Source organism: Streptomyces sp. MAR4 CNX-425, assembly GCF_048656465.1.
In the GTDB taxonomy this organism is placed as follows: Bacteria; Actinomycetota; Actinomycetes; order Streptomycetales; family Streptomycetaceae; genus Streptomyces.
In genome coordinates, this window is record NZ_JBMDLF010000001.1 from 1,194,750 (window position 1) to 1,239,079 (window position 44,330).

39 protein-coding genes, 2 tRNA genes and 1 pseudogene (1 of these 42 only partly in view) are annotated in these 44,330 nt (G+C 71.7%); 12 read left to right on the forward strand and 30 right to left on the reverse strand.

Annotated elements, in window-relative coordinates; all coding sequences use genetic code 11:
• The 4 genes from ACHZ99_RS05200 to ACHZ99_RS05215 all read right to left on the reverse strand — a co-directional run.
• On the reverse strand, window positions 1-74 hold the 5' portion of the coding sequence (locus ACHZ99_RS05200) for a TIGR03936 family radical SAM-associated protein (protein ID WP_420303114.1). Its footprint begins 730 nt before the window's first position; 74 of the gene's 804 nt are visible here — the first part of the coding sequence; its start codon is at window positions 72-74; the stop codon falls past the left edge of the window.
• A 134-nt stretch (window positions 75-208) separates the two neighbouring features.
• Entirely contained in the window at window positions 209-649 is a 441-nt protein-coding gene (locus ACHZ99_RS05205; protein ID WP_420303115.1) for a hypothetical protein, read from the reverse strand.
• Window positions 613-1,353, reverse strand: a complete 741-nt coding sequence (locus ACHZ99_RS05210) for a hypothetical protein (RefSeq protein WP_420303116.1) — start codon at window positions 1,351-1,353, stop codon at window positions 613-615. Before ACHZ99_RS05210 ends, ACHZ99_RS05205 begins: the two co-directional genes overlap by 37 nt.
• A 205-nt stretch (window positions 1,354-1,558) precedes the next feature.
• On the reverse strand, window positions 1,559-2,113 hold the full coding sequence (locus ACHZ99_RS05215; RefSeq protein ID WP_420303117.1) for a GNAT family N-acetyltransferase: 555 nt from the start codon (window positions 2,111-2,113) through the stop codon (window positions 1,559-1,561).
• A gap of 175 nt (window positions 2,114-2,288) precedes the next feature.
• On the opposite strand from ACHZ99_RS05215, the gene ACHZ99_RS05220 reads away from it, so the two are divergent.
• Window positions 2,289-2,759: a hypothetical protein gene (locus ACHZ99_RS05220; protein WP_420303118.1), complete on the forward strand. Its 471-nt coding sequence runs from the start codon at window positions 2,289-2,291 to the stop codon at window positions 2,757-2,759.
• Window positions 2,760-2,911: 152 nt separating this feature from the next.
• Here the strand turns inward: ACHZ99_RS05220 and ACHZ99_RS05225 are convergent, their stop codons facing one another.
• From ACHZ99_RS05225 to ACHZ99_RS05240, 4 genes are all read right to left on the reverse strand, one after another.
• On the reverse strand, window positions 2,912-3,331 hold the full coding sequence (locus tag ACHZ99_RS05225) for a rodlin (RefSeq protein WP_420303119.1): 420 nt from the start codon (window positions 3,329-3,331) through the stop codon (window positions 2,912-2,914).
• A 128-nt stretch (window positions 3,332-3,459) separates the two neighbouring features.
• Complete coding sequence (locus ACHZ99_RS05230) at window positions 3,460-3,771, reverse strand: hypothetical protein (RefSeq protein ID WP_420303120.1); 312 nt, start codon at window positions 3,769-3,771, stop codon at window positions 3,460-3,462.
• Between the two features lie 349 nt (window positions 3,772-4,120).
• Window positions 4,121-6,088 (reverse strand): TIGR03960 family B12-binding radical SAM protein, encoded by a 1,968-nt coding sequence (locus ACHZ99_RS05235; protein WP_420303121.1) that lies wholly within the window; start codon window positions 6,086-6,088, stop codon window positions 4,121-4,123.
• A 90-nt stretch (window positions 6,089-6,178) separates the two neighbouring features.
• Window positions 6,179-7,870 (reverse strand): CHAD domain-containing protein, encoded by a 1,692-nt coding sequence (locus ACHZ99_RS05240; RefSeq protein ID WP_420303122.1) that lies wholly within the window; start codon window positions 7,868-7,870, stop codon window positions 6,179-6,181.
• A gap of 131 nt (window positions 7,871-8,001) precedes the next feature.
• Between ACHZ99_RS05240 and ACHZ99_RS05245 the strand changes: the two genes are divergently transcribed.
• Complete coding sequence (locus tag ACHZ99_RS05245; protein WP_420303123.1) at window positions 8,002-8,568, forward strand: DoxX family protein; 567 nt, start codon at window positions 8,002-8,004, stop codon at window positions 8,566-8,568.
• Between the two features lie 34 nt (window positions 8,569-8,602).
• Here the strand turns inward: ACHZ99_RS05245 and rodA are convergent, their stop codons facing one another.
• From rodA to folC, 8 genes are all read right to left on the reverse strand, one after another.
• Window positions 8,603-9,802, reverse strand: a complete 1,200-nt coding sequence (gene rodA, locus ACHZ99_RS05250) for a rod shape-determining protein RodA (protein ID WP_420303124.1) — start codon at window positions 9,800-9,802, stop codon at window positions 8,603-8,605.
• Complete coding sequence (gene mrdA, locus ACHZ99_RS05255) at window positions 9,799-11,886, reverse strand: penicillin-binding protein 2 (RefSeq protein WP_420303125.1); 2,088 nt, start codon at window positions 11,884-11,886, stop codon at window positions 9,799-9,801. Before mrdA ends, rodA begins: the two co-directional genes overlap by 4 nt.
• Entirely contained in the window at window positions 11,883-12,602 is a 720-nt protein-coding gene (mreD, locus tag ACHZ99_RS05260; protein ID WP_420303126.1) for a rod shape-determining protein MreD, read from the reverse strand. Before mreD ends, mrdA begins: the two co-directional genes overlap by 4 nt.
• Before the next feature lie 4 nt (window positions 12,603-12,606).
• A complete protein-coding gene (gene mreC / locus ACHZ99_RS05265; protein WP_420303127.1) occupies window positions 12,607-13,635 on the reverse strand; it encodes a rod shape-determining protein MreC in 1,029 nt (342 codons plus the stop codon).
• A 54-nt stretch (window positions 13,636-13,689) separates the two neighbouring features.
• Entirely contained in the window at window positions 13,690-14,709 is a 1,020-nt protein-coding gene (locus ACHZ99_RS05270; RefSeq protein ID WP_018834281.1) for a rod shape-determining protein, read from the reverse strand.
• A 251-nt stretch (window positions 14,710-14,960) separates the two neighbouring features.
• Window positions 14,961-15,374, reverse strand: coding sequence for a nucleoside-diphosphate kinase (ndk, locus tag ACHZ99_RS05275; protein WP_420303128.1), 414 nt, complete (start codon window positions 15,372-15,374; stop codon window positions 14,961-14,963).
• Window positions 15,375-15,467: 93 nt separating this feature from the next.
• A complete protein-coding gene (locus ACHZ99_RS05280) occupies window positions 15,468-15,842 on the reverse strand; it encodes a DUF4233 domain-containing protein (RefSeq protein ID WP_420303129.1) in 375 nt (124 codons plus the stop codon).
• Window positions 15,843-15,920: 78 nt separating this feature from the next.
• The gene (gene folC, locus ACHZ99_RS05285) at window positions 15,921-17,522 is read right to left on the reverse strand and encodes a bifunctional tetrahydrofolate synthase/dihydrofolate synthase (protein ID WP_420303130.1); all 1,602 of its coding nucleotides are present in this window, start codon (window positions 17,520-17,522) and stop codon (window positions 15,921-15,923) included.
• A 162-nt stretch (window positions 17,523-17,684) separates the two neighbouring features.
• Here folC and ACHZ99_RS05290 point away from each other — a divergent pair, with 162 nt between their 5' ends.
• The gene (locus ACHZ99_RS05290; RefSeq protein WP_420303207.1) at window positions 17,685-18,665 is read left to right on the forward strand and encodes a hydroxyacid dehydrogenase; all 981 of its coding nucleotides are present in this window, start codon (window positions 17,685-17,687) and stop codon (window positions 18,663-18,665) included.
• A 51-nt stretch (window positions 18,666-18,716) separates the two neighbouring features.
• Here the strand turns inward: ACHZ99_RS05290 and ACHZ99_RS05295 are convergent, their stop codons facing one another.
• On the reverse strand, window positions 18,717-21,344 hold the full coding sequence (locus tag ACHZ99_RS05295) for a valine--tRNA ligase (RefSeq protein ID WP_420303131.1): 2,628 nt from the start codon (window positions 21,342-21,344) through the stop codon (window positions 18,717-18,719).
• A 176-nt stretch (window positions 21,345-21,520) separates the two neighbouring features.
• Here ACHZ99_RS05295 and ACHZ99_RS05300 point away from each other — a divergent pair, with 176 nt between their 5' ends.
• Window positions 21,521-22,639 carry a hypothetical protein gene (locus ACHZ99_RS05300; protein WP_420303132.1) on the forward strand — a complete coding sequence of 373 codons (1,119 nt, stop codon included), beginning with the start codon at window positions 21,521-21,523 and terminating at the stop codon, window positions 22,637-22,639.
• 82 nt (window positions 22,640-22,721) lie between these two features.
• Here the strand turns inward: ACHZ99_RS05300 and clpX are convergent, their stop codons facing one another.
• The 5 genes from clpX to ACHZ99_RS05325 form a co-directional block, all read right to left on the reverse strand.
• On the reverse strand, window positions 22,722-24,014 hold the full coding sequence (gene clpX / locus ACHZ99_RS05305; protein ID WP_420303133.1) for an ATP-dependent Clp protease ATP-binding subunit ClpX: 1,293 nt from the start codon (window positions 24,012-24,014) through the stop codon (window positions 22,722-22,724).
• Window positions 24,015-24,241: 227 nt separating this feature from the next.
• Window positions 24,242-24,943, reverse strand: coding sequence for an ATP-dependent Clp protease proteolytic subunit (locus ACHZ99_RS05310; protein WP_420303134.1), 702 nt, complete (start codon window positions 24,941-24,943; stop codon window positions 24,242-24,244).
• Between the two features lie 137 nt (window positions 24,944-25,080).
• Window positions 25,081-25,683 carry an ATP-dependent Clp protease proteolytic subunit gene (locus tag ACHZ99_RS05315; protein ID WP_420303208.1) on the reverse strand — a complete coding sequence of 201 codons (603 nt, stop codon included), beginning with the start codon at window positions 25,681-25,683 and terminating at the stop codon, window positions 25,081-25,083.
• Between the two features lie 553 nt (window positions 25,684-26,236).
• A complete protein-coding gene (tig, locus tag ACHZ99_RS05320) occupies window positions 26,237-27,652 on the reverse strand; it encodes a trigger factor (RefSeq protein ID WP_420303135.1) in 1,416 nt (471 codons plus the stop codon).
• Window positions 27,653-27,839: 187 nt separating this feature from the next.
• A tRNA-Pro gene (locus ACHZ99_RS05325) sits at window positions 27,840-27,913 on the reverse strand.
• 225 nt (window positions 27,914-28,138) lie between these two features.
• Here ACHZ99_RS05325 and ACHZ99_RS05330 point away from each other — a divergent pair.
• Window positions 28,139-28,209, forward strand: a tRNA-Gly gene (locus tag ACHZ99_RS05330).
• A 112-nt stretch (window positions 28,210-28,321) separates the two neighbouring features.
• On the opposite strand, the gene ACHZ99_RS05335 is transcribed toward ACHZ99_RS05330, so the two are convergent.
• The gene (locus ACHZ99_RS05335; RefSeq protein ID WP_420303136.1) at window positions 28,322-28,516 is read right to left on the reverse strand and encodes a hypothetical protein; all 195 of its coding nucleotides are present in this window, start codon (window positions 28,514-28,516) and stop codon (window positions 28,322-28,324) included.
• Between the two features lie 620 nt (window positions 28,517-29,136).
• On the opposite strand from ACHZ99_RS05335, the gene ACHZ99_RS05340 reads away from it, so the two are divergent.
• Complete coding sequence (locus ACHZ99_RS05340) at window positions 29,137-30,279, forward strand: acyltransferase family protein (RefSeq protein WP_420303137.1); 1,143 nt, start codon at window positions 29,137-29,139, stop codon at window positions 30,277-30,279.
• A gap of 190 nt (window positions 30,280-30,469) precedes the next feature.
• On the opposite strand, the gene ACHZ99_RS05345 is transcribed toward ACHZ99_RS05340, so the two are convergent.
• Window positions 30,470-31,279, reverse strand: coding sequence for an ABC transporter ATP-binding protein (locus tag ACHZ99_RS05345; protein WP_420303138.1), 810 nt, complete (start codon window positions 31,277-31,279; stop codon window positions 30,470-30,472).
• Window positions 31,280-31,551: 272 nt separating this feature from the next.
• Between ACHZ99_RS05345 and ACHZ99_RS05350 the strand changes: the two genes are divergently transcribed.
• On the forward strand, window positions 31,552-32,745 hold the full coding sequence (locus ACHZ99_RS05350) for a cation:proton antiporter (RefSeq protein ID WP_420303139.1): 1,194 nt from the start codon (window positions 31,552-31,554) through the stop codon (window positions 32,743-32,745).
• A 72-nt stretch (window positions 32,746-32,817) separates the two neighbouring features.
• On the opposite strand, the gene ACHZ99_RS05355 is transcribed toward ACHZ99_RS05350, so the two are convergent.
• The 3 genes from ACHZ99_RS05355 to ACHZ99_RS05365 form a co-directional block, all read right to left on the reverse strand.
• The gene (locus ACHZ99_RS05355) at window positions 32,818-33,960 is read right to left on the reverse strand and encodes a PP2C family protein-serine/threonine phosphatase (RefSeq protein ID WP_420303140.1); all 1,143 of its coding nucleotides are present in this window, start codon (window positions 33,958-33,960) and stop codon (window positions 32,818-32,820) included.
• 145 nt (window positions 33,961-34,105) lie between these two features.
• On the reverse strand, window positions 34,106-34,915 hold the full coding sequence (locus ACHZ99_RS05360) for an Fpg/Nei family DNA glycosylase (RefSeq protein ID WP_420303141.1): 810 nt from the start codon (window positions 34,913-34,915) through the stop codon (window positions 34,106-34,108).
• Window positions 34,916-34,953: 38 nt separating this feature from the next.
• A complete protein-coding gene (locus ACHZ99_RS05365) occupies window positions 34,954-35,439 on the reverse strand; it encodes a ribose-5-phosphate isomerase (protein ID WP_420303142.1) in 486 nt (161 codons plus the stop codon).
• Window positions 35,440-35,540: 101 nt separating this feature from the next.
• Here ACHZ99_RS05365 and ACHZ99_RS05370 point away from each other — a divergent pair, with 101 nt between their 5' ends.
• The 4 genes and pseudogenes from ACHZ99_RS05370 to ACHZ99_RS05385 all read left to right on the forward strand — a co-directional run.
• Window positions 35,541-35,954 (forward strand): hypothetical protein, encoded by a 414-nt coding sequence (locus ACHZ99_RS05370; RefSeq protein ID WP_420303143.1) that lies wholly within the window; start codon window positions 35,541-35,543, stop codon window positions 35,952-35,954.
• A 154-nt stretch (window positions 35,955-36,108) separates the two neighbouring features.
• A complete protein-coding gene (locus tag ACHZ99_RS05375) occupies window positions 36,109-36,774 on the forward strand; it encodes a hypothetical protein (RefSeq protein WP_420303144.1) in 666 nt (221 codons plus the stop codon).
• Window positions 36,762-37,847, forward strand: coding sequence for a hypothetical protein (locus ACHZ99_RS05380; protein WP_420303145.1), 1,086 nt, complete (start codon window positions 36,762-36,764; stop codon window positions 37,845-37,847). The genes ACHZ99_RS05375 and ACHZ99_RS05380 overlap by 13 nt, the downstream gene beginning before the upstream one ends.
• 22 nt (window positions 37,848-37,869) lie before the next feature.
• Window positions 37,870-38,787, forward strand: a pseudogene (locus ACHZ99_RS05385) (putative T7SS-secreted protein); the annotation flags it as partial.
• Between the two features lie 85 nt (window positions 38,788-38,872).
• Here ACHZ99_RS05385 and ACHZ99_RS05390 read toward each other — a convergent pair.
• The 3 genes from ACHZ99_RS05390 to ACHZ99_RS05400 form a co-directional block, all read right to left on the reverse strand.
• Complete coding sequence (locus ACHZ99_RS05390) at window positions 38,873-39,685, reverse strand: ExeA family protein (protein ID WP_420303146.1); 813 nt, start codon at window positions 39,683-39,685, stop codon at window positions 38,873-38,875.
• A 6-nt stretch (window positions 39,686-39,691) separates the two neighbouring features.
• The gene (locus ACHZ99_RS05395) at window positions 39,692-41,104 is read right to left on the reverse strand and encodes a DDE-type integrase/transposase/recombinase (protein WP_420303147.1); all 1,413 of its coding nucleotides are present in this window, start codon (window positions 41,102-41,104) and stop codon (window positions 39,692-39,694) included.
• A gap of 95 nt (window positions 41,105-41,199) precedes the next feature.
• Window positions 41,200-41,796: a DUF6431 domain-containing protein gene (locus ACHZ99_RS05400; RefSeq protein ID WP_420303148.1), complete on the reverse strand. Its 597-nt coding sequence runs from the start codon at window positions 41,794-41,796 to the stop codon at window positions 41,200-41,202.
• Between the two features lie 211 nt (window positions 41,797-42,007).
• Between ACHZ99_RS05400 and ACHZ99_RS05405 the strand changes: the two genes are divergently transcribed.
• On the forward strand, window positions 42,008-43,918 hold the full coding sequence (locus ACHZ99_RS05405; protein ID WP_420303149.1) for a DUF6531 domain-containing protein: 1,911 nt from the start codon (window positions 42,008-42,010) through the stop codon (window positions 43,916-43,918).
• The last annotated feature ends 412 nt before the right edge of the window (window positions 43,919-44,330 follow it).

Here is a 44,330-nt window from a genome sequence, read left to right on the forward strand (position 1 = left end):
GCGCGCTGGAAGTCGCGGTGGCTGTTGAACCGGAGGCGGCCGCGTTTGGTGTAGCGGAGTCGGATGCGCTGCACCGGGGGTGCGGGCGGCGGGCCTTCGGGCTGTCGCTTGCCCAGGGTCGTTCAGTCCTTCGTTCGTGAGCTTGTCCTGGCACCAGGGTACGTGCCCGCCTCCGGCCCGGGTCCGGTCCGTACCGCTTCGCCGGAGGTCAGCGGTGCCGCCCGCCGGGCCGCGGCGCGTGCTTGGCCAGGTCCACGGCGGGCGGCGGGGCGGCCACCGGCACCGGTTCGGGCGGGCGCGGCGCCGCGTCCGGGACCGGTTTCCGCGGGGCCCCGAAAAGCGCCGCCCGCAGCTCCATACGGGTGCGGCGGGCCGTCGCGCGCGCCGCGGCGACGGCGTCCCGCGCGGCGCGCCAGGCGTCGCGGACCGCCCGCCCCGCGGGCCGGGCGGTGGCGTTCCAGAGCCGGCGCGTCAACCGCCCGGCCGCCGCCCAGGCGGGGGCGAGGACGTGCCGCCAGAGCAGGACGAACGGCAGCAGGAGCGCGCGCAGCACCCGGCCGACGACGGCGACGAGCCCCCGGGCCAGCCAGGCGAGGCCGAGGCCGAGCGGCTTCAGGACGTACGAGAAGAGCAGCGCCACCGGCGCCACGACCCCCACCGCCACCCCCACGCCAGCCCCGCCCCCGCGGCCCGCACCAGCCACAGCGCGCCCCGGCCCACCGGCGCCAGCACGTGCCCGTACGCCCACACCGCCGGCGCCACGGCCAGCCGGCGCCACAGCCACGCCACCCCCGCCGCCGTGCCGCGCGCCGCGGCGGCGACACCGCGGCCGGTCAGGCGCAGGGTCCACACCGCGCCGTGCCCCACGGGCGTCAGCACCCGGCGGTACGCCCACGACACCGGCGCCACCACGAGCACGTACGCCAGCCACCTCCCGCCCGCGCCCGTCGCCCGCGCGCCCGTGGCGACGAGGCGGACGGCGGCGCGGCAGAGCCAGGTCACGGCGGCGCCCACGGGGCGCAGGCCGTAGCGGAAGACGGCGGTCACGGGGACGACCACGAGCGCGTGCAGCAGGCGGCGCAGGCCGTGTCCGAGGGGGGTCAGGACGTACGAGTACAGCCAGGCCAGCGGCGCCACGACCAGCCGGCGCCACGCCCACGCCAGCCCCGCCCCCGCGGCCCGCAGCAGCCACGCCGCGCCCCGGCCCACCGGCGTCAGCACCCGCCGGTACAGCCACCGCGCCGGCCGGGCCAGCAGCCACTCCCCCAGCCACAGCAGCGCCGCGCCGAGCCCTTTCGCCGCCGCGCCGAGCAGGTCCCACACCGCCCGTACCGGCACCACGACAACGAGCACCGCCCAGCGCACCGGCGCCGCGAGACAGCCCCCGCCGGCATCCGGGCCGCCGGGCCCGCCCGGCCCCCCGCCCCGGTCCGGTCTCCGGTCCGGTCCCCGGTCCCGTTCCCGCTCCTGGGCCACGGCCCTCATCCCCCTCGTCCGCACGGCGCACCCGCCGCCGCCCCGCCCCGCACGTGCCCCCCGGCACCGGGTACCGCCGAAGCTACGCCCCCGCCGCCCCCGTCGGGACCCAGTACCGCAACTTCAGGCCCCGCCGGTCCTCGAACACGCCGCCGTTGGCCTCGATGACCTTCCGCGACCCGACGTTGTCGTGGTCGCAGGTCACCAGCACCTCCGCCAGCCCCAGGCCCCGGGCCACCGGCAGCGCCTCGCGCAGCATGGCGGTGGCGTGGCCGCGCCGCCGGGCGGTGGGGCGCACGTCGTACCCGATGTGCCCGCCCTGCTCCCGGAGCCATCCGGTGAGCGCGTGCCGAATGGCGATCCGGCCCAGATAGACGTCGCCGTCGACGTACCAGAGGGTGGTGCAGTGCACCCAGCCGGGGCGGATCATCGGGATCGTCTCGTCCGCCTCGGCGCGCAGCCCCGCGACGTACGACGCGAAGACGGCGGGGTCGTGCCAGCGCCGCCGCCAGCGGCGGAGGTCCTGGCCGATGGACGTGTCGTCGCCGACCGCGCCCCGGCCCTCGGCCTCGAACTCCTTCATGGCGTCCGCGAAGGAGGCGCGAAATCGAACGTGGGGGGTGGTCAGTTCCGGCATTCGGCCATGCTTGCGGGCCGGAAGCCCTCCGGCAACCGGATAACCGGAGGTCACACGGTTTTCACAAAACAGCGGAGACGAACGCGCAGAGTGAGGCACACGGGATAATTTCCACGAATCATGGGGTTTGTGGAAGCATAACCGCGAAAGTGTCGTTTCCTCACTGGTGGTGACCATGGGCCAGCACGCCTCCCGCAAACCGACCCGTACGCGTACGCACCGCGCCCTGCTGCGCGCCGGCCTCGTCGCGGCGGCGGCCGGCTCCGCGCTCGCGGCCGCCGGCGCCGCCGCGGCGGCCCCCGCCGACGGCGAAGCGGACGTCACGGGCACCGCGCTGGACACGCTCGGCGAGCTCAAGGTCGGCGAGGACAACCGGATCGACACCGACCAGGTCGCGGCGGCGCTGACCGGCGTCACCGGCGGCCTGGACACGACCCGGCGCACGGTCCTCGGCTCGCTGACCAAGATCCAGATCAACCCGCTGGCCGAGACCGGCTCCGACCCGCTGGACAACTCGGTCGGCACCGCCGTCGGCGAGAACGGCGCCCCGCTGAGCACGGCCGCGGTCACCGGGCCGCTGGCGGAGGGCGCGTCGCTGTCGGAGCTGCCGCCCCTCGGGCAGTACGTGGCCGGCCTCGCCCGCTGAGCCCGGCCCCGCCCACCGACGCACGGACGGCCCGGACCGTGATCCGGGTACGGGCCGGGGTCACCTGTCCCCGTACGCGCAAGGCCCCGGCCCGGGGCGAGCACGTGACTCGCCCCGGGCCGGGTACCGGGATTCCCCGTGTGGTGGGGGACTCAGCCGGCGTTGTTGCCCGCGCCGTTGCCCGAGAGGATCGGGAAGTCGTCCAGCAGGTGCGACAGCGGGGCGTCGCCCTGGTCCGCGCTGGAGTTCTCGGCGCAGGTCTGGTTCTGCTCCTGGTTCAGGACGTCGTCGACGCCGACGTTGACGAGGTTGATGACGTTGACGAGCTGCTTCGCATTCTCCGCGACGTCCGGCAGCGCCAGGCAGGGCTTGTTGAGCGAGCCGTTGACCAGGCTCATGTTCGGGCTCATGTAGCCGCCCGTCTGGGTGTTGCCGTAAGCCTGCGTCGAGCCGTTGCCGTTGGCGTACGGGCCGTCGCCGGTGTCGTCGGCGGCCATCGCCGTCGGGGCGGCGAACGCGGAGGCGCCGAGCAGGGTGACGGCAACCGCCGTGGTCTTCAGGTACTTCCTCATGATTTTCTTTCCTTTTCCACCTGAGGGAACAACGTTGCGGGCACGCTGTACAACTCCGCACCCTTGAGTGAGTTATCCGGAATCGCCCGTTCGGACGATCGGATCGTGTCCGGAGCGAAACCGACCGCTCAGGAGCCGCCGAGCAACTCCGCGCCGGCGGGCGCCACGCTCTGCCGCGGCAGGGCGCCCTGGATGACCTGGTGCGCCGCTTCGTCGACCGGCCGGGTCAGCTCCCGGACCGCCGGACCGTCGACCGGCAGGCTGTGCTGCACCAGCTCGGTCGCGGGCGTGTTGACCAGCCCTTCCACGGCCTGTTGAGCCGCGGCGTCCAGACTCAGGTCCGGGTTGGTGAGCCCGGGGTCGATGGCGCCCGCCGGGCCGGCAGTGCCCAGTGCCAGGGCGGCACCGCACACGACCACGGCAGACTTGACGTACTTCACTTGGCATCCTTTCCGCCACGGAGCCTTCGGAGCGATTTCCTTACCGTCGGAGCGACGGCCGTTCTCCCGAAGCCCCACCTTCGTTATTCGAAACGAGGGCGGCGCGGTGACGACACGGCACGCGGAATAATCGCGTGCAAGTCCCCCGTGCGGAGCAATGGTGCGATTGTCTGCGGAATTCGGAAAATACCGGGGTGCGCCGCGGCGGATTGCGGCATGCGTGCGAGCCGGGTCCCGGCCCGGTCGCGCCCGGCCCGGAGCCGTACTCCGGCTCCGCCCGGCTCAACAGCAGCGCGACCGCGGGGCCGCCCCCACGGGCCCCGCGCGGTCCTCCCCGCCCCCGGCGGCGTCAGCCCTGGCCGCCGCCGGTCTCGCCCTTGACCACGCTCAGCGGCAGCAGCTTTCGGCCCGTCGGGCCGATCTGGATCTCGGTGTCGAGCTGCGGGCACACCCCGCAGTCGAAGCAGGGCGTCCAGCGGCAGTCCTCGACCTCCGTCTCGTCGAGGGCGTCCTGCCAGTCCTCCCAGAGCCAGTCCTTGTCCAGGCCCGAGTCCAGGTGGTCCCAGGGCAGGACCTCCTCGTAGGAGCGCTCGCGGGTCGTGTACCAGCCGACGTCCACGCCGTGCGCGGGGAGCGCCTTCTCCGCGGCGCGCATCCAGCGCTCGTACGAGAAGTGTTCCCGCCAGCCGTCGAAGCGGCCGCCGTCCTCGTAGACGGCGCGGATGACGTCGCCGACGCGGCGGTCGCCGCGGGAGAGGAGGCCCTCGACGATGCCGGGCTTGCCGTCGTGGTAGCGGAAGCCGATGGCGCGGCCGTGGCGCTTGTCGGCGCGGATGCGGTCGCGGAGCTGCTCCAGGCGGGCGTCGGTGTCCTCGGCGGAGAGCTGCGGGGCCCACTGGAAGGGCGTGTGCGGCTTGGGGACGAAGCCGCCGATGGAGACGGTGCAGCGGATGTCGTTGGACCGGGCGACCTCGCGGCCCTTCGCGATGACCTTGGCGGCCATGTCCGCGATCTGGACCACGTCCTCGTCGGTCTCGGTGGGCAGCCCGCACATGAAGTAGAGCTTCACCTGCCGCCAGCCGTTGCCGTACGCGGTGGCGACCGTGCGGATCAGGTCCTCCTCCGAGACCATCTTGTTGATGACCTTGCGGATGCGTTCCGTGGCGCCCTCGGGGGCGAAGGTCAGGCCGGAGCGGCGGCCGTTGCGCGTCAGCTCGTTCGCCAGGTCGATGTTGAAGGCGTCGACCCGGGTGGAGGGGAGCGACAGGCCGACCTTGTCCTCCTCGTAGCGGTCGGCAAGGCCCTTGGCGACGTCGCCGATCTCGCTGTGGTCGGCCGACGACAGCGACAGCAGGCCGACCTCCTCGAAGCCGGTGGCCGCGAGGCCCTTGTCGACCATCTCGCCGATGCCGGTGATGCTGCGCTCCCGTACCGGACGGGTGATCATGCCGGCCTGGCAGAAGCGGCAGCCGCGGGTGCAGCCGCGGAAGATCTCCACGCTCATGCGCTCGTGCACGGTCTCGGCCATCGGGACGAGCGGCTGCTTGGGGTAGGGCCACTCGTCGAGGTCCATGACGGTGTGCTTGGAGACCCGCCAGGGCACGCCGGAGCGGTTCGGTACGACGCGGGCGATGCGGCCGTCGGGCAGGTACTCGACGTCGTAGAACGACGGGACGTACACCCCGCCCGTCTTCGCCAGCCGCAGCAGCAGCTCCTCGCGCCCGCCCGGGCGGCCCTCGGCCTTCCACGCCTTGACGATGTCGGTCATCGTCAGCACCGCCTGCTCGCCGTCGCCGATGACCGCGCAGTCGACGAAGTCGGCGATCGGCTCCGGGTTGAACGCGGCGTGGCCGCCGGCGACCACGACCGGGTCGTCGTCGCCGCGGTCGGCGGCGGCCAGCGGGATGCCGGCGAGGTCGAGGGCGGCGAGGAGGTTGGTGTAGCCCAGCTCGGTGGAGAAGGAGACGCCGAGGAGGTCGAACGCGCGCACGGGGCGGTGGCTGTCCACGGTGAACTGCGGCACGTCGTGCGCGCGCATCAGCTCCTCCAGGTCCGGCCACACGCTGTACGTGCGTTCGGCGAGCGTGTCCGCCCGCTCGTTCAGCACCTCGTAGAGGATCATGACGCCCTGGTTGGGCAGGCCGACCTCGTACGCGTCCGGGTACATCAGCGCCCAGTGGACGTCGGTCGCGTCCCAGTCCTTCACGGTGGAGTTCAGCTCACCGCCGACGTACTGGATGGGCTTCTGGACATGCGGGAGGAGGGCTTCCAGGCGGGGGAAGACCGACTCGACGGTGGATGCGGGCACGGCAGTCATCGGTCAGGCTGTCCTCGGCGGTCCTGTGGTACGTACGCGGGTGACCATCCAGCGTAGCGCGCGCCCGCCGGGGGCCCCTCTTCGCACTGCTCACAGGTGCTTCTGCTTCAGCCAGGGCAGCCGGTCGCGCAGCGCGGCCGCGCGGGCCTCCTCGCGCGCGTACAGCACGCCGTACGTGAACGAGGGCTCGCCCGCGCCCTGCGCCTGCTGCGCGATCTCGCGCAGCGCGGCCCGGGCCAGCACGCCGTCCTGGTAGTCGCCGAGCAGGTCCTGGACCTCCCGCATCAGCGAGGTGACGGTCTTGGCCTCCTTTCCGAGCACGGGGCGGGCCACCTCCGCGGCGTAGCGGGCGCGCTTGGCGGACTTGCGGGTCTCGTGGATGGCGGTGTCCCGGTCGGGGCCCGGGGCGAGGTCGAAGACCTGCTGCAACGAGTCGGCGAAGCGCCGGTAGTCGCGGGCGAGGGCCTTGCGCAGCACGGGCTCCGCGGGGCGTGCCGCGGCGGGGCGCAGCGGCGGGTCGGCGAGCAGCCCGTCGAGGGCGTCGAGCAGGGCGAGGTAGCGGCGGCCGTCGAGGACGGCGGTGATGCGGCGCCGGGAGCCGGTGCGGCGGGCGGTGGACCAGGTGCGCAGCCGGCCGCGTACGGGCCCGAGGACGAGCGGGCGGGCCAGCTCGGCGAGGCCGGCGTGGATGCGTTCGGTGAGCACCTCGCGGTCGCGGTCCACGCCGAGTTCGCCGGCGAGCCAGCGCAGTTCGCCGCCGAGGGGATCGGTGGCGGTGCGGTCGAGGACGGCGCGGTAGCTGCGGAACGTGCTGCGCAGGCGGCGGCTGGCGACGCGCATCTGGTGGACGGCGTCGGGCTGGTCGCGGCGGACGGCGGGGTCCAGCTCGACGAGGGCGGTGACCTGGGCGCGTACGTAGTCGAGGACGAGGTCGCCGGCGGGGCGGGCGGCGGGTTCGGCGGGTTTCGGGGAGGCCGGGGCCGCGGTCTTCCGCTTGCCGCCCTTCGCGGCCTTGCCGCCCTCGGCCTTCCCGGCGCGCTCGGCGCTCTTGGACTTCTTGGACTTCTTGGACTTATTGGACTGCTGGGACTTCTTGTCCTGCTTGGGCTGCTTGGCCTTGTTGCCGTCCTTGTCCTTCTTCCCGGTCTTTTTCCCGGCCTTCTTCCCGGGCTTCTCCCCCGTCTCCGCCAGCGCCCGCGCCAGCTTCGACGCCGCCGCCGACCGCCGCAGCCCCGCCCCGGTCAGCGCCGCCTCCACCGCGTCCAGCACCGCCGGCGCTCCCCCGGCGGCCAGCTCCACCTCCAGTTCGGCCCACTCCGCCGTCGCCCCGGTCCCCGGGCGCTCCGCCGTCACCCGGTCGGCGGAGACCTCCGCGACCGGTTCGCCGTCCGCGTCGAGCAGCCGGTGGACGTCCCGATCCGTGCGGATCCGGATCACGGGCGTCAGCTCGGCGTCGCGGACGCGGGAGCGGACCAGGGCCGCGAGGCGGCGCGGGACGCCCTCGCCGAGCGGCGCGCGGACCTCGTCGCGTACGCCGGGGGCCACCGGCAGCTTCAGATGCCAGCCGGCGTCGTCGCCGCCCGTGCGGCGGCGCAGGGTGATGCCGTCGGCCGCGAGCCGGCCGGCCGCGGTGTCGTAGTACACGGCGTCGAGGTGGGCCGTGCCCTCGTCGGTCACCGCCGTGACGCCGTCGACGCCCGTCAGGTCCGGCAACGGCGGCAGCTCGCGGGCGCCCGCCGTGGCCTCGTACTTCCGCTCGATCTCCCGCACCGTGTCCACCATGAATCGAATTTAGCCGCGGCCGGGCGGTTGGTCAGGGGGTCCCGCGGGGTCGGATCCCGCGAATATGCCGGGTGGCGGGGGTGCCGGGGGTGTCCTAGCGTCGCGCCCAGAACGACCCGAGGAGCTCGCCCATGGCCGCCCAGACGCGCACCATCCCCGTCGTCAGCTACGCCGAGGACGTCACCGCGCGCGTGTCCGGCGCCGACGCCGGACTGCTGCTGCTGCGGGGCGCGGTCGGCGCGGTCATGGCGGTGCACGGGGCGCAGAAGCTCTTCGGCTGGTTCGGCGGCGCCGGGTTCGACCCGACGGCCGCGATGCTGGGCGCGGCCGGCTACCCCGGCGAGCGGGCGATGACGTGGGTGCTGGGGCTGAGCGAGGTCGTCGGCGGGCTCGCGCTGGCCGTCGGCCTTCTCACCCCGCTGGCGGCCGCCTCGGTGATCGGGGTGATGATCAACGCCGTGGCCGTCAAGTGGGGCTTCGCGTGGAGCGGTCCGATCGCGGCGGCGGATCCGCGGGGCGTCGAGTACGAGGTGCTGCTCGGCGCCGCGGGCGTAGTGCTGGCGCTGACCGGGGCGGGGCGGGTCTCCGTCGACGGGGCGCTGGGGGCGCTGCGCGGCGGGCGGCTGGCGGCGGGGGCGGCGGCGGTGGTGCTCGGGGTGGCCGCCGCGGCGGGGGTGCTGCTCCTGCGCGGGCTGTGACGCGGACCGCGGTACGCCCCGGGGACGTACCCGGTCACGCCGACAGCGGCCGCTGCATCTTGACCGACTGCAACAGCCCCACCGCGATCCACACCGCGAACATCGACGACCCGCCGTAGCTGACGAACGGCAGCGGCAGCCCCGCCACCGGCATGATGCCCAGCGTCATCCCGATGTTCTCGAACGCCTGGAACGCGAACCACGCCACCACGCCCGCGGCGACGATCGTCCCGTACAGGTCGCTGGCGTCCCGCGCGATCCGGCACGCCCGCCACAGCAGCACGCCGATCAGCAGCAGGATGGCGCCCGCGCCGACGAAGCCCAGCTCCTCGCCGGCCACCGTGAAGATGAAGTCGGTCTGCTGCTCGGGCACGAACTGGCCCGTCGTCTGGCTGCCCTCGCCCAGGCCCTTGCCGGTCGCCCCGCCCGAGCCGATGGCGATCCGGGCCTGGTTGGTGTTGTAGCCGACGCCCGCCGGGTCGAGCGCCGGGTTGGCGAAGGCCGCGAAGCGGTTGACCTGGTACTCGTCCAGCATCCCGAGCGAGACGACCGCCGCCGCGCCGCCCACGCCGGCGAGCACCAGCCCCAGCACCCAGCGGTTGGACGCGCCGGAGGCGAGCAGCACGCCCAGCACGATCGCGGTCAGCACCATCGCCGAGCCGAGGTCCGGCATCAGCACGACGATCCCGATCGGCGCCGCGGCCATGCCGAGGGCCTGGACGACGGTGCGGCCGTCGGGGTACTGGCGGTCGCCCGCGTCGACCCGGGCGGCCAGGATCATCGCCATCCCCAGGATGATCGTGATCTTGGTGAACTCGGCCGGCTGGACGGTGAAGCCGCCGCCGAGGTCGAGCCAGGCGCGGGAGCCGTTGATGGTGGTGCCCAGCGGGCTGAGCACCGTGGCGACGAGCACCAGCGACAGCCCGTACAGCAGCGGCACCGCGCCGCGCAGGGTGCGGTGGCCCAGCCACACGGTGGCGGCCATCAGCGCGATGCCGACGCAGGTGAAGATCGCGTGCCGCATCACGAAGTAGTACGGGTCGCCGCCCGTGAGGTCGTTGCGGTTGCGGGTCGCGGACCAGACCAGCGCGGTGCCGACGACCGACAGCGCGAGCCCGGAGAACATCAGCATCCAGTCCATCCGGCGCACCAGCGAGTCACGCGCGGTGAGCCTGCCCCACGTGCCCAGCTCGGGCGTGAAGCGCCGGACGGAGTACCCGTCGCCGGCCGTCATGGCGCCTCGATCCTGCCGTCCGGCGAGATCTTCGGCAGCCTCTTCTGCGGCTTGGGCAGCAGGGCCTTCTTCGGGTCGATGCTGCCGTCCTCGGTGACGCCGTACAGCGCGTCGTAGACCGCGCGGACCGCGGGCGCGGAGGCGCCGGAGCCGGTGCCGCCCTGGGAGATGGTCATGACGATCGTGTACTCGTCGGTGTACGTGGCGAACCACGACGTCGTCTGCTTGCCGTAGACCTCGGCGGTGCCGGTCTTGGCGTGCATCGGGATCTCGTCCTGCGGCCAGCCGGTGAAGCGCCAGGCGGCGGTGCCGCGGGTGGCGACGCCCGCCAGGGCGTCGTCTATGGCGGCGTGGGTGGCCTTGTCCAGCGGCAGCTTGCCGTGCGCCTTCGGCTCGATCATGTCGACCTTCTTGCCGTCGGCGCTGATGACGGCCTTGCCGATGGTGGGGTCGTAGAGCGTGCCGCCGTTGGCGATGGCGCCGTAGATGGTGGCCATCTGTATCGGGGTGACGAGCGTGTCGCCCTGGCCGATGGAGTAGTTGACGGCGTCACCGGCGCGCATGCGCATGCCCTCCAGGCAGTTCTCGTACGCGATGCGCTCGGTGTAGCTCCCGTCCCGCTTGCCCTGCTTGCACCAGGCGTCCTTGTTGGCCCGCCAGTAGTCCTTCTTCCACTGCCGGTCGGGGACCCGGCCGGTGACCTCGTTCGGCAGGTCGATGCCGGTCTCCTCGCCGAGGCCGAACTGGTGGGCGGTCTTGTAGAACCAGTCGTCGGGCTTCTTCTTCGGCTTGTTGCCGCCGTCCTTCAGCCACTCCTGGTGCGCCAGCCGGTAGTAGACCGTGTCGCAGGAGACCTCCAGCGCCCGGCCGAGGTCGATGGCGCCGTAGCTCTGCGACTCGAAGTTCTTGAAGACCTGGCCGCCGATGGAGTAGTCGCTGCTGCACTGGTAGCTGCCGTCGAAGTCGTAGCCGGCGTTGACCGCGGCGGTCGTCGTGATCGGCTTGAAGATCGAGCCGGGGGCCGACTGGCCCTGGGTCGCCCGGTTCAGCAGCGGGTGGTTGGCCTTCTCGCCGGTCAGCTTCTTGTACGTGCCGGCATCGATGCCGCCGACCCAGTCGTTCGGGTCGTACGTCGGGTTGGACGCCATCGCGACGACGCGGCCGGTGTCGGCCTCCATCACCACCATCGCGCCGGAGTCCGCCTTGTAGTTCTCGCCGGTGTTGTCGTCGAACTGGGTGCGGGCCACCTTCATCGCCTTGGCCAGCTCCTTCTCGGCGAGCGCCTGCACCCGCGAGTCGATGCTGGTGACCAGGTTGGAGCCGGGCACGCCGGGCTGCTTGTCGGCCTCCCCTATCACCCGGCCGAGCTTGTCGACGCGGTAGCTCGTCACACCGGCCTGGCCGCGCAGCTCGGAGTCGTAGGAGCGTTCGAGGCCGGCGCGGCCGATCTGGTCGGTGCGCAGCAGCGGGTTGTCGCCGTCCTCGGCCCGGGTGATCTCCTCGTCGGTGACCGGGGAGAGGTAGCCGAGGACCTGCGCGGTCCGCGCGTCGTTCGGCGAGCCGTACCGGCGGACGGCGCTGGGCTCCGCGGTGATGCCGGGGAACTCCTCCTTCTGCTCCCGGATCTGCAGCGCCTGGCGGGCGGTGGCCTCGTCGGTGATGGGGATGGGCTGGTACGGGGAGCCGTTCCAGCACGGCTTCGGGGTCTCGGCGTCGCAGAGCCGGACCCGCTCCCGCACGGTCTCGGGCTTCATGCCCAGCACCCCGGCGAGCTTGGTGAGGACGGCTTCGCCGTCGTCGTCCATCTTCATCAGGTCCGTGCGGCTGGCGGAGACCACCAGGCGGGTCTCGTTGTCGGCGAGCGGCTCGCCGCGGGCGTCGAGGATGGAGCCGCGCACGGCGGGCTCGATGACCTGCTGGACGTGGTTGCCGGCGGCCTGCTCCTCGTACTCCTCGCCGTTGCGGATCTGCAGATACCACAGCCGGCCGCCGAGGGTGAGCAGCAGGGACAGGACGAGCACCTGGATGCCGACCAGCCGGACGGTCACCCGGGTCGACTTGCCGGTCTCCGGAATGTTGGTCACAGCCGCTTCACCCCTTTGATGCGGGTGGCCTTGGCGCTCTTGGACCGGGGGCCGAACAGGTTGCCGCGCTGCCGGCCGATGCCGCCGCGGCCGTAGGAGCGGGCCCGCTTGACGGCGGCCCGGCTGGCGGTGCCGCCGGCCAGCCAGCGGTACGAGGAGTCGCCCGCGGCCGAGCCGCCGGTGGCGGTCTCGGCGGCCTCGGCGGTGGTGCCGCGGTCGGCCTTGCGGGCCAGCGCCATCACCAGCGGCACGGTGAACGGGGCGAGCAGCAGGTCGTAGATCGCGGCGGTGAAGACCAGGTTGCCCAGGCCGACGCCGCGCACCGAGCCCTCGCCGACCAGGGCGCCCACGCCCGCGTACAGCAGCGTGGAGCCGACGGCGGCGCAGCCGACGACCATCATCGGGCCGGCGGCGGTACGCACCTGGCCGGACTCGGGCTTGATGAGCCCGGCGAGGTAGCCGATGACGGCGAGCACGAGGGCGTAGCGGCCGACGGCGTGGTCGGCGGGCGGGGCGATGTCGGCGAGCAGGCCGGCGCTGAAGCCGACGAGCGCGCCGCCCACGTGGCCGTAGACCATGGCGAGGGCGAGGACGACGAGCAGGGCCAGGTCGGGTACGGCGCCGGGCAGGTGGAGCCGGGCGAGCACGGTGACCTGGAAGACCAGGGCGACCACCACCAGCAGGGCGGAGAGCAGGACGCGGTTCACGTGCCTCATGCGGTCAGTTCCCGTCCTCTCCGGCTGCGGGTCCCCCGGCGGCGGGGTCGGCGGCGGGGTCCTCCACCGGCGGGTCCCCGGCTCCGGCGTCCAGCTCGCCGCCCGCCTCGCCCGCCGCCCCGCCTTCGGCGCCGGGGGTGACCGTGACGGTGACGGTCGGCGTGGGCGTCGGCTTGGGCGCGGGCGGCAGGACCGCGTCGCGCGGGTCGTCGCGCGGCGGCCGGACGACGACGCCGACGATGTCGAGGCGGGTGAAGGAGGCGTACGGCTCGACGTACACGGTGCGGGTGACGTCGCCGACCGGCTCGACCGACGAGACGACCCCTATCGGCACGCCCGGCACGAACGGCCGCGAGTCCCGGGAGCCGAAGGTCACCAGCCGGTCGCCCTTCTGCACCTTCAGCTTGCCGTTGAGCAGCTCCACCTTCATGGGCCGGTCGCCCTGACCGGTGGCGAAGCCCAGCTCGCTGGTCTTCTCCAGCCGGGTGCCGACGGTGAACTCCGGGTCGTTGGCGAGCAGCACCGTGGCGGTGGACGGGCCGACGGTGGTGACGCGGCCGACGAGGCCGTCGCCGTTGAGTACGGTCATGTCCCGCTCCAGGCCGTCGCGGGAGCCGGCGTCGATGGTCACCGTCCAGGACAGGCCCTGGGCCGCTCCTATGGCGATGACCTGGGCTCCCTTGATGCCGTACCGGCCGGCGCCGGCGGTCTTGAGGATCTTGTCCAGCTCGGCGGCGCGGGCCCGGTTGCGGTCGTCGCTGCCCAGCCGCTGCTTCAGCTCGGCGTTCTGCCGCTCCAGTTCGGCGATCCGATCGTGTCTGTCCCCCGACTCCCGCACCGCCTCGATCGCGTTGCCCACCGGGTCGACCACCGTGGCGACGCCCTCCTCGACGGGCCCCAGGGCGGTCGCGGCCCCGCGCTTCGTGGCGTCCAGGGGAGAGTCGTCCCCGCCCCGGATGTCGACCGTGATCAGCGCGAACGAGATGGTGATGAGCAGCAGGAGCAGGACCCGGCTCTCTCGTGTGTCCCTCACGTGCTTACCGAAGCGCCTTCCTGGGGTGTCCCGGCGACGGGGTGCGGACTCGGGCTAACGACGGGGCTGTGCGTCCAGCACCTGCTGCAGTGCCTCGAACTCCTCGACGCACTTGCCGGAGCCGAGCGCGACGGAGTCGAGCGGCTCCTCGGCGAGGTGGATCGGCATCCCCGTCTCGTGCCGCAGCCGCTCGTCGAGGCCGGCCAGCAGCGCGCCGCCCCCGGTGAGCACGATGCCGCGGTCCATGATGTCGCCGGACAGCTCCGGCGGGCACTTGTCGAGCGTCGTCTTCACGGCGTCGACGATCGCGTTGAGCGGCTCCTCCATGGCCTTGCGCACCTCGGCGGAGGAGATCACGACGGTCTTGGGCAGTCCGCTGACCAGGTCACGGCCGCGGATCTCGGTGTGCTCGTCCCGGTCGGTGTCGTACGCCGAGCCGATGGTGATCTTGATCATCTCGGCGGTGCGCTCGCCGAGCAGGAGGCTGTACTCCTTCTTGATGTGCTGGATGATCGCGTTGTCCAGTTCGTCCCCGGCCACCCGGATGGACTGTGCCGTGACGATTCCGCCGAGGGAGATCACCGCGACCTCGGTGGTGCCGCCGCCGATGTCCACGACCATGTTCCCCGTCGCCTCGTGCACCGGGAGCCCGGAGCCGATGGCGGCGGCCATCGGCTCCTCGATGATGTGCACCTGGCGGGCGCCCGCCTGGGTCGAGGCCTCGATGACCGCGCGGCGCTCGACCCCGGTGATGCCCGACGGCACGCAGACCACGACGCGCGGGCGGGCGAGGTAGCGGCGCTTGTGGATCTTCAGGATGAAGTAGCGCAGCATCCGCTCGGTGATCTCGAAGTCGGCGATGACGCCGTCCTTCAGCGGGCGCACCGCGACGATGTTGCCCGGAGTGCGGCCGATCATCTTCTTCGCCTCGGCGCCGACCGCGAGAATCCCGCCGGTGTTGGTGTTGATGGCCACGACCGACGGCTCGTTCAGCACGATGCCCCGGCCTCTGACGTACACCAGCGTGTTGGCGGTCCCAAGGTCGACGGCCATGTCACGGCCGATGAAAGACATGCTGTTCGCCATGGGATACGTCTGGCCTTCCAAGGTGACGGCGGGCGGGGGTCGGCAACGGAGCGGCGCGCGCTACGGCCCGTAGGGGCCATCGTAGTCTCGGGAGGTCGTAGAGGCAGCGAGGGTGTCGCGGTCAATACGCCACCGTGTCGGTTGCGCATGCCCCCTTTTCGCTTGCACATGCCAAGAGGCGACCGAAAGATCCGGTCGCCTCCGCGGGTGCCGGGCGACGCTGCCGACCTGCGCCGACGTCAGGCCAGCTCGGGGAAGAACAGCTTCAGCTCGCGCGCGGCGGATTCCTCCGAGTCGGAGGCGTGCACGAGGTTTTCGCGGACGACGGTGCCGAAGTCGCCGCGGATGCTGCCGGGCGCGGCGGCGATCGGGTCGGTGGGGCCGGCCAGCGCACGGACGCCCTCGATGACCCGCTCGCCCTCGACGACCAGCGCGACGACGGGACCGGAGGCCATGAACTCCATCAGCGGCTCGTAGAACGGCCGGCCGACGTGCTCGGCGTAGTGCTGCTCCAGGACCGACCGGTCGAGGGTGCGCAGTTCGAGAGCGGCGATCGACCAGCCGGCCTTCCGCTCGATCCGGCCGATGATCTCGCCGACCAGCCCACGGCGTACCGCGTCGGGCTTGAGGAGGACGAGCGTGCGCTGGCTCATGTACGGCTCCTGCGATGTGTTGCTGGACTCGGGGGAGTCCGACCTTACCGGGCGGGCGGCGGACGCTCGCACGCGTCCCGCCGCCGGCCGCCGCTACGCCGGTGCGCCGCCGGTCTCCCCGGCCGCCTCGGCGCCCTCGGCGGCGGCCCGCCGGGCGGCCTTGGCGGCGTCGACGATCCGCCCGTAGTGCACGGACGCCCACCACAGGGCGGCGAAGACCGCGCCCAGGAAGAACATCGACGGCACCACGAAGCCGGACGCGATCAGCGCGGCCTGGAGCCCCCAGCCGACCTCCACGGCGCCGGGGCGGCCGAGCATGCCGCAGACCAGCACGCACAGCACCATGGCGGCGCCGCTGACCCCCCAGATCGTGCCGTCGGACAGGTCCGACTGCCGCATCGCGACGAGCCCCGTCAGGCCGATGACGATGATCTCGCCGACCAGCGTGCTCGCACAGAGCGTGCGCATGCTCGCTCCTCTACCTTGTTCCAGCGGTGACGTGGTGGTGGCGGAACCGGTGACCCGGTGCCGCCAGGGTAGTGCCCGCTACTGCGGGCCCAGCAGCAGCCGGGCCTCTCCGGCGGTGATGACCGAACCCGTGACCAGCACCCCCGCGCCGGCGTACTCGTCCTCCTCCTCCGCCAGGGTAATGGCCGCCTCCAGGGCGTCGTCCAGGCGCGGCTCGACCTGCACCCGCTCGCTGCCGAAGACCTCCACGGCCACCGCCGCCAGCTCGTCCGGGTCCATCGCGCGGCTCGTGGAGTTCCGCGTGACGACGACCTCCGCGAAGATCGGCTCGAACGCCTCCAGCACGCCCCGCACGTCCTTCTCCCGGCTGGTGCCGACGACGCCGATGAGACGGCTGAAACCGAACGCCTCCCGCACCCCCGCCGCCGTCGCCAGCGCGCCGGCCGGGTTGTGCGCGGCGTCGAGGATGACGGTGGGCGAGGTCCGTACGACCTCCAGGCGGCCCGGCGAGGTGACGGTGGCGAACGCGCGCCGGACGCTGTCGGCGTCGAGGCTGCGGGCGTGCTCGGAGCCGACGCCGAAGAACGCCTCCACGGCGGCCAGGGCCACCGCGGCGTTGTGCGCCATGTGCTCGCCGTGCAGCGGCAGGAAGACCTCCGGGTACTCGCCGCCGAGGCCGCGCAGCGTCAGCAGCTGCCCGCCGACCGCGACCTCCCGGCTCAGCACGCCGAACTCCATGCCCTCGCGGGCCACCGTCGCGTCCACCTCGACGGCCCGCTTCAGCAGCACCTGCGCGGCGTCGACGGGCTGCTGGGCCATGATCACGACGGTGCCCGGGCCGCCGCCCGCGGACGTCGCCGTCTTCTTCACGATCCCCGCCTTGTCGGCGGCGATCTCCCCGGGGGTGTCCCCGAGCAGCCGGCTGTGGTCGACGGCGATGGGCGTGACGACGGCGACGGAGGCGTCGACGACGTTCGTGCTGTCCCACGTGCCGCCCAGGCCCACCTCGACCACCGCCACGTCCACCGGCGCCTCCGCGAAGGCGGCGAAGGCCATCGCGGTGAGCATCTCGAAGAACGACAGCGGGTGCTCCTGCCGGGCGTCGACCATCTCCGCGTACGGCTTCAGCTCGCGGTACGTCTCGACGAAGCGCTCGGCGTCGATCGGCGCGCCGTCGATGCCGATGCGCTCCGTGATCGACTGCAGGTGCGGGCTGGTGTAGCGGCCGGTACGCAGCTCGCACGTCACCAGCAGCGCCTCGATCATGCGGGCGGTGGAGGACTTGCCGTTCGTGCCCGTCAGATGGATCGACGGGTACGCGCGCTGCGGCTCGCCGAGGATGTCGAGCAGCGCCCGGATGCGCTCCAGCGACGGGTCGATCCGCGTCTCCGGCCAGCGCGCCAGCAGCTCCGCCTCGGCCTCGCGCAGCGCGCGCGCCACCTCGGGGTCCGCGGGGGGCGCGGGCACGCCGTCCCCGGCGGGCGGGCCCGCCTGGGTGCGCAGCGTGCGGCTGCCGGCCTCGATGACGGCCAGGTCGGGGTCGCGGTCGGTCTCGGTGCCGACGATCTCGTCGAAGGCTGCGTCTTCGGGGTTTTCCGGGGTCTCGGGGACATCCGGGGTGTCCGGGCTGCCGGGGGTCTCGTCCGGGTCGGGACCTGCGGGTTCTTCGCGGGCGCTCACCATGCCAGTCTAGGGTCCCGCTACGACAGATCCCCGCCCGGCGGGGAGGCAGCCACAGCTCCGGATCGCAGACCCGGCACAGGAGGCGACCGCGTGTCCCACAACGACCGGCCCGGCGGCCCGCCCGGCGGCGCCGACCGCCGCCCGCGCACCCTGTTCGCGATGAGCCCCGACGTCCTGCCGCGGCTGTTCGACGCCGCGACGCGGGAGCGGCTCGCGGAGGTCGCCGACGTCGAACCCGGCCCGGCCGCCGCCGACTTCGCCGAGCCGCGGGCCGCCGCCGCGCTCGCCGCCGCCGAGGTGCTCGTCACCTGCTGGGGCTGCCCGCCGCTGGACGACGCGGCGCTCGCCGCGGCGCCGCGGCTGCGGGCCGTCGTGCACGCCGCCGGGTCCGTCAGGCACCACGTCACCCGGGCGGTGTGGCGGCGCGGGATCGCGGTCTCCTCGGCGGCGTGGGCGAACGCGCTGCCGGTGGCGGAGTACACGGTCGCGGCGGTGCTGTTCGCCGGCAAGCGGGTGCTCCAGGTGCGCGAGGAGTACCGGCGGCGGCGCGGCCCGTACGACTGGTACGCGGACCACCCCGGCGCCGGCAACTACCGGCGCACCGTCGGCGTCGTTGGCGCCTCCCTCATCGGGCGGCGGGTGCTGGAGCTGCTGCGGCCGTACGACCTGACGACGCTCGTGTACGACCCGTACGCGGACGACGGCGAGCTGCGCGCCCTCGGCGCCGCGCCCGCCGGTCTCGACGACCTGTGCGCCGCCGCCGACGTCGTCACCGTGCACGCGCCGGAGCTGCCGAGCACCCGGCACCTGATCAGCCGCGCCCGGCTGGCGTCGATGCGCGACGGGGCGACGCTGGTCAACACCGCGCGCGGCTCGCTGGTGGACCAGGAGGCGCTGACGGAGGAGCTGGTCGCGGGGCGGCTGCACGCCGTCGTGGACGTCACCGAGCCGGAGTTCCCGCCGGCCGGCTCACCGCTGTACGACCTGCCGAACGTGCTGCTGACGCCGCACATCGCCGGGTCGCTGGCGGGCGAGCTGCCGCGGCTGGGCCGGGCGGCGGCGGACGAGGTGGCCCGCTACGCCGCGGGGCGGCCCTTCGCGCACCCGGTGCGGCAGGAGACCCTGGACCGCAGCGCGTAGCCGGCGGTACGGGCCCGGGGGCGCCCCCGGGCCCGTACGCCTCCGTACGGGCTACGGCTGCGGCAGCTTCTCCAGCTGGGCGCCGATACGGACGAGGTCCTCCTCGGCCTTCGCCAGCCGGGTGCGGATCTTCGCCACGACGGGCTCCGGCGCCTTGGCGAGAAAGCCCTCGTTGCCGAGCTTGGCCTCCGCCTGCGCCTTCTCCTTCTCGGCGGCGGCCAGGTCCTTCGCCAGCCGCTTGCGCTCGGCCGCCACGTCGATCGTCCCGGACAGGTCCAGCGCGACGGTGGCCCCGGCCACCGGCAGCGACGCGGTGGCGGCGAACTCCCGACCGCCCGCCCCCTCGGGCTGCAACCGGAGCAGCTGCCGCACGGCGGCCTCGTGCGCCTGAAGGCCGGCGCCGGACAGCTCGACCCGGGCGGGCACCCGCTGGCCCGGCTGGAGGCCCTGGTCGGCGCGGAAGCGGCGGACCTCGGTGACGACGTCCTGGAGCTTGACGATCTCCGCCTCGGCCGCCGCGTCCCGGAAGCCGGAGTCCGCGGGCCAGTCGGCGATCACGAGGGACTCGCGGCCCGTCAGCGCCGTCCACAGCGCCTCGGTGACGAACGGGACCACCGGGTGCAGCAGCCGCAGCGTGACGTCCAGCACCTCGCCCAGGACGCGGCGCGAGGCGTCGGCCGCGGGGCCGCCGGCCGCGAACGTCGTCTTGGACAGCTCCACGTACCAGTCGAAGACCTCGTCCCAGGCGAAGTGGAACAGCACGTCGGAGAGCTTCGCGAACTGGAAGTCCTCGTAGAGCGCGTCGACCTCGGCGACGACCGCGCCGAGCCGGGAGAGGATCCAGCGGTCCGTCGTGGACAGCTCGGCCGCCGCGGGCAGCGGGCCCTCGACCGTGGCGCCGTTCATCAGCGCGAAGCGCGTGGCGTTCCACACCTTGTTCGCGAAGTTGCGCGAGCCCTGGACCCAGTCCTCGCCGATCGGCACGTCGGTGCCGGGGTTGGCGCCGCGGGCGAGGGTGAAGCGGACGGCGTCGGAGCCGTACTTGTCCATCCACTCCAGGGGATCCACCGCGTTCCCGAAGGACTTCGACATCTTCTTGCCGAACTGGTCGCGGACCATCCCGTGCAGCGCGATCGTACGGAACGGGATCTCGCCGTCCATCGCGTACAGCCCGAACATCATCATCCGGGCGACCCAGAAGAAGAGGATGTCGTAGCCGGTGACCATGACGGAGTTCGGATAGAACTTCGCCAGGCTCTCGGTCTCCTCCGGCCAGCCCAGCGTGGAGAACGGCCACAGGCCGGACGAGAACCACGTGTCCAGCACGTCGTTGTCCTGCGTCCAGCCCTCGCCGCTCGGCGGCTCGTCGTCCGGGCCGACGCACACCAGCTCGCCGTCCGGGCCGTGCCAGACGGGGATGCGGTGGCCCCACCACAGCTGGCGGGAGATGCACCAGTCGTTGAGGTTGTCGACCCAGCCGAAGTACCGGGACTCCATCTCCTTGGGGTGGATGGCGACCCGGCCGTCGCGCACCGCGTCGCCCGCGGCCTTCGCCAGCGGGCCGACCTTGACCCACCACTGGAGGGACAGCCGCGGCTCGATCGTGGTCTTGCAGCGGGAGCAGTGGCCCACCGAGTGCACATAGGGGCGCTTCTCGGCCACGATCCGGCCGTCGGCGCGCAGCGCGGCGACGATCGCGGAGCGGGCCTCCAGCCGGTCGAGGCCCTGGAAGGGGCCGTGGGCGGTGATCACCGCGTGCTCGTCCATGACCGTGAGCATCGGCAGGTCGTGGCGGCGGCCGATCTCGAAGTCGTTGGGGTCGTGCGCCGGGGTCACCTTCACGGCGCCGGAGCCGAACTCCGGGTCCACGTGCTCGTCGGCGACGACGGGGATGCGGCGGCCGGTGAGCGGCAGCACGATCTCGGTGCCGACGAGGTGGCGGTAGCGCTCGTCGTCCGGGTGGACCGCGACGGCGGTGTCGCCGAGCATCGTCTCCGCGCGCGTGGTGGCCACGACGATGGTCTCCTCGCCCTCGCCGTAGCGGATGGAGACCAGCTCGCCGTCGTCCTCCTGGTACTCCACCTCGATGTCGGAGATCGCGGTGAGGCAGCGGGGGCACCAGTTGATGATGCGCTCGGCGCGGTAGATCAACCCGTCGTCGTAGAGCCGCTTGAAGATGGTCTGGACGGCGCGCGACAGGCCCTCGTCCATGGTGAAGCGGTCCCGGCTCCAGTCGACACCGTCGCCGAGGCGGCGCATCTGGCCGGCGATCTGCCCGCCGGACTCCGCCTTCCACTTCCACACCCGCTCGACGAACGCCTCGCGGCCCAGGTCGTGCCGCGAGAGGCCCTCCTTGGCCAGCTCGCGCTCCACGACGTTCTGCGTGGCGATGCCGGCGTGGTCCATGCCGGGCTGCCACAGCGTCTCGTACCCCTGCATGCGCTTGCGGCGGGTGAGGGCGTCGATCAGCGTGTGCTCGAAGGCGTGGCCGAGGTGGAGGCTGCCGGTGACGTTGGGCGGCGGGATGACGACCGCGTACGGCGGCTTGTCGCTCTTGGCGTCCGCCGCGAAGTAACCGCGCTCTACCCAGCCCTCGTACAGCGAGGTCTCCACCTCGCCGGGCGTGTACTGCGTGGGGAGTTCTGCTGCGCTGCTCTGCGGGTTCTTTGCGTCGGTCACGACGGTAAGTCTAGAGCCGCGCCGCACCCGGCCGCGAACCACTTGTGGACGACGTGCGTCCTTGTGGACAACCGCATGCACCACCGCGCAGCGTGCCGATCACGACCCGAGGAAGCGCGACGCGGCGCGATCCGACAGTATGTGCGGAGCAGTCTTAACTCACGGAGGGGACCGTAATGAGTCACAACCAGCCGCCGCCACCCGGACCCTACGGGGGTGGGGGGCAGCAGCCAGGCCCGTACGGGCAGCCCGGTCCCTACGGCCAGCCGCAGCAGCCCCCACAGCAGCCTGCACAGTCGCCCTACGCCCAGCCCGCGCAGCCCGGCCAGCCCGGTCAGCCCGGCTACGGCTACCCGCAGCAGGGCGGCGGCCAGGGCTACGGCCAGCAGCAGCCCGGTCCGTACGGGCAGCCCGGGGGTTACGGCCAGCAGCAGTCCGGCGGGTACGGCCAGCAGCAGGCGGGGCCGTACGGGCAGCAGCCCGGATACAACCAGGCACCGCCTCCGCAGGGCGGCAACAGCAACAAGACCCTGTACATCGTCATCGCCGCCGTGGTCGCGGTCGCGCTGATCGCCGTCGGCGGGTTCTTCCTGCTCGGCGGCGACGACGAGGACGACGGCAAGAAGGACGAGTCGAAGAACTCGCTGACCGAGGGCAGCAAGGGCGACGACGGCGACAGCGGCGACGGCAGCGGCGACGACGGCGACGACCCGCCCGTCGACAGCGGCGAGAAGTACAAGCTGACCACCCCGCAGACGGTCGCCGGCGAGTACGAGAAGGCCGACGACCTCAGCACCGGCGGACTGTCGTCGAGCGACCTCGACGAGATGGAGTCGATCGGGGTCAGCAACGCGGAGGACGCCGGCGCCGGTTACCGGGTGGGCACCAGCCAGACGGGCAAGATCCTGCAGTTCCAGGGCGTCTACGGCGACATCGAGGACCCGGAGGCGGTCCTGGACGCGTTCTTCGCGTACATGGCCACCGAGGCGGCGGCCGACCCGTCCATGGGCGGCGACAGCGCCGAGCTGGTCGGCAGCCCGGAGGACGTCCAGCCCGAGGGGCTGGAGGAAGGCGCTTCGATGAAGTGCCAGTACGTGAAGTTCTCCACCGACGACGCCAGCGCCCCGGTCGACAGCTTCAACTTCCCGACCTGCGCCTGGGCCGACAGCAGCACCATCGGCTACGTCGCGCTGTCCGACCCGATGCAGATCATCGCCGGCACCGAGACCAGCATCGACGAGGCCGCGACCACCACCGCGGAGGTCCGCGGCGACGTCCGGGTGCCGATCGGCTGAGCCGTACGCCGTACCGCACGACGCGAAGGGGCCGCCCCGGTGGGGCGGCCCCTGTTCGTGCGGTGGGTGTCGTGCGCGCGGCTCAGGCGCTCTCCTGGTGCCGCTGCTCCGGCTCGGCGGTGCGGGAGCGGGGCACCAGCGTCGGGTTGACGTTGGAGTGCACCGCCTCCTCCGTGATGACCACGCGGGCGACGTCCTTGCGGGACGGCACCTCGTACATCACCGACTGCAGCACCTCCTCCATGATGGCGCGCAGCCCGCGGGCGCCGGTGCCGCGGAGGATGGCCTGGTCGGCGATGGCCTCCAGCGCCGGGCGGTCGAAGTCCAGCTCGACGCCGTCGAGTTCGAAGAGGCGCTGGTACTGCTTGACGAGCGCGTTCCGCGGCTCGACGAGGATCTTCAGCAGGGCGGCGCGGTCCAGGTTGTGCACGCTGGTGATGACCGGCAGCCGCCCGATGAACTCGGGGATCATGCCGTACTTCACCAGGTCCTCGGGCATGACCTCCTGGAACGGGTCCTCGTTCTCCAGCTCGCGCTTGGAGCGGATGGTGGCGCCGAAGCCGATGCCCTTGGCGCCCGCCCGGGACTCGATGAGCTTCTCCAGACCGGCGAAGGCGCCGCCGACGATGAACAGCACGTTCGTCGTGTCGATCTGGATGAACTCCTGGTGCGGGTGCTTCCGGCCGCCCTGCGGCGGCACGGAGGCCGTGGTGCCCTCCAGGATCTTCAGCAGCGCCTGCTGCACGCCCTCGCCGGAGACGTCCCGGGTGATCGACGGGTTCTCACTCTTCCGGGCGACCTTGTCGATCTCGTCGATGTAGATGATGCCGGTCTCGGCCTTCTTGACGTCGTAGTCGGCGGCCTGGATCAGCTTCAGCAGGATGTTCTCGACGTCCTCGCCCACGTACCCCGCCTCGGTGAGGGCGGTGGCGTCGGCGATGGCGAAGGGGACGTTGAGCATCCGGGCCAGGGTCTGCGCCAGCAGCGTCTTGCCGGAACCGGTGGGGCCGAGCAGCAGGATGTTGGACTTGGACAGCTCGATGCCGTCCTCGCGGTTCTGCGCCGCGACGCCGTTCTCGCCGGCCTGCACCCGCTTGTAGTGGTTGTAGACCGCGACGGACAGCGCCTTCTTGGCGGCCTCCTGCCCGACGACGTAGCCCTCCAGGAACTCGTAGATCTCGCGGGGCTTGGGCAGTTCCTCCCAGCGCACCTCGGAGCTTTCTGCCAGCTCCTCTTCGATGATCTCGTTACAGAGGTCGATGCACTCGTCGCAGATGTAGACGCCGGGTCCTGCGATGAGCTTCTTGACCTGCTTCTGGCTCTTGCCGCAGAACGAGCATTTCAGCAGATCGCCGCCGTCACCGATGCGTGCCACGAGGTGCTTCCCCTTCGCCTGGGATCCGCTCTTGGGGGGCGGAACCTGGTTGCGTATCGACGGTACCTTGCCCGGAGCCCCGAGCGGTCCCCTTGAGCCCAACTCACTGGTTCGCTTCCAGGGGACCGCTCCGCGGGCGGCCCTGTCCAGAGGACAAGGGCCCGGACGATGGGTCCGGCGCCGCGGACACGGCCGCCCCGGACGGAGCCGGGACCGGCCGCGCGCCGTCAGCCGCCGATGCCGGCGGACATCTTGCGGGTGGAGACGATCTGGTCGATCAGCCCGTACTCCAGCGACTCCTCGGCGGTGAGGATCTTGTCCCGCTCGATGTCGTCCTTGATCTTCTCGATCGGCGTGGTCGAGTGCTTGGCCAGCATCTCCTCCAGCTGGTTACGCATCCGGAAGATCTCCTTCGCGGCGATCTCCAGGTCGGAGACCTGGCCGCGGCCGGTCTCGGTGTACGGCTGGTGGATCAGGATGCGGGCGTTCGGCAGGGCCATGCGCTTGCCCTCGGTGCCGGCGGCCAGCAGCACGGCGGCGGCCGAGGCGGCCTGGCCCATGCAGACGGTCTGGATGTCCGGCTTGACGAACTGCATCGTGTCGTAAATGGCGGTGAGCGCCGTGAAGGAGCCGCCGGGGCTGTTGATGTAGACCGAGATGTCCCGGTCGGGGTCCATCGACTCCAGGCACAGGAGTTGGGCCATCACGTCGTTGGCCGAGGCGTCGTCGATCTGCACGCCGAGGAAGATGACGCGCTCCTCGAAGAGCTTCGCGTACGGGTCGTACTCGCGGATGCCCTGCGAGGTGCGCTCGACGAAGCGCGGGATGACGTAGCGGGACTCGGCGCCCAGCGCACGACTGGCGTCGGCGGCGTCGGCGGCCTCGTCGGCCAGGCGGTCGTAGAGGCCGCGTCCGGGGAAGTTCTGCATCGTGGTGTTCCGTCCTGGTGGCAGTGCGGCTGCGGTGAGAAGGGCTGCGGGGCTGCGGCGTGCCGGGCCGGGGGCCGGGGTCGGGGCGCCGGGGGCCGGGGGCCGGGACCGGTTCCGGGGCTCAGGTGGTCCGGGGCTCAGGCGCCGGTGCCGCCGCCGCCGGGGATGCCCGTGGCCGACGGCATGACCTCGTCGATCAGGCCGTACTCCTTGGCCTCCTCGGCGGAGAACCAGCGGTCGCGGTCGGAGTCGTGGGTGACCTGCTCGACGCTCTGGCCGGTGTGCAGCGCGGTCAGCTCGGCCATCTTCTTCTTCGTACGGATCAGCTGCTCGGCGTGGATCTTGATGTCCGTCGCCGAGCCGGCCAGGCCGGCGGAGGGCTGGTGGATCAGGATCTCGGCGTTCGGCAGCGCGAAGCGCTTGCCGGGGGTGCCGGCGCTGAGCAGGAACTGACCCATCGAAGCCGCGAGACCCAGGGCGATGGTGACGATGTCGTTCTTGATGAACTGCATCGTGTCGTAGATCGCCATGCCGGCGGTCACGGAGCCGCCCGGGCTGTTGACGTAGAGGTTGATGTCCTTGTCCGGGTCGGCGGCGAGGAGAAGCAGCTGCGCCGTGATCTTGTTGGCGATGTCGTCGTCGACCGGCTGGCCCAGGAAGATGATGCGCTCGTTGAGCAGCCGGTTGTAGACCTGGTCGCCAAGGCCGCCGAAGGACGGCTCGCCCGGCCCGGAAAGCATCGGGTTCGTCACGTGTCCACCTGCTCACTCTGCGACGGCCGCCAGTGGCCGTCTGACTGTACGTTCCTGACTTGCCTGACTTGCTAATGGACCCTAACGCGCAGGTAGGCGGGCGCCATCCCGGTTCCGGAACTGTTCGCTGTGAGCGCAGGCCCTCCGGGCGGGGCGGCGGGGCGCGGGTGCCCTGCGCGGGCGGCGGATGCCGGAGGACGAGGAGACACGAAGCCGCGCAGGCGACGTGGGCTGCCACAACGCGGCGCGGCCACCAACGAGCCCTCCGGGCGGGGCGCCCGCCGCCGCACACGGCCACCAAGCGTCACCACGTGGGCCTGCACGGGCAGCCGGTAGCCCGGCGGAGCCGCCACCGGGCCGCCGGAGACGGCGAAAGCCGGGCGCGTGCGGTCGTCGGGCGCGCCTGGGGCGCGCGTCGGGGGCGTGGGCGGGGCCCACCGCGCCGGTCCGGCCGCCCGCCAGGGCGCCCCGCACGCCTCCCGCGAACGCCGCCGGGCCCCGCCGCACGTGCGGCGGGGCCCGGCGGGGTGGTCACCCGGCCTCAGGCGCCGGCCTTCTCGGACGGCTCCGCCTCGTCGCCGTCCGCCCCGGCCGCCTCGTCCGCCGTCTCCTCGGCGGCAGGCGTCACCGTCTCGGCCGTCTCGTCCTCGTCCGACAGGTCCACGGCCTCGCCGTTCGTGTCGGTGACCGTCGCGGCCTCGACCACGACCGCCAGCGCCTTGCCGCGGGCGACCTCGCCCACCAGCACCGGCACCTGGCCGCCCTCGACGACCGCCTGCGCGAACTGGTCCGGGCTCATGCCCGACGACTGCGCCCGGCGCATCAGGTGCTCGGTCAGCTCCTCCTGGCCGACGTTCACCTGCTCCTTGCCCACCAGCTCGTCCAGGACGAACTGCGTGCGGATGCCGCGCTCCGCCTGCTCCTTCAGCTCCGCGTCGTGCTCCTCGGCGGTCTTCTCCTGGAGCTTCAGGTAGCCCTCCAGGTTCATCCCCATCTGGGCCAGCTGGTGGTTCTCCAGGTTGTGCTTGCGGGTGGAGATCTCCTCCTCCAGCAGCTTCTCCGGCACCGGGATCTCGACCATGCCCAGCAGCTCGTCCAGCACCTTCTCCTGGGCCTGCTGCGCCTGGTCGTACTTCTTCATCTGCTCCAGCCGCTTGCGGCTGTCCGCCCGCATCTCCTCCAGCGTGTCGAACTCGCTGGCCATCTGGGCGAACTCGTCGTCCAGCTCCGGCAGCTCGCGCTCGGCGACCTGCGTGACCTCGACCTTGACCTGCGCCTCGCGGCCGGCCGCCGAGCCGCCCTTCAGCTCGGACGCGAACGTCGCCGAGCCGCCGGCCTCCAGGCCGGTCACGGCCTCGTCGATGCCGTCCAGCAGCTCGCCGGAGCCGATGGTGTACGACACGCCGCTGGCGACACCGTCCTCCAGGACCTCGCCGTCGACGCTCGCCTCCAGGTCGAGGGTGACGACGTCGCCCTCCGCCGCGGCCCGCTCCACCGGCGTGCTGGAGGCGAAGCGCTCGCGCAGCTGCTCGACCGACTTGTCGACGTCCTCCTCCGGCACCTCGATGGCGTCGACCTCGACGCTGATGCCCGAGTAGTCCGGGATCTCGAACTCGGGACGGATGTCCACCTCGGCGGTGAAGGTGAGCGTCTCGTTGTCCTTCAGCTCGGTGATGTCGACCTCGGGCCGGCCCAGCGGCTTGAGGTCGCCCTCGTTGACGGCGTCCTCGTAGAGCTTCGGCAGCGCGTCGTTGACGGCCTCCTCCAGGACGGCGCCGCGACCGAACCGCTGGTCGATGATGCGGGCCGGGATCTTGCCCTTGCGGAAGCCCGGCACGGTGACCTGCTGGTTGATCTTCTTGTACGCCGCGTCGAGGCTGGGCTTGAGCTCCTCGAAGGGCACCTCGACAGTGAGCCGAACCCGGGTCGGGTTCAGGGTCTCCACGGCGCTCTTCACGGTCGGTCTCCTTGGGATGGCGTCTGGGAAGTGCTGTACTTCTTCTGGACTTCTTGGTGGCTGCGTCCGGGCTTCGGCCGAAGCTTGGAGCGGCCCGGTCCAGGCACGCAGGAACGCAGCTTGCATAGTACCGGTGCCGGGTCCACTCCCCATAAAGGGACCTTCGCGCCGAAGGTCCCCGCCGCGGTCGGGGTGGCCGGATTCGAACCGACGACCTTCCGCTCCCAAAGCGGACGCGCTACCAAGCTGCGCCACACCCCGCTGGTGCGAGCAGTAGGGTACATGCCCGCGCTGTCGCGCCGCCGCCGATTACGTCCCTGGTGACACCGTACGCGGCCCGTACGCGGGCCCGTCCGCGGCCCCGTGCGCCACGCGGTACACCACGCGCGCGTGCACGTGCGCCCCCGCGCCTGCCGGAAGCGGCGTGCGGGACAGGGGGCGCAGCGGCTACCATGCGGGGCGTGCCGCCCGTGCGGGGCGGCGCCTGCGGGTGTAGCTCAATGGTAGAGCTCCAGCCTTCCAAGCTGGCTACGCGGGTTCGATTCCCGTCACCCGCTCGGTGAGAGGACGGCCGGGATCGCGGCCGCGCCGCGTCGCTCGCGACGGGCGCGTGCCGGGGTCCCGGCCGTTGTCGTGCGCACGGCGGCCGGGCCGCCCCCGAGGGGGCGGTCAGGTGCCGATGTCGCTGATGCTCCGGGTTATCTCGTCGAGTGCGTCGTTGATGTCCGGAGCCGCGCTGCTGGACGCCAGGAAGAAGCCGAAGAGCACGGCAACGATCGCCGGACCTATCTTGACCGAGCCGCCACGAATCAGCACGACCAGGATGATCCCCATCAGCAGCACCATGGACAGTGAGATAGCCACGCCCTGATCACCCCTAGGTTCTCGTTCACCCGCCCAGGGCACCCGCCGCCCGCACACCCCGGTGGATCCATCGTGCCACCATCGGGTGCGCGAGGGTGCGTGGGATGCCCAACTGGCTGATATCTCGCGCCCCTTACACCGATGTGCGCTCCGGGCGCACGCGGGCGTGCCGCAGGCGGGCCGCCCACGGCCGCCGCGCCGGTGACGCGCCCACGCGGTCCATCCCCGGCGGCGGGCGGCGGGAAACCGCCGGGGAATCCGAATTCCACGATCGAGCGCCCCGATATACGCAATGAGCGGTGCGCCCAGCGGCGTTCCGGCCGTCGCAATTCCCCTTTCACACCCCGTGTGAACGAATCGAAACTGGCCAAAAGAAGACCGGCGAGCACTCGGGCGTTCCGTCCAATTATGTCCGGTTCATTCAGGACAAAACTGGCATACCGTGATGACCGCTGACCGCTCCACCCGCGGCCGATGATCAGGAAATCGCCGATGCCGACGACAAATTTACGGGCCGGACACCCGGACGCTATCGTGCCGACGATGTTCCGATCCCCCCACGACTCACACCCGCCGATGCACTTCCGGGTTCCGCCGCCTGACTCGCACCAGGAGGCCCCGTGACCCGCCCGACGCAGACCGGGGCCGGTCCGGCCGGCGACTCCGGCAAGCCGCAGACCCGCGACCCCTTCTTCGACAACGCGAAGTATCTGGCCATCGTGCTGGTCGGACTCGGCCACGCCTGGGAGCCGTTGCGCGACGACAGCCGCGCCGCGTCCGCGCTCTACATGCTCGTCTACTCCTTCCACATGCCGGCGTTCATCCTCATCTCCGGCTACATGTCACGGTCGTTCGACCTCGGCCGCCCCGGGCGCGTACAGCGGCTGGTCACCGGGGTGCTCGTGCCGTACGTGATCTTCGAGACCGCCTACACGTTCTTCTACCGCTGGGCGGGCGACGTCCCCGACTACCGCATCAGCATCCTCGACCCGTGGTACCTGACGTGGTTCCTCATCGCGCTGTTCGTCTGGCGGATGACGACACCGCTGTGGCGGGCGGTGCGCTGGCCCGTACCGCTGGCGCTGGTCATCGCCACCGCCGCGTCCATGAGCGACACCGTCGGCAACGACCTCGACCTCCAGCGGGTGCTGCAGTTCATGCCCTTCTTCGTGCTGGGGCTGATGCTCCGGCCCGAGCACTTCCAGCTGGTACGGCGGCGCGAGGTGCGGCTGCTGTCCCTGCCCGTGGGCCTGGCGGCGGCCGCGGTCGCCTACTGGGCGGTGCCGCGGATGAACGCCGGCTGGTTCTACCACCGCGACTCCGCGCAGGAGTTGCAGGCGCCGCTGTGGTCCGGGCCGGCGATGACGTTCGCGATGTTCGGCTGCGCGCTGGTGCTCACGGCGTGCTTCCTGGCCTGGGTGCCGCGGCGCACGATGTGGTTCACGGTGCTCGGCGCCGGGACCCTCTACGGCTACCTGCTGCACGGGTTCCTCGCCAAGGGCGCCCGCTTCTGGGGCTGGTACGACAACGACTTCGCGCACACACCCCTCGGCGCCCTCGCGGTGACGGCGATCGCCGGCGTGGTGATCACCGTGCTCTGCACCCCGCCGGTACGGCGGATGTTCCGGTGGGCGATGGAGCCGAAGATGGACTGGCTGTTCACGTCGGACGCGGAGGCCCGTCGCGGCCGCTCGGCCCGGACGCGGCCGGCGGCGGAGCAGGGGTACGCCCCGGAGCGGGAGCGGGCGACCGCCGACCGCTGAACCCCGGCCCGGGCCGCCGCCTCCCCCGCGGAGAGCGGCGGCCCGGGCCGTACGGCGTCCGGCGGGGAGGCGCGTACGGGATCCGCCGCGAGGTCCGGTACGAGGTCCGTACGACCGGCGCCCCCCGCGGGTTCCGCGGACGACCCGCGCCCCCGTCCCCGAGGCCCCCGCGGCGCCCGCGCCACCCCGCTCACGCCGCCGTGCCGGCCTCCCGCCGCGCGTCCCGCGGGTCCAGCGCCGCCATCCGCGCCGCCACCTCCGCCGCCGACGGCCGCGACAGGCTGCCCGCCAGCGCGCCGTCCGCCAGGAACAGCGCCACGTCGGCGTACGACGCCGCGACCGGATCGTGCGTGACCATCACCACCGTCGCGCCCAGCTCATCCACCGCCCGCCGCAGCAGCGCCAGGATCTCCGCCGCCGTGCGCGTGTCCAGCGCCCCCGTCGGCTCGTCCGCGAAGATCACGTCCGGCCGGGTGACCAGCGCCCGGGCGATCGCCACCCGCTGCTGCTGGCCGCCGGACAGCTCCGCCGGCCGCCGCCGGCCGTGCTCCGTCAGCCCGACCGCCGCCAGCACCCCGCCCGCCCGGCGGCGGTCGGCGCGCAGGCCGGCGAGCCGCATCGGCAGCAGGACGTTCTGCTCGACCGTCAGCGACGGCAGCAGGTTGAACGCCTGGAAGACGAACCCGAGGCGGCTGCGGCGCAGCTCGGTGAGCTTGTTCTCGCCGAGCCCGGTCAGCTCCGTACCGCCGAGGACCACCGAGCCCGCCGTGGGCCGGTCGAGGCCCGCGGCGCACTGGAGCAGCGTCGACTTGCCGGAGCCGGAGGGGCCCATGACGGCGGTGTACGTGCCCCGCGGGAGGGTGAGGTCGACGCCGCGCAGGGCGTGGACGGCGCCCGTGCCGCGGCCGTAGCGCCGCTCGACGCCGCGTAGTTCGACGGCGTGGCCGGGGGCGGCGGGCGCCCCGCCGTCCTGCCGCTGTCCGCTGCTCCGACGCCGCATGCCGTCCGCCCTTCGCCCGTGTTCGCGCGGTGATCGCGCCGTGGTCGTGCCGTGGCCGTGCCGTGTTCGTCGTCTTTCGACGCTACGGAGCGGCCCGGCCCGCGGCCATGGCGGCCGCTGGCGGACGGAGGGTGGGGATAACCCGATGGCTGGACCGCCTAATAATTGCCCTAACAACTATAAGGTAAAGTAAGTAAAGGGCTCAGGTCCCGGAACGGCCGTCCCCACGACCCCGGGAGGAACCCATCGGACACGAAGAAACCCTGATCGCCATGGGCGGCGCCTTCATGGCGGCCGCCATCCTCGCCCGCATCGGCAGCCGCATCGGGCTGCCCACCATCCCGCTCTTCATCCTCGCCGGCATCCTGCTCGGCCCGAACACCCCCGGCCTCGTCCTGGTCGAAGACCCGCACGACCTGGAGATGCTCACCGCCCTCGGCCTCGTCCTGCTGCTGTTCTACCTCGGCCTCGAATTCCACCTGGACGACCTGAAGTCGGGCGGCCGCCGCATGGCCCTGGCCGGCGGCAGCTACCTCCTGCTCAACGTCGGGGCCGGACTCGGCTTCGGGTTCGCGCTCGGCTGGGGCACCTCCGAGGCGCTGGTGCTCGCCGGCGTGCTGGGCATCTCGTCCTCCGCGATCGTCACCAAGATCCTCGTCGACCTGGGCCGGATCGGAAACGGCGAGACGAAACCCATCCTCGGCATCATCGTGGTCGAGGACATCTTCCTCGCCCTCTACCTGGCCGTTCTCCAGCCCGTGCTCTCCGGCGCGGAAGGCCCCGGCGAAGCCGCCCTCCAGGCCGGCAAAGCGCTGGCGTTCCTGCTGGTCCTGGCCACTCTCGCGCGCTACGGCACCAGGGTCGTCGGCCGGCTCTTCGACACCCGCGACAACGAGCTGCTGGTCATCTCCTTCCTCGGCGCCGCGGTGCTGGTCGCCGGGATCTCCGAGTGGTTCGGGGTGGCGGACGCCATCGGCGCGTTCATGGTCGGCCTGATGCTCGGCAGCACGACGTCCGCGGAGCGGATCCGTACGCTCGTACACCCGCTGCGGGACGCCTTCGGCGCCCTCTTCTTCTTCGGCTTCGGGCTCTCCATCGACCCGGGCGACCTGCCCTCGGTCGCGGCCCCCGTGGCCCTCGCGGTGGTCCTGACGATCGTGATGAACGTGACCGCCGGCCTCGCCGCCGCGAAGCTGTACGGGTTCGGGGCGCTGCCCGCGTCGAACATCGCGCTGACGCTGCTCGCCCGCGGCGAGTTCGCGCTGATCCTGGCCACCATGGCGGCCACCGCCGGGCTCGACCGGCGGCTGTCGCCGTTCATCGCCGGATACGTGCTGGTCCTCGCCGTGCTCGGGCCGCTGGCCGCCGGCCGGTCGCACTGGCTGGCCCGCGTCCTCCCCGGACGCAAACCGCCCCGGGGCGGCACCCCGCTGGAGCCCGCGCCGGAGCCGGCCGCGGCCGGCTGACCCGCGGGGGCCGGGGCGTACGCGCACGACGGCGACGCGCGAGCGCCCCGGCCCCGCCGTGCCGCCGACGGGTCACTCCCGGCAGATCAGCAGCAGCGCCCGGTCGTCCTTGACGTCCTTCGCGACCTTCTCGATGAGATGCCACGCCGCGCCGCGGAACGTGCTCGACGCGTACTGGTCCGCCTCGCCTATCAGCCGGTCCATGCCCTCCGTCAGATCCCGGTCCGGCGCCTCGACCAGGCCGTCCGAGAACAGCATCAGCACGTCCCCGCGGCGCAGCGTCCCCTTCAGCGGATCGAACTGCGCGCCCTCCACCACGCCGAGCAGCGGGCCCTCCGCGCCCTTCTCCTCCCAGCGCCCGGTGCCCGCGCTGAGCTGCACGCCCGGCACGTGCCCCGCCGAGAACAGCTCGTAGTCCCCGGACTCCAGGTCCAGCACCAGGTGCACGGAGGTGGCGAAGCCCTCCTCCCACTCCTGGCGCAGCAGGTAGCCGTTGGCGGCGGGCAGGAAGTCGTGCGGCGGCAGCGAGCCGAGCAGCCCGCCGAAGGCGCCGGACAGCAGCAGCGCCCGCGACCCCGCCGACATCCCCTTGCCGGACACGTCGGTGAGCACGGCCTCCAGGATGTGCCCGTCGTGGGTGCGGGTGGCGACGACGAAGTCGCCGGAGAACGACTGGCCGCCGGCCGGGCGCAGCGACATCTCCGCGTGCCAGCCGCGCGGCAGCCGCGGCAGCTTGCTCTGCACCCGGATCCGCTCACGCAGGTCGAAGAGCATCGTGCCGCCGCGCCGCCACGGCACGCCCACGCGGCTGCGGAACTGCGCGACGGTCAGGCCCGTCAGGCCCACCGAGGCGATCACCAGCACGTCGCCCGGCGTCACCCGGGCCGCCCCTTCCGCGTACGGGCCGAGGACCACCGCCTCCACGATGAGCGCGGTGGCGGAGGCGGCGTACAGCGCGAGGAGGCTGGCCGGCCGCAGCACCAGGCCGCCGACGAAGATCGGCAGCACCAGCGCGGCCGGCGAGATCCAGGCGGGCGAGAGGACGGTGCCCGCCGCGAGCGCGGGGATCGTCAGCAGCAGGACACCCAGGGCGATCCAGTCGGAGCCCTCACCGCGGAAGTAGTCGACACCGGCCCTGCGCACACCGACCCGGGCCCGGTGCAGCGCCTTGTGCCACCGGGCCGCTTGCGAGGCGGAACCCGCACCTCCGGCCATGCCCCGGGACCCTATCCACCCGCCGCGCCGGGCGTCGATTCACGGCGTGCCGACCGCACCCTTCGGGCGGCACTGCCGGAATCGTATGCGAATTTCCCGCGATTGGAACGAAGGTGTGCCTGCGCAGACGCAGTTGGGACGAGGGTCACGTGGGCTGGCACGTGGGGCACCAGAAGAGGTTGCGGGCGGCGAGGACAGCGGTGCGCACCTCGGTGCCGCAGAGGTGGCAGAGCTGCCCGGCCCGGCGGTATACGTACACCTCGCTGCCGTGCCGGTCGACGCGCGGCGGGCGGCCCATCGCCTCGGGGAGATGCTCGGGCCGTACGGTGTCGATGCGCCCGGTGCGTACGCCCTCGCGCATCAGCGCCGCAAGGTCCGCCCAGACCGCGTCCCAGGCGGCACGGCCGAGATCACGGCCCGCGCGATACGGGTCGATGCCGTGCCGGAAGAGGACCTCGGTGCGGTAGATGTTGCCGACGCCGGAGATCACCCGCTGGTCCATGAGCAGCGTGGCGACGGGCGCCCGGCTGCGCGATATCCGCGCCCAGCACCCCTCGCCGTCGTCGCCGGCGCGCAGCGGATCGTCACCCAGCCGCGCGTGCACGGCGTCCTTCTCCTCCTCGGTGACCAGCTCGCACGCCGACGGGCCCCGCAGGTCGGCGTAGCCGGCGCCGGTCGCCAGCCGCAGCCGCACGGCGCCGACGGGCGCGGGCGCGGGGCCGTCGCCGAAGCCGACCTTGCCGTAGATCCCGAGGTGGACGTGGAGGTGGCCGACCGGCCCGAAGCCGAGGAACAGGTGCTTGCCGTGCGCGTCGGTGCCGGTCATCCGGCAGCCGTCGATCAGCGCGGCCCCGTCGGCGAACTTGCCCTGCGGACTGTCCGCCCGCACCGCCCGCCCGCCGAAACGGACGCCGTACTCGACGGCCAGCCGGTGGATCGTGTGCCCCTCAGGCATACGCCCTCGCTTCCGGAGTCGCTACGGCTTTCGGGTCGCTACGGCTGCGGGTGGTGCGCCGGCACGTCGGGGAGCCTGCCGCTCCGCTCGTACGCGCTGAGCATGTCGACGCGCCGCTGGTGGCGCTCCTCCCCGGCGTACGGGGTGGCGAGGAACACCTCGACGAAGCTCGTCGCCTCGTCGCGCGTGTGCATGCGCGCGCCGACGCCGACGACGTTGGCGTCGTTGTGCTCACGCGCCAGCCGCGCCGTCTCCTCGCTCCACGCCAGCGCGGCCCGCACACCCGCCACCTTGTTGGCGGCGATCTGCTCGCCGTTACCGGACCCGCCGATGACGACGGCGACACTGCCGGGGTCGGCGGCGGCGCGTTCGGCGGCGCGGAGGCAGAACGGCGGGTAGTCGTCGTCGGCGTCGTAGATCAGCGGCCCGCAGTCGACGGGCTCGTGCCCGTGCTCGCGGAGCCAGTCGAGAAGGTGGTTCTTGAGTTCGTATCCGGCATGGTCACTGCCGAGGTACACGCGCATGCCCGGATTCTACGGTCCCCCCGGCCCCCGGGGACTCGCGGCCCGGGGAGTGAGTAGGCGTACTCACGACAGCCGGCACCGCGGTGCGGAGACTGGTGCTCATGATGGCCCACTTCGGAGTGTGGCGTGCCGCCAAAGGCGCCGTGGTCACCGTGCTCACGGTATGGGTGTGCGCACGCATCCTGGTCAGAGGCTTCGACATCGTCAGGGAGCGCGGCACGGGGGGTCTCGACTTCACCCCGTGGGTCGCTATGGCCATCAGCCTCGTGGTCATGCCGATCATGCTGTGGGCCGGGATGCGGCTGCTCGGAGAGCGGCGGAACGGTTCGCTGGCCTGGTTGACGACGTGCACCTGGCTGTTCGTGGGCGGGTACCTCTTCGACACCCTGGACCGCGTGGATGCGCACGTCCCGGTGCTCGTACTGATCGGTTACGCGGCCTGGGGAGCCTGTGTCGCATGGTGCACCACGCTGGTCCCCGGCAACCCGGCCCAGGCGACGCCGGCCCGTGGCTGAAAGCCGCCCGCAGCCGGCGGCGGGCTGTGTTCGGTGTGGGGCGTGGGGCTTCGGTGAAGCGGCGACAACGAGCCAACGAAGGCGCTGGCGAAACCGCGCGTCCCACGGATAGCGTCTTCTACCGGTAGTGATCTGTCTCCTACAGGGAGTTGACGTGAGACGCCGACGCACCCTCCCCGCCGCCCTGGCGGCCTTAGCCGCCACGAGCCTGCTGCTGACAGCCTGCGGCTCGGACGACGAGGGCGGGGGTGACGACGAGAAGATCAAGGGCGCGGACGACGCCTCGTCGGCACCGCCGTCACCGTCGCCCGAGGAGAGCGAACCGGCGGCGGACCGCCCGGAGATCCAGCTCCCCTCGTACGCGAAGGTCACGTTCGAGGAATCGGAAACGGGCGATCCGGTCAAGGACGCCGTACTTCATGACAACGCGCAGCTGGTCTACGCCGTGGAAGACGCCATCCTGAAGGGCGAACTGACCACGCCCGCCCTCACGTTCTACAACGCCGGGCCGTCGCTGGCCGGCTCGAAGAAGTTCATCAAAGAATGGGTCGATGCCGGCGACAAGTGGGCGGGCACGATCCGGTACTACGACAGAGAAGTCACCGTGAAGGACGACCGCACCGCGTCGGTCGTCTCCTGCGCCGACGAGAACGAGTCGTGGATCACCAAGAACCCCGAGTCGGGGAAGAAGCCGGACGACCACGCTCCCAGCGCGGACAACTACGTGATGTACAACACCCTGCTGGAGAAGAACGACGCGGGAGTGTGGGTCACGACCCGCATGGTCTCCGAGAGGGGAGCGGATCGGTGCCAGCCCTGACGAACTTACCCCGGGCCGCCGTCGTCGTGACCGTGGCAAGCAGCCTCTTATGGGCCACGGGGAGCGCGTACGCGAACCCCGACGAAGGCGGCCGAGGTGACCACGGCTCCAACGAAGAGGCGCCCGCACCTTCCGACGATGTCGGAGGCGGCTCCGACAGCAACGGAAACCTGCACGCCCAGGTCGAGATCGTGTGGGACGAGACCCGCAACGGCCCCGGCGGCGACGGCGGCGGAGCCGTCACCCCGGTGAGCGACTGGGAACCACCCCCCTGCTGGTACGCCCCCGCCTACCACCCCGCCAAGTTCGAGGAACTGGCCCGGCGTGTGTGGTTCGCAATGGTCCACGACCCCGACGGACAGGAACTCGCCTCCGAGTTCATGGACAAATACGCGGACGGCAACCCGTACCACGACTTCAACAATGCCAAAGCCGGCGAAGGCTACTGGTGGGACGACTTCTACGACGACAGCCGCAAAGACGATCCGGCGATCTTCAACTGCACCGACCCCTGGTTCTGGGTCGACACCGGTGAACCACCCCCCGTCGAGAACGACAACGCCATCACCTCCGAGATCCTGGCCGAACTCGCCTACGACCGGATCCGCATCCCCCGCGACGAAGCCACCCTCCGCCCCGAAGCGGCCGACCAGAAGGTCAACCTCCCCACCTGGGTCTGGCTCGACGAAGGCACCTTCCACCCCGTGTCGGTCAGCGCCTCCATCCCCGAGATCGGCCTGGAGGCCACCACCACCGCCCGCCCCGTGGGCCTGCGCATCGACCCCGGCACAGAAGACGCCGAGTTACACCCGGAAAGCGGCGTCTGCCGCATCAACGACGACGGCTCCATCGGCACCCCGTACACCGCCGCCCGCTCCGAGGAGACACCCCCCTGCGGCCTGACGTACCTCCGCTCCACCGAAAGCACCGGCCCCTACGAACTCACGGCCACCGTCACCTGGGAAATCAGCTGGACCGGCACCGGCCAGACCGAACCCGTCCGCCTGCCCGACGGAGTCTTCAACACCACCACCGAAGTCGACGTCGCCGAGATCCAGACCGTCGTCCGCTGACGACCCGCAAACGGGAGAGCCCATGGGCAACCGGCCGACGGACTGGCACGTGCTCGACCTCGACGAGGACCCCACCCCCGGCGACCCGGACCGGGTGAAGCAGCTCGCCCGCGAGTTACACGACTTCGCCGACGACGTGGCCGAAGCCTTACGTCAGATCAAGGGCATGGCCGGCGAGGACGCGATCCTGCGCTGGGCGGGGAAGACGGCGAAGGCGTTCCAGGACGAGTTCGACGAGGTCCCCAAGAACTTAAAGAAGCTCCAGCGTTCGTACGACCTGGCGGGCGACGCGCTCGCCGCCTACTGGCCGAAGCTGGAACGCGCCCAGTCCTTGGCCGACAAGGCGTTAGCCAGGGGCCGCGAGGCCCGCAACGAGTTGTCGTCCGCGACCGGCCGGCTGGACTCGGCCACTTCCTGGGTCGAGCGCGCCACTGCCAAGACGGAGAAGTACGACGAGGCGGAGGGCAAGGAGAAGCCCGACGACTCCGAGGTACGCGCCGCCGCCCGCAACGCCACCGACGCCAAGTCCGCCCAGTCCTCCGCCCAGACGGCCGTCGACAAAGCCGAAGGCGGCCTCGAAGCGGCCAAGAAGATGGCCGCCGACGCGAAGAAGATGCGCGAGGACGCCGCCTCCGAGGCCAAAGACAAGCTCGAAGACGCCTCCGACGCCGGCATCCAGAACCGCAAGTGGTGGGAGAAGGCGGTCGACTGGGTCAGGGACAACTGGGATGCCATCGTCACGGTCTGCAAGGTCATCGTCGCGGTCCTCGGCATCGTCGTGATGATCATCGGCGGGCCTCTCGCGCTGGTCGTCCTCGCCGCCGCCCTCGTCGTCCTCGCCGACACCCTCATCAAGTACCTGAACGGCGAAGCGAGCCTCTGGGACGTGTTGCCCGGCGTTGAAAATGCAGACGGGGGCGGCGTTCACGGTGCCGATGGGTGGGGATGACGAAGCCCCGCCGGCGTGGGTGCGGGCGGGGCGGTCGTCGGCAAGGTGTCGTTTTCGTCGGCGAGGTGCCGGTGGTTCAGTCGCCGACCACTTCGCTGACTGCGGCGCGGGCGGCGGCCTCGTCGACGAGGTTCTTGCCGGAGGCGAACGAGGCGACCAGGGCTTGGAGGGCCAGGTTGTTCACGGCCCGCGGATAGCCGCGGGAGGTGGTGTGGATCAGTGTCAGGGCGTCCTCGGTGAACAGTTCGTCCGGGCGTCCGGCGATCTTCAGGTGGTGGTTGACGTAGCTGGTGGTCTCTGTGGAGGCCATGCCCGGCATGGTGTAGCGCAGGGCGGTGCGTTGTTCGAGGGCGGCCAGGACGGCGAGCTTCATGGTGCGTCGGAGGGTGGGCTGGCCGACGAGGAGGCAGGACAGCGGGGAGTCCTGGTCCATGCCCTGGTTGGTGAGCATGCGGATGGATTCGAGTTGCTCGTAGGCCATCAGGTGGGCTTCGTCGATGACCAGGACGGGGGTGCGTCCGCGTTCTTCGCGTTCGGACAGCAGGGCTTTGCCGGTCTGGACGGTCAGGCGGGAGCCGAGGTGGGCGGGGGTCTGGCCGAAGGCGTCGACGATCTGTTCGTGGATGCCGCGGACTCCGATCATGGGGTTGGGGATGTAGATGACGGTGTATTTCGAGGGGTCGAGGGCGTCCAGGCAGGTGCGGACGGAGACGGTTTTGCCGGCGCCGACTTCGCCGGTGACCACGCCGATGGAGCGTTCGGCGATGCACCAGGTGATGCGGGCGACGGCCTGGTTGTGGGAGTCGTGCCGGTGGAGCATGCCCGGGGCGAGGTTGCGGCCGAAGGGCATGCGCTCGAAGCCGTAGTGGGCCTGCAGTTTCTCGATCATGACGGGTCATGCCTCCCGGCCGGGGCTGGTGTCTTCGGTGGTCAGGTCGACGGTGACGGCAGGTGCGGGCGCCAGGGCCGCGTAGTTGATCTTCTGGCCGAGGTGGTTGGAGTGGGCGGTGTCGACCAGGCCGAGGTAGTCGATGCCGGTCGTGGTGGTGGTCTTCGGTTCCTCAGCCGGGGTTTCGGGTTTGGCTTTGGGGTGGGAGTGCCGCTCGATCTGGAACGGGCTGGCGGTGCCCGCGTCCTTGCCGTCCAGACGCACCCGCAGGACGGTCAGGTCGAAGGGGTCGAAGACCAGCTCGACGCGGTGGCCGACCAGTTGGGGGTCGACCTGGTAGCGGTTGCCGTGCAGCGAGATCGTCGCGGTCTTGGCGACCCGCCGGTTCTCCGACCAGCGGAATGCTTCCGCGAGAGCGGCGGGCTGCGGGACGGGGAAGGGGGCGCCGGCCATCCACCGCGCAAGCGGCTCGGCCTTGGTCTCGGAGTGCATCCGGCGGTGGTAGATGTTCTCGACCCAGGCGGTGAACAGGCGGTTCATCTCCGCCAGGTCGGTGATCTCGCGGCCGACTTCGCCGGCGCCGGAGGCGATCTCGACGGTGAACTCGCCGTTCACGGTGCGGAAGAAGCGTTCGATCTTGCCTCTGCCCTCGGGGCGTCCGGGGGCGGAGTGCACCAGCTTGATGCCGAGTTTCGCGCAGGCCCGCAGCAGCCACGAGTCGACGAACGCGGAGCCGTTGTCGACGTAGATGTACTGCGGGACGCCGCGGGCGGCCAGCGCCGGCCGCAGGGCCGCGGCCAGGCGGACGGTGTCCTCCATGAAGCCCCAGCGGTGCCCGACCACGGCCCGGCTGTGGTCGTCCAGGAAGGCGAAGAGGTAGGTCTTGCGGCCGTCGATCCGCGGACCGTGCAGGGCATCGCCGACCCAGAGTTCATTGGGCCGGTCGGCCTCGAAGCGGCCGAAGGAGTCCTTGGGCCTGGCCCTCTTCAGCGCGACCAGCCCGGTCTTGTGGAACATCCGCTGCAGCGTGCGCTCGTCCGGCGCCCACCCCATCTGGGCCCGCAGAATCCGCCTGACCTGCGCGGCCGCGCGGTCCGGGTTCTCCTTCTTCAGCGCCATCGCCAGCTCGACCACCTCCGGCGGGGTCCTGGGCTGGGACTGGCGCGGGCTGGGCACCAGCGCGTCGAAGCCGCCCTGGCGCCACTCCAGGATCCACCGGTCGATGGTGTAGCGGCTGATCCGCACCGGCCGGCCGTCGGCGTCGATGTGCTCGGCCTGCGCCAGCTTGCGCACCAGGGCGCCCCGCTGGTGCCTGGTCAGGCTCGGGTCCGCCGCCTCGCGGATAAGCATGTAGCGGAACAGGCCGATCCTTCGGGCTCTCTCCGTCCGGGCGGCCTCGTCGTCGTCCTTCTTCGACACGTCCACCTTCCTGGCATCTCGTCACGGGCATGGGCCCGCCGAGGCTGTCAGGAACAACCCTCCGCAGATCAGAGGCAGTTGGTGTTGATCGACGATCAAGGCCAGGACGGCGACAACAACCGTCCCCGGCTCACCGCCGCGGCCAGATGCCACGGCGACACCTCGCCGACGTCCGGCCACCGCGAGACCGCGGCCTTCCAGGCCCCGACCACCGCCGCCACCGCATCCGCGAACCGGCTCACCGACCCCGCCGGCGGGATGGGATCCGGCCCGGTGTCCACCAGCAGCACCGTGAAGTACACGCGAACGTGCTCAGCCCTGCGTTCGAACCGCCGAAGCCAGCCCCGCACCGTCTCCACCGGCCGGCCCAAACGGGCCGCGATCGTCCTGGCCCCCGAACCAGCCGCCTTCCACGCCAGCGCCGTCCCGATCACGTCCGCCAAATCCACCCGCCTGACCAGCACGAACACCGGGAGAAGCACATGCGACCCGCCACAACCCGAACACCGGGCCCGCCGCGGACGCACCCTCACCACCCCCTTCACACTCCGCAGCACACGACGCCTCGCCCACCCCCACGGCGCGAGCACACCACCGCAATCCGGACACTCGATCCCACCCGCCAACAACCTGGCCTCGACCCGAACCGCGTCCGCCTCTACCGTGAGCACCGGCGCCTCCACGCGCTGCACGGCCCTCCCGGACTCGGCCAAGAGATCAGCGGGAGGGCCTTCTGCATGCCCTCATCGGCAAGGTGCCGCCGCCAACGAACACCCCGACCTCACCGGCATGCAACCGATCTTGTCGGCATGTTCAACGCCCCAAGCCCGCCCGCGACATCGGCATCTTGAATGCCTCTCAACATGGGACGTCGCCTTCGCCGCCCTCGACTGCATCCCCGGCATGAAGGGCCTGACCACCCTCGGCGGGCTGGCGAAGATGGCCAAGGGCGGCATGAAGGCCATGAAGGGCCTCAAGGCCATGAAGGCCGGGGTTCTGGGCCTGGCAAAGCGCGGGCGCACCATGCTGGGCGACGCGGCGCGCGGCGCCCGTGACCGGTTCAAGAGTGTGGTCAACAAGTTCACCGACCCGATCGACCTGGCCACCGGCGAGATGTACCTGCCTCAGACCGACATCGAGTTACCCGGTCTGCTGCCGCTGACGTTCAACCGCCGGGTCGGCTCCTCGTACCGATGTGGGCGGTGGTTCGGCCCGACCTGGACCTCCACCGTCGACCAACGGCTGGAGACCGACGAACAGGGCATCGTCTACATCACCGAAGACGGCCGCCTCCTGGCCTACCCCCACCCCTCCGACAGTGCGGTCCTGCCCGACTCGGGCCCCCGCTGGCCCCTGGGCCGCCCGGAGACCGGCGGCTACACGGTCACAGATCCGGCCACCGGGCACACCCGCCACTTTGGGGGCCCGGACAGTGACGGCGTCTGTCTCCTGCACCGGATATCCGACCGCAACGGCCACACGATCACCTTCACCTACGACAATGGGGGTGCCCCGACCGGTATCCGTCACTCCGCCGGCTATCACCTCCGTCTGACCACGGAGGACGACCGGGTCACCGCCCTCCACCTCGCCGGTGCGGCCGCCGATGGCACCGATGCCGAGATCAAGCGCTTCGGGTACGACGAGGACGGCAACCTCACCGAGGACTACAACTCCTCCGGTCTGCCCCTGCGCTTCGCCTACGACGAGCGGCTGCGCGTCACCTCCTGGACCGACCGCAACAACCACTCCTACGCCTACACCTACGACCAGGACGACCGCTGTATAGCCGAAGGCGGCGAAGCCGGCCACCTCGCCCTCACCCTCACCTACGGCACCACCGACCCCGCCTGGCCCGACTGCACCCTCACCACCCTCACCACAACCGACGAGGCGACCACCCGCTTCGTCATCAACGACAGCTGTCAGGTCATCGCCGAGATCAACCCCCTTGGTGCGATCACACGCACCGCCTACGACCGCCATCACAACCTCACCGCCACCACCGATGCCCTCGGCTACACCACCCGCTACACCTACGACGGCGGGCACCGCTGCACCAGCGTCACCCTCCCCGACGGCAGCCAGACCCACGCGGTCTACGACCGCCACCCCGCCCCCGTCGAACTCATCAGCGCCGACGGCACCGTCTGGCGTCAGAGCCTCGACGAGCACGGCAACCGAACCGCGCTAACGGACCCGGCCGGTCACACCACCCACTACGCCTACGACGACGCAGGCCGGCTGGTCTCGGTGACCGATCCCCTGGGCGCGGTCACCGAAGTGGAGTGCAACCCCGCCGGCCTGGCCACCCGCACCGATCCCACCGGCGGTATCGCCGCCTACGAATGGGACGAGTTCGGCCGGCTGATCGCCGCCACGGATCCCACCGGTGCCACCACCAGGATGGAATGGACCGTCGAAGGCCAGCCCGTCCGCCAGACCGGTCCCGACGGCGCCGAGCAGCGATGGACGTACGACGGCGAAGGCAACTGCCTGACCTTCACCAACGCCGCCGGGCACACCACAGCGTTCACCTACACCCACTTCGACCAGGTCGCCACCCGCACCGACCCCGGCGGCACCACCCACACCTTCACCCACGATCACCAGCTCCGCCTCACCCAGGTCACCAACCCCCAAGGACTGACCTGGGACTACACCTACGACCCGGCCGGCCGCCTCGTTGCCGAAACCGACTTCGACAACCGCCACACCACCTACGAACTCGACCCCGCCGGCCGCCTCATCACACGCACCACGCCCCTGGGCACGACCCTCACCTACCGGCGCGACGCTGAATCGGATTTCTGAGACGAACAAGAATCGCGCCATTCATTTTGCGACGCACATGCTCAGACTTCACGAACAGCGCAGAGCGAACAGTTCCGACGCCGACCCTCAGGCGAATGACTGAGCCCTTTCAACCCGATGCCTGATCGGACACGTTTGGCGCGTCGCGCACTTCGGCGGACCGAGAGGGAATAATTCCATCAGCGGATTCAGGGACTGGGCGCCAGGTGATTCGGGATTGTTCCCGGCATTCCGTGTCCACATCACGGCTGGACACCATCGGGCTGAAGAGATCGTACGACGTCTTAGAGCTTGTCTCACGTGGCGAGTTTTGCGAGCTTCTTGTAGCAGGTCAGGGTGGCTGCGAGTCCCAAGAAGGCCAGTCAGGTTTTCTCAGCGAGTTTCGTTCCATGTGTTGTTGAGGGCGAGGGCT

What these genes read in the sequence shown, in the direction of transcription:
- ACHZ99_RS05360 (WP_420303141.1), bottom strand. Translation starts at nt 34,915, where the DNA reads ATGCCTGAGGGGCACACGATCCACCGGCTGGCCGTCGAGTACGGCGTC.
- ACHZ99_RS05245 (WP_420303123.1), top strand. Translation starts at nt 8,002, where the DNA reads ATGGCCGCCCAGACGCGCACCATCCCCGTCGTCAGCTACGCCGAGGAC.
- mreD (WP_420303126.1), bottom strand. Translation starts at nt 12,602, where the DNA reads ATGAGGCACGTGAACCGCGTCCTGCTCTCCGCCCTGCTGGTGGTGGTC.
- ndk (WP_420303128.1), bottom strand. Translation starts at nt 15,374, where the DNA reads ATGAGCCAGCGCACGCTCGTCCTCCTCAAGCCCGACGCGGTACGCCGT.
- ACHZ99_RS05215 (WP_420303117.1), bottom strand. Translation starts at nt 2,113, where the DNA reads ATGCCGGAACTGACCACCCCCCACGTTCGATTTCGCGCCTCCTTCGCG.
- ACHZ99_RS05345 (WP_420303138.1), bottom strand. Translation starts at nt 31,279, where the DNA reads ATGCGGCGTCGGAGCAGCGGACAGCGGCAGGACGGCGGGGCGCCCGCC.
- ACHZ99_RS05240 (WP_420303122.1), bottom strand. Translation starts at nt 7,870, where the DNA reads ATGGTGGACACGGTGCGGGAGATCGAGCGGAAGTACGAGGCCACGGCG.
- ACHZ99_RS05300 (WP_420303132.1), top strand. Translation starts at nt 21,521, where the DNA reads ATGAGTCACAACCAGCCGCCGCCACCCGGACCCTACGGGGGTGGGGGG.
- rodA (WP_420303124.1), bottom strand. Translation starts at nt 9,802, where the DNA reads ATGACGGCCGGCGACGGGTACTCCGTCCGGCGCTTCACGCCCGAGCTG.
- ACHZ99_RS05350 (WP_420303139.1), top strand. Translation starts at nt 31,552, where the DNA reads ATGGGCGGCGCCTTCATGGCGGCCGCCATCCTCGCCCGCATCGGCAGC.
- ACHZ99_RS05310 (WP_420303134.1), bottom strand. Translation starts at nt 24,943, where the DNA reads ATGCAGAACTTCCCCGGACGCGGCCTCTACGACCGCCTGGCCGACGAG.
- ACHZ99_RS05315 (WP_420303208.1), bottom strand. Translation starts at nt 25,683, where the DNA reads ATGCTTTCCGGGCCGGGCGAGCCGTCCTTCGGCGGCCTTGGCGACCAG.
- ACHZ99_RS05220 (WP_420303118.1), top strand. Translation starts at nt 2,289, where the DNA reads ATGGGCCAGCACGCCTCCCGCAAACCGACCCGTACGCGTACGCACCGC.
- ACHZ99_RS05390 (WP_420303146.1), bottom strand. Translation starts at nt 39,685, where the DNA reads ATGATCGAGAAACTGCAGGCCCACTACGGCTTCGAGCGCATGCCCTTC.
- ACHZ99_RS05280 (WP_420303129.1), bottom strand. Translation starts at nt 15,842, where the DNA reads ATGCGCACGCTCTGTGCGAGCACGCTGGTCGGCGAGATCATCGTCATC.
- ACHZ99_RS05290 (WP_420303207.1), top strand. Translation starts at nt 17,685, where the DNA reads ATGAGCCCCGACGTCCTGCCGCGGCTGTTCGACGCCGCGACGCGGGAG.
- ACHZ99_RS05355 (WP_420303140.1), bottom strand. Translation starts at nt 33,960, where the DNA reads ATGGCCGGAGGTGCGGGTTCCGCCTCGCAAGCGGCCCGGTGGCACAAG.
- ACHZ99_RS05370 (WP_420303143.1), top strand. Translation starts at nt 35,541, where the DNA reads ATGATGGCCCACTTCGGAGTGTGGCGTGCCGCCAAAGGCGCCGTGGTC.
- ACHZ99_RS05235 (WP_420303121.1), bottom strand. Translation starts at nt 6,088, where the DNA reads ATGACTGCCGTGCCCGCATCCACCGTCGAGTCGGTCTTCCCCCGCCTG.
- ACHZ99_RS05270 (WP_018834281.1), bottom strand. Translation starts at nt 14,709, where the DNA reads ATGTCTTTCATCGGCCGTGACATGGCCGTCGACCTTGGGACCGCCAAC.
- ACHZ99_RS05365 (WP_420303142.1), bottom strand. Translation starts at nt 35,439, where the DNA reads ATGCGCGTGTACCTCGGCAGTGACCATGCCGGATACGAACTCAAGAAC.
- ACHZ99_RS05225 (WP_420303119.1), bottom strand. Translation starts at nt 3,331, where the DNA reads ATGAGGAAGTACCTGAAGACCACGGCGGTTGCCGTCACCCTGCTCGGC.
- ACHZ99_RS05405 (WP_420303149.1), top strand. Translation starts at nt 42,008, where the DNA reads ATGAAGGGCCTGACCACCCTCGGCGGGCTGGCGAAGATGGCCAAGGGC.